The following is a 57,334-nucleotide window of genomic DNA, read 5'->3' as shown; positions in this document are numbered from 1 at the left end:
GATCTCCTTCAGCCACATCGGCTCCGGCTTCTGCTCCTCGTGGAACACGCGGATGTTCTCCACGCCGAAGCGGATCGCCTCCACCAGTTCGTCGTCGACGGCCCGGAAGGCGGCGTCGAATTCCGCCTCGCTCACCTTCAGGCCGCCGGGCTTCACGTCCGCCTTGTCGAGATCGCGGGCAAAGCGCAGCAGCGCGGCATCGCCTTCGGTGCGGACGGCCTCGATGATCGGCTGCACCTTTTCGATGAAGCCCGAAAGATCGGTCTCGGACCGCTTCATCAGGGCTGCCCGCGCAGCTTCGTCGAGCCGGGAAAGATCGTGAAACGAAACGTCAGACATGTTCGGTCTCTGGATGGTCGTGAGCGGGAAAAAGGGGGTCAGAGCGCGGCGAGGTAGCCGCCGTCGACGGCAAGACACTGGCCGGTGATATAGGCCGAGGCATCGCTGGCCAGAAACACGGCGGCGCCGGCGAGATCGTCCAGCGTGCCGAACCGGCCCTGCGGAATCCTGGCCACCATGGCCTGCTGCCAGTCGTCGCTGCGGTAGAACACGTCGGTGAGCGCGGTGCGGAAATAGCCCGGCGCAATGGCGTTGACGCGGATGCCGAACGGCGCCCACTCGGTGGAAAGCGCCCGCGTCAGGCCGAGCAGGCCGGACTTGGAGGCCGTGTAGGGCGCGGCCGTCGCCACGCCCACGAACGAGGTGAGCGAGCACAGGTTGACGATGCTGCCGCTCTTCCTGTCATCGAGCCGCATGGTGCGCGCCGCCGCCTGAGCGCAGAAGAACGCGCCCTTGAGGTTGGTGTCGGCGATGCGGTCCCACAGGTCCTCCTCCACGTCGAGGGAGGGGCAGACCTGCTCCATGCCGGCGTTGTTGAACAGCACGTCGATGCCGCCGAAGTGCGCCGCCGCTTCTGCCACGCCGGCCCGGCAGGCGGCCACCGACTGCACATCCATGGCAACCGCATGGGCCCGCACACCGGCGGCGGTGATCTCGGCCACGACGGCATCGAGATCGTCGCGGCGACGGGCGGTCACCGCCACGTCGGCACCGGCCTGCGCCAGCGCGCCGGCAATGGCGCGCCCGATGCCGCGGCTGGCACCGGTGACGAGGGCGGTCTTTCCGCAGAGGCTGAAACGGTCGGCCATGGTGCGTTTGCTCCACGCAGCACTATCCGGCGGCGACAGATCGGGGGGCTTCTGCGGCAGCCGGATGCTTAATTCATATGCCTAGGCATATTTGAGGCAGAATGGCCTGCGGTCAACCGTGCCTGACGGGCATCGGCTGTGCGGGGCAATCTCCGACAAGGCAGGTCAAGAGCTTGTTTATGAAAGGAATTCGTTGCCTGACGTGTGATCGTTGCAGTTGCATCGGTTCACAATGTTGCGTTCTCCGCACCGCCGGATGCCACGGCATCCGGGGCGGCCTCTCAGGCCGGGGAGGCGGGCAGGGCCGCAATCCGCCGCAGCAGATTGAGCGTGATTCGGCCGACATCGTTCATGCCGTCATCGGGCAGGGCCCCCAGAAAGGCGACGGAACTGGCGGAGAAGATCCAGCCGCCGGCCTTCAGGCGGCGCACCGTCATCTCGGCGCAGCGCCGCCGGGCGCGTTCGTCCTCGCCGCCGGCATACCAGCGCGCGGCATCGTCGGCGAAGGCGGCCGGGAAGCCGGCTGCCCGTGCCACGACGACGGTGTCGGGTGCGGTGCCGAGATGCGGGTCGGTGGCATCGACCTCATAACCGGCCGCGCCGCCCAGCACGATGCCGTCATGGCCGAAGCTCTCGCTGCCGACGCCTTCGAACAGCCAGCCGACATCGGCTTCGTGGCTGCGCGGCGTGCGGGTGAAGGGGTGGGCCCGCTCAAACCCCATCAGCGACATGGCACCGCCGATCAGCGAGAATTCGCCGCGCCCGGCGTTGCGCAGAAACCCGCCGGGCTCGTTGGTGAGCGCCAGCACCTGCTCGCTGACCGGCCCGTCCCATGTGCGGCCCACCTCCAGCGGCGAACGGCGCAGTTCCATCAGGTCGCCGCGAAACGCCACGCGGGCGGCAAAGCCGTTGCCGCCCAGATAGGCAAGGCTGCCGCCGCCCGCCGCAAAGCCGCGCAGCGCCGCCTCCATGTCCGCCGACATATATTCGGGGTGGCTGCCGGTCATCACCGCGGCATGTCCCTCCAGCGCCGCTGCGCCGCGCGCATGCAGGCCGTGATCGGTGATGAGATCGAACGCGATGCCATGGCGGTGGCAGAAGCGCAGGAAATGCAGGTCGACCGGCAGGTTGTGCGGGGCGCCGCACAGCGGATAGCGGTAATCCGGCCGCAGCGTGGCCTTCGGCCGGCGCCATGAGGTGATGGACACGCCCGAGTGGTCGCTGTGGAAATCATAGAGCGAACGCAGGTTGTTATCGGCGGCAAAGCGCTGTCCGCGATCCTCGCACACCCACGGGAAATGGTCCTCTGGCAGCCGCTCGTCGGCATAGGCGAGATAGGTCGCCGTGGGCACGAGGAAGAGGAGCGGTGCGGTGGCGGCCGTCGATTCCACGAAGAACACGACGGGCTCGCACACCGCGCCCTGCCGCACCTCGAAGGCATAGATGCCGGCCGGGGCGTCCGGGGGGATGGAGGTTGAGAACGAGGCCGGCCAGTCGAGCGGGCCCATGTCGTCGTCGTGGCAGTGGACGGCATCGTAGTGATGCGGCAGCAGGCGCGGATCGTAGCCGGACCCGTCGAAGCGGCGCGAGGTGACGCAGAACGTCGGCTGGTTGACCGCCTCCATGGTCACGCCGGGCACTTCGCGGGCCGGCATGGGGCCATCCGGCACCAGCGTGGGGAACTGCCAGCTCAGCCGGCCGCTGCCGGTTTCCAGAACCGGGGCCGCGAAGCGGGCGTTGAGCGCGGGCGTGTCGGCTGCAAGACCGGTGCCGAGCGTGAGGCCGGTGGCCGGCGGCTGCCAGTGCTGGCCGGCTGTGCAGTGCAGCCGGAAGGGGGCGAGCGGATCGTGCCCTTCGACGCAAAGCTCCACGCCCTCGCCGGCCTGCGCCAGCCGCACGGTCATCCATGTGCGGACCGGCAGTGCCGCCTGCGGCAGCGCCACCGGGCTGCCGGCGAGCCGGAGCGCCAGCCGGCCATCGGCAAGCGACAGGCGAAAGCCGTCGCTTGCGGCAATCACCCGCTCGCCGTCGTTGTGCGTCAGCAGCAGTTCGAAGCCGATCCCTGTGACCGGGGCCGCGCGGGCGAGCGACGGCCCGCAGACCCGCAGGTATGAGCCCTGCTCGAAGCTGCGGTGCGCCGGCGGTTCCAGCAGCGACACGGGCCAGTGCTGCGGCTCGGCCGCCGGCGTATCGAGGCGGACCACGCGGACATCGCAGGCGGCCTCTGCGGCCGAAAGGTGCAGCGTCACGGGCCGGCCGGCCGTCGTGTGCCATGGCCGGGCGTAGCCCGCCACCGCCATCGCGCCGTGGTCGATGCTGTGATTCATGGCCGGGCTCTTCTCGCGGAACGGCCCGGCAGGGGGCACCGGGCGGGGCGCCATCATAGGACCATTGAACCCGCCCCGGCGACGATTCGCGCCCCGCAGCAGGCGGTGCGTGCGCTGTGGCGGCAATTATTATCTATTTAATACAGCGATATTGTAGATAAAATACCTCGTGTCGTCGTGCCGCTCGCCTAGAGTAGGCGGGCCGGCGACCGCTGCACACCCGATTGCGGCGGGCCGGCCTTGCGATTGACGATCAGGCAGGCGGTTCCGTGCTGAAACTCAGGGCCATTACCAAAACCTATGGTGCGACGCGCGCGCTGGCGGGCGTCGATCTCGACGTCGGGGCGGGCGAGGTGCTGGCGCTGATGGGCGCGAACGGCGCGGGCAAGTCCACGCTGGTCAAGATCATTTCGGGCGTCGAACGCGCCGACGGCGGCAGCCTTTCGCTGTCGGGCGAGGCGGTTTCGTTCGACGGGCCGGCCGCGGCGGAGGCTGCCGGCATCGTTGCCGTCCATCAGTCCGTGGCCGACATCGGCGTGCCCTCGCTCAGTGTCGCCGACAACCTGCTGCTCGATCTCTATTGCACCGGCCGGGCCCCTCTGGTGCTCTCGGCGCGGGCGGTTCGGGCAGAGGCGCTGCAGCGCGCGGCGCGGGTTGGGCTTACGGTCGATCCCGGCGCCCGGCTCGACAGCCTGTCTCTGGCCGACCGGCAGCTGGTGGCCATTGCCCGCGCACTGGCCACCCGCCCGCGGGTGATGATCTTCGACGAACCCACCGCCAGCCTGTCGCGCACCGAGGCGGAACGGCTCTTCGCGCTGATCGAAGCCCTGCGCGCCGATGGCGTGGCGATCATCTACATCTCGCATAAATTGTCGGATCTCTCGCGCCTTGCCACCCGCGTCGTCGTCTTGCGCGACGGGCGCGTTGCGGCGCATTTCGCCCCGCCGATCGATCACGATGCCGCCGTGGAAGCGATGATCGGTCGTCCCGTCGTGCGTACGAGCCGCGGGGCCGCGGCCAGAACGGCGCAGCCGTTCTTCCAGCTTCGCGGCGCGCGGCTGCCGCGGGGCGGCGAGCCGTTCGACCTGACGGCCGAGAAGGGCGAGATCGTCGCCGTAACCGGCCCGCTCGGCGCCGGCAAAACCACGCTCGCCGGCGGCATCTTCGGCATCTGGCCGCTGGAGCACGGCGCGATCAGCATTGGCGGCGTTCCCTTCGTGCCGCGCGATCCGGCCCGCTCCATCCGGGCCGGCGTGTTTTATGCCGGCGAGGATCGCTGGCGGACGACGTTCTTTCCCGCCAGCCTGCCGTTTTCCACCATCGCCGGGGCCATCAGCTTTCCCTTTCTGCCGCAGTGGTCGGCCGGAGGGCTGCTGCCGGTGCGGCGCGAGGCGCGCGCCGGCGCAGCGGGCATCCGCGATTTCGGCATCAAGGCGCAGGGCGCGGCGCAGTCGGTGAGCGCGCTTTCCGGCGGCAACCAGCAGAAGGTCGTGCTGGCGCGCTGGCATGCCGAGCCGGCCCGGGTGCTGCTGCTCGACGAGCCGTTTCAGGGTGTGGATGTGGGCGCGCGCGAAGACATCATCGCCGCGCTGCGCGCCCGCTCGGCCGACCGGGCGACACTGGTGTTCGTCAGCGATTTCGAGGAGGCGCTGGAGGTCGGCGACCGGATCGTCACCCTCGATGCCCACCGCCTCGTTTCCGACGGCCACGCTCCGGCCGCCGCTCTTTCCGGGACCATCAGACAGGAGGCGAGGGTCGGCTCATGACCACGCTTGTCAATACCTCGCCGGCTGCCGGCGGATCGGCGTTTTCGTGGCGCTCGCTGGCGGTGCGCAGCGGCGTGTTCGTGCTGCTGGCCATCATGGTCGTGGCCTTTCAGGCGCAGGAGCCGGCGTTCCTGCGCGTTGCCAACATCTTCAGCATCCTGCAGGCGGTGGCTATCGTCGCCCTGCTGGGCATCGGCGTCACCATCTCCAGCGCCGTCGGCGGGTTCGACCTTTCGGTCGGTGCGCTGGCCGCGCTGGCGCAGATGGCAGTGGCCTATGTGCTGATCGTGCTGAACGGCTCGGCCGCCGTTGCCATTCTTGCCACGCTCGGCATCGGCGTGCTCGTCGGGCTGGCGAACGCCTTTCTGATCGTGCGGCTGCGGGTGCCGGATTTGCTGGCCACGCTCGGCATGCTGTTCCTGCTGGCCGGCCTGCAGCTCATCCCCACCGGCGGCCGCTCCATCGCCCCCGGCATGGCGCTGCTCGACGGCTCTGCGGCCACCGGCAGCTTTCCGGCGGCGTTTCTGGCGCTCGGCCGCGCGCGGCTGTGGAATATCGTGCCGGTTCCGGTGCTGATCCTCGCTGCGGTGGCGCTGGTGTTCTGGTTCATCATGGAGCGCACGCGCTGGGGCCGGGTGTTCTATGCCGTCGGCGGCTCGGAACTGGCCGCCCATCTCGCCGGCGCGCCCACCCGGCGCTATCGCACGGTGGCCTATGTGCTGTCGTCGCTCATCGCCTCGCTCGGCGGCATCCTGCTTGCCGCCCGCCTCGGGCGCGGCGATGTCAGCGCCGGCAACTCGCTGATGCTCGATGCCGTGGCGGCCTCCCTCATCGGCTACGCGGTGCTGGGGGCCAGCCGGCCCAACGTGTTCGGAACCGTGGTCGGCGCGGTGTTCGTGGGCGTGCTGCTCAACGGCCTCACCATGCTGAACGCGCCCTATTACCTGCAGGATTTCATCAAGGGCGTGGTGCTGATTGCCGCCCTTGCGCTGACCTTCGGCCTCGCGCGGCGCAGCCGCTGAGGCGTTGCCAAAAACCGTTCCTAAAGCACGACTTACGGAGACAGACCCATGATCCGTCGCGCCTTTCTGCGCGCTGCCGGCGCCCTGCTGGCCGGCACCCTCCTCGCCTCCGCGGGCGGAGCGGCCTTCGCGGCCGGCATTGCCGGCGCCCCGGCCCCCTTCGACAAGGGCGGTGTGCGCGTGGCGCTCGTCGTCTATCTGTCCGGCGGCGACTACTATCAGAACTACGAAGCGGGCGTGAAGAAGCAGGCCGACGAACTCGGCATCGAGCTGCGCTCGTTCCAGGGTCGGCAGAAGCCCGACGAACAGCGCGAGCAGATCCGTCAGGCGATCAACCTCGGCGTCGACGGCATCATTCTGGCCGGCGGCAAGGGCGAGGCCATTTCGGACGTGGTGCAGGAGGCCATCGATGCCGGCATCACCGTGGTGGCCCAGAACGTGACGCTGCCGCAGAAGGAAGTGGTGGTCATCGATCAGGATGAATCGAAGCAGCTCGATCTGGTGCTTAATCAGGCTGTTGCCGACAACGGCGACGACTTCCGCGCGGGCTATATCTATGTCGAGGGCTTTCCCGCGCTCGACAAGCGCGATGTGGCGTGGCGGGCGTTCCTGAAAGCGCATCCGAAGGTGAAGCAGCTCGCCCAGTGGGGCGCGGTGGACGATACGCCGGCCCAGACCACCGCCAACCAGACCGCGGCGGCCCTGCGCGCCAACCCGGAAATCAACGTGATCCTCGGGCCGTGGGATGAATTTGCCCGCGGTGCCAAGATCGCGGTTGACGAGGCCGGCCTCTCCGACAAGGTAAAGGTCTACAGCGTCGATGTTTCCACCTCCGACATTCAGGCGATCCGCGAGCCGGGCAGCCCGTGGGTGGCAACCTCGGCGGTCAGTGCGTCCGGCACCGGCGCGGCGGCGCTGCGTGCGGTGGCGCTGGCCCGCACCGGCGAGCTGAAGGACCCCCGGGTGCTGCTGCCGCCGACGCTGATTACCCAGAAGTTCCTGAACGACAACGACATCAAGAACGAGGAGGAGCTGAACAGCAAGCTGCCCGGCTTCGACCTGAAGGGCGAGGTGACCGCCGACTGGATCCGCAAGGCGACCGTCAACTGACGGCCCGCCGGCGATGCGGCTCCCGGCCGGGGGCTGCCCGCCGGCGAAGGCCCGGCCTTCCGCCCTTTTTTGCTCTTCCGGCACCGTCCCGCCCCGCGCGGGGCGGTGCCGTGCTCTTAACGGTGCATCGCCCGCGGCGACGCATTCCCGACACGGGCGCCTGCCGCGCCCGGCCCTCACACGGATACTGGCACCATGACCTATATCGCTGCCGCTGACCGCTACGACAACGACAAGGCCCGCTACCGGCGCGTCGGGCGCAGTGGCCTCGTGCTTCCGGCGCTCTCTTTCGGCCTCTGGCACAATTTCGGCGACACCGTTCCTCTGGAGCGCCAGCGGTCGGTGATCTTCCGGGCGTTTGACCTCGGCATCACGCACTTCGATCTGGCCAACAACTATGGCCCGCCCTATGGCAGCGCCGAACTCAATTTCGGCCGCATCCTGAAGGAAGATCTTGCCGCCTACCGCGACGAACTGATCATTTCCAGCAAGGCCGGCTGGGACATGTGGCCGGGGCCTTACGGGCAGGGCGGCGGCTCGCGCAAATATATTCTCGCCAGCCTCGATCAGAGCCTGAAGCGGCTCGGGGTCGACTATGTCGACATCTTCTATTCGCACCGCTTCGATGCCAGCACGCCGCTGGAAGAAACCGCCCATGCGCTGGCCACCGCCGTGGAGCAGGGCAAGGCGCTCTATGTCGGCATCTCGTCCTATTCCGGTCGCAAGACGCGCGAGATCGCCCGGCTGCTGGCCGAACGCGGCGTGCCGCTGCTCATCAACCAGCCGGCCTACAACATGTTCAATCGCTGGATCGAGGAAGACCTGCTCGACGCTGCGGAGGAAACGGGCATTGGCCTCATCGCCTTCACGGCGCTGGCGCAGGGGCTGCTCACGGGCAAATATCTGAACGGCATCCCGGCCGATGCGCGGGTCAACAAGCCCGGCGGCGGCTCGCTGCTGCCCTCGCACCTCACGGAAGAAAACCTCGGCCGCGTGCGGGCGCTGAACGAAATCGCCGCCCGGCGCGGGCAGTCTCTGGCACAGCTTGCCCTTGCCTGGGTGCTGCGCGATCCGCGGGTCACTTCCACGCTGATCGGCGCCAGCTCGCCCGAGCAGGTGACGGAAAATGTCGGCGCGCTCGACAACCTCGCCTTCACGGCCGAGGAACTGGCCGAGATCGACCGCTATGCCGTGGAAGGCCACGTCAACCTGTGGGACAAGCCGTCCCACGATCAGGCCATCTGAGCGGCAGGCCTCTGTAGATACGCCCCTGTAAAAAAGCACCGCCCTGCGCGTCTCCGGCTTCGCGGCCGGGGCGCAGGGCGGTGGCGCAGAAGGCGGGCCCGGCCGGCCCGCGGCAAGTGTGCCGGGGCCGGCCGGGGGCTTTGTCTCAGGACGCGGCGCTGACCTTCACGTTGCCGCCGTGGCCGCCGCCGCCGAACACCTGCTTCTGGCCGAACGACGAACGCAGCTGGCCGATCGGCGACGCGATGCCGAGTTCCGGGAACAGCAGTTCCGCCACGCGGTAGGCTTCCTCAAGATGCGGATAGCCGGACGCCACCACGGTGTCGATGCCGAGGGCCTTGTACTCGCGCAGTCGCGCGGCAACGGTTTTCGGCGAGCCGACCAGCGCGGTTCCCGCGCCCGAGCGCACCAGCCCGACGCCGGCCCACAGATTGGGCGAAACCTCCAGCCGGTCGCGGCGGCCGTTGTGCAGCGCCAGCATGCGCGCCTGACCGACCGAGTCCGACTGGCCGCGCAGCACTTCCTGCGCGGCGGCGATGGTCTCATCCGTGAGGTGCGAAATCAGGCTGTCGGCGGCTTCCCACGCTTCCTCATCGGTCTCGCGCACGATGAAATGCAGGCGGATGCCGAACGTCACCTGCCGGCCGCGGCTGGCGGCGGCGCGGCGCACGCGGGCGATCTTCTCGGCCACCTGCGCGGGGGTCTCGCCCCAGGTGAGATATTTCTCGACGAGGCCGCCGGCGAAGTCGATGGCGGCGTCGGACGAGCCGCCGAAATAAAGCGGCGGCCGCGGCTGCTGCACCGGGGGCACGCCCAGCGTGGCGTGATGGGCCTGAATGTATTTGCCGTCGAGATGGGCATGGCCGGTCTCGATCAGGTCGTTGAAGACGCGGAAGAACTCTTCCGCGTGGCTGTAGCGCTCGTCGTGGGGCAGGAAGATGCCGTCGCCGGCCAGTTCCTGCGCACTGCCGCCCACCACGATGTTGAGCAGCAGACGGCCGCGTGAGACGCGGTCGAGCGTGGAGGCGAGGCGGGCGTAATAGGCCGGCGAGGCCGTGCCCGGCCGGATCGCCACGAGAAATTTCAGCCGCTCGGTGTGTGCGGCCAGATTAGCGGCAAGCACGAACGACTCTTCGCAGGCGACACCGGTCGGAATCAGCACGCCCGAATAGCCGAGCCGGTCGGCCGCCCGGGCTATTTCGGCGAAATAGTCCGAATCGGCGGTCCGGCTCAGCTTGTCGGTGCCAAGATAGGTGCCGTCACCCGAAGACGGGATGAACCACAGGAAATCGAGTTCTTTGTCGTTCGCCATTTTGTTCTGCCACCTTTGAACCATCGCGGTTCACCAACACGCGAGTGAATTGCGTGGCTTATGGGCGATGGTTGAGAACTCTATTCATAGCGGAGCGAACGCAATTTGTAGAAGAAGAGCCTTCCCTTTGACGGCGCGATTGAGGGCAATTCATTCCGGCCTGCGTCGGGATACCGGAATGCAGCGGCGCCCCCTCAGAGGATGGCGATCCACGCCGCCGCCAGCACCATGCAGGCCACCGCCACCGGCACGCCGGCGCGGGCGAAGGTGGCGAACGAAATGCGGATGCCGCAGGCGGCCGACTGCTCGACCACGATGATGCCGGCTAAGCTGCCGAATACGATGAGGTTGCTGGAAAAGCCGGTGCCCAGCGCCAGCGCGGCGCCAAGCGCATTGGCGTTGGCGCCCGGTTCCAGAAACGGCACCAGCAGCATCACCGCCGGATTGTTGCCGACCACGTTGCTGAGAACGGCACTGGCGAAGAACAGCGCCATCGGGTCGTTGAGATCGAAGCCGGCGGCGCGCAGGTCGCCCAGCAGGGTCTGCGGCAGCCCGGTGGCCGCCATGGCGGCATTGACCACGAACAGGCCCATGACCAGCAGCAGCAGGTTGCCGTCCACCTGCTTCAGCACGTCGCTGGAGGCGATCTGCCGGTTGATCAGCAGCACGCCGGCGGCGGTCAGCGCCACCAGATCGCGCGGCCAGGCATCGCTGACGAAGGCGACGACCACCGCCAGCGTCACGAGCAGGGCCTTGGCCGTTTCGCCCTTGTCGAGCATCACCGGTGCCATGGTGCTGCTGCGGGGGGCATCGCCCGGCTGCTGCGCCAGTGTCCACCGGCCGCGATAGAGCCAGGCGATGACGCCCCACACGATGGGCAGCGACAGCAGGGCCGGCAGACCGGCGGCAGTCAGAAAGCCGGTGAAGCTCAGCCCCAGCTCCTGCGCCGCGATCATGTTCTGCGGGCTGCCGATCAGCGTGCCCGCCGATCCGGTGTTGGCGGCAAAGCAGAAGGCGAGCAGGAACGGCACGGGGTTGAGGCGGCGTGCGAGCGTGACGGAGACGAGCAGCGGCGTCATCGCCACCACGACCACATCGTTGGTCAGCACGGCCGAGAGCAGGCCGCCCACCGCCACCAGAACCGCGAGCAGCGCGGCGGGGCTGACCGGCAGGCTGGCGACGCGGTGCGCCGTCCACCCGTAGAACCCCGAAACCGCGAAGGCGCCGGAAACCACCATCAGCCCGAACAGCATGGCGAGGCTGTGATAATCGATCGCCCCCCACGCCGCCTTGGCGGTGATGCTGCCCGCGGCCATCATGGCAAGGGCGCCGACGACGGCGGCCCCGGTGCGGTCCACCTTGAAGCCCGGCAGCTTGCCGAGGCCCATGGCAAGGTAGACCACAAGGAAGATAAGGAGGGTAAGGTCCATCGTCTCGGTACCGCAGTCACGTATCGGGAAAAAAGGGGCGGGCAGCAGGAGAGGCGGCCGCCGGAAGAGCCCCGGCGGCTGTCGGCACCCGCCGGGGCCGGCGGTTCGGTGTGTGTCAGACCTTCGTTGCGGCTGCCTGATGGTAGTCGCGGCGGATCTGCTCAAGGTCCACGGTCGGCGCGGGCAATGCGAGTTTCATGTCGTCGAGCGTCTTCTCGATGATATGCGACACGGCCAGATTGCGAAACCACTTGTGGTTGGAGGGGATTACGTACCAGGGCGCATGAGCGGTGGAGCATTTCTCCAGCATGTCTTCATAGGCCTCGATATACTGATCCCAGAACGCGCGCTCCTTGTAGTCCGCCTCGCTGATCTTCCATTGCCGTGCCGGATCGTCGAGCCGCTGCCGGAAACGCTCAAGCTGCTCTTCCGGCGTGATATAGAGGAAGAACTTCAGAATCGTGACGTTGTGCAGCGTCATCATCTTTTCGAAGTCGTTGATCAGCTGGTAGCGCTGCGACCAGACTGCCTTCGGCACCAGATCGTGCACCCGCACCACCAGAACGTCTTCGTAGTGCGAGCGGTTGAAGACAGCAACCTCCCCCAGACCCGGCGCGAAGGGGTGGACGCGCCACAGAAAATCATGGCGCGCCTCTTCCGCGGTCGGCTGCTTGAAACCTTTCACGGAGGTGCCCTGCGGGTTCATGGCCGCCATCACATGCCAGCAGGTGCCATCCTTGCCGGCTGCGTCGATGCCCTGAAGCACCACCAGCAAGGCGTGCTTCTTTTCGCCATAGAGCTTCTGCTGCAGCTCCGCGAGGCGGGCGACGTTCCGGGCCAGATCGTCCTTTGCATGTTCGGAGGATGCATAATCGCCGTGAAAGCCGGCATCGACATCCTTCAGCTTCAGCCGGGTGCCCGGCTTCACGATGAGCTTCGTGCGCAGATCCATCCTGCCCTCCCCCTTTTGCCGGCCGAAGGGGCGGGCCATGGTCCCGCCGCTGCCGCGGCGGCAGCGGAAGGGGCCGTGGGCGGGCACTGTCTGTCCCGCGGGGGCGGGCGGCGGCGCATGCCGCCAGCCCGGCTTCCGTCCTTCGGCTCGTCGCCCACTCTAGGCGCTTCCGGCCGCCGGGGTGAAGTGCAGAAACGGCGGCCCCCGCCGTGGCGGGGCGTCCATGCGGAAAGGCCGGCGGCGAAGGCATGCCGCCGGCCTGCCGGAAAGCCGGGATCGCCGGGACGGGGCGGGATCAGCGCTGCGCCGCGGCCTGCCGGGTCAGCACGCCGAGTGCCGTCATGATCACCCGCGCGAAGTTGAGTGCGCCGAGGCCGTCGACATCGCGTTCCGGCATGAACTCGACGAAGTTCATCGCCGCAATGCGGCCGCGGGCGGCTGCGCCGCGGATGAGGTCGACCATCTGATAATAGTCGAGCCCGCCGGGCGAGCGGCCGATGACACCGGGCACGATGGCGGGGTCCATGGCATCGGCATCGATGGAGATGACGATGTTGGAGCCCTCGGGAATATGGCTGAGGGCGGCTTCCACGCCCTTGCGGTGCAGCTCGTAGCCGGTGACGAACTGCACGCCCCAGCCGAGGGCATCGCGATAGTCCTGCGGGCGGGCCGAACCGATGCCGCGGGCGCCGACCTGCACGATGCGCTCGATATGCTTCATCTCCGACGCGCGGCGCATGGTGGAGGACAGGCCCTGCCGCTCGCCCATATAGTCGTCGCGCCAGTCGATGTGGGCATCGATCTGCAGCACGGTGTAGCTTTCGCCGCTGCCGCCCAGTGCTTCCAGCACCGGGATGGGAATGGAATCGTCGCCGCCGAGCGAGACCGGCACGGCACCGCGGGCGCGGATGGTGCGGATCGCGGCGCTGATGGCGGCGCGGTTGGCGGCGGCATCGGCCTCGTCATAGGGCAGGTTGCCGCAATCGACGGCGACGAAATCGGGGCCGGGGAACAGCGTGCCGCCGAGATCGAAATCGTGGTGCCACAGATTGGCCGCCAGCGGCCGGGTGGCAGCGCGCAGTGCATCCGGCGCATTGCGGCAATAGGCGCCGACCGCGGCATAGGGGCTGGCGCAGGGAATGCCCAGCAGCGCCACGGGCGCGGTAAGGCTGCTCAGGTCCGCACACGCCGCGATGCCCATGAAGGTGGACATGGAGGCGGAGGCGCCGGAGCCGTAGAGCGCGGCGAGGTCGGGTTCTTCAGTCATGGGCAGATCACTCAGGCAGATCGGGAGAAGGGAATGCGGGCGGAAGGGCCGGGCCCCGGCCCGCGGATGAAGGGGATCAGGGCGCGTCGGTGTAAAGGTCCGGCGGCAGGGCGATGTCGCGGCGGCGGGCGAGCGCCTCGACCATGGCCCATTCTTCCGCGCGCACCGCAATGCCGTTGGCGCGATAGTCGCGCCCGGTCGCCGCGGCTGCCCCGCCCGGCAGGCGCACGGCCGTGAAGCCGGCGGCCGGGCGGGCGGCGGTGAGCGTGTCGGCCATGCGTTCTGCAGCCGCCGCAAACGCCGCTTCCGGCTGGAAGCGGCTGACGGAAACGGCGATGAAGGTCTGGGCATAATAGGCGGCCCGGCCGGTGGGATCGGCCGGGCGCTCGTCCTGCCAGTTGCGCTCGCCGCTGAGCAGCGCCGACAGCATCTCCACCATCAGCACCATGCCGAAGCCCTTCGGCCCGGCCGGCAGCAGAGCGCCGGACATCCGCGATTCCCGGTCCATCACGTTCAGGATCACCCGCAGCGGGTCGTCCGTGTAGACGCCCGCGCTGTCCACCACGGATTTCTCGCCGAGCCTGCGCCCGTCGCGCGCCGCCAGCACGACGTTGCCCATGGAGCCGGCACTGGTGGCCATGTCGATGACGATGGGGTCCCGCTCTCCGCAGGGCACGGCGATGGCAATGGGGTTGGTGCAGAAATAGGCGTCGCGACCGCCCCACGGGGCCACCAGCAGCGGCCCGGTGCTCATGGAAAGCCCGATCATGCCGTGGGGCAGCGCCTGCATGGCATAGCCCGAGGCCATGCCATAGTCGCCGGAGCCGCGCACCGTCACGAAACCGATGCCGGCAGCCTGCGCCTTGGCGATGGCCATTTCCATCGCCCGCGCACCGATGACATGGCCGCTGCCGCCGTGTCCGTCGAGCGCTGCCGTGGCAACGGATTCGTTCAGCACCGTCAGCGGCCGGCCGAAGTGCATCGTGCCGGCTTCATAGAGCGTGTCGAGATAGGGCAGCAGGCCGATACCCTGCGTGTGGTGACCGCGCAGGTCGGCCTGCAGCAGTCCGGCGGAGAACAGGCCGGCTTCGTCCTCATCGGCCCCGTGGGCGCGCGCAACCGCGGCATAGAGGCTGGCGAGGCCATCGATCGAAACGCGCATCGTCGGCGATCCCTGCTGTCTGAAAAGCCGTGCGCCGCCGCGCCGCGCGCCGCCCGGTCCTGTCGCTTGCGAACACTTATGCCTTTTGTGAATATGGCCATCCCTGTTGTCAAGTTACTTGACATTGAGGATAGTGGAATGCCAACTGCCGGCATCGACAACACCGGGTACAGCGCGTGGAACAGGCAAGCGGGGGCGCGGAGCGTCAGCCGGCCGTCGTCTCGGCCTCTGGCATCCGCAAGGAGTTCGGATCGGTCCCGGTGCTGCGCGGCATCTCGCTGCACGCGGCGACCCACGATGTGATCTCGATCATCGGTGCGAGCGGCTCGGGCAAGAGCACCTTTCTGCGCTGCCTGAACCTGCTTGAGATGCCGAGTGCCGGCACCATCGCGATCTGCGGCGAGACCCTGGCATTGCGGCCTGCCCCGGGCGGGCTGACGGCCGGCGACCGGGCGCAGGTGCGGCGCCTGCGGGCCAGACTCGGGATGGTGTTTCAAGGCTTCAATCTGTGGTCGCACATGACGATCCTCGAAAACGTCATGACCGGCCCGGTTCATGTGCTCGGCCTTGGCCGGGCGGAGGCGAGCGCGCGCGCCGGGCACTATCTGCAGCGCGTCGGCCTCTACGAGAAGCGCGACAGCTATCCGGCGTTCCTGTCCGGCGGCCAGCAGCAGCGCGCCGCGATCGCGCGGGCGCTGGCCATGGAGCCGGCCGCCGTTCTGTTCGACGAGCCGACCTCCGCGCTCGATCCGGAACTCGTGGCAGAGGTGCTGAAGGTCATCCGCGGGCTCGCCGAAGAGGGGCGGACCATGATCGTCGTGACCCACGAAATGGCCTTTGCCCGCGATGTCTCCTCGCAGGTGCTCTTTCTGCACAAGGGCGAGATCGGGGAGGCGGGGCCGCCGCAGCAGATCTTCCGCGCACCGCGCACCGAGCGGTTGCAGGCCTTTCTGGCCCGCGTCGCGGTCTGAAACGGCCGCAGGCCGCAAGCAATTTCAAAAACCAGAGCCACAGGGAACTGCCATGAAAAAGACGCTGATACTCGGAGCGCTGCTCGCGGGCCTGACGGCCGGCCTTGCCCAGCCGGCCGCCGCGCAGGAAGAGACCATCGTGTTCGCGACCGAGGCGGCCTATCCGCCGTTCAACAAGCTTGCCGCCGACGGCAAGATCGAAGGTTTCGACATCGACATTGCGATGGCCGCCTGCGAAAAGATGCAGCGCAACTGTAAGTTCGTGCAGCAGGACTGGGACGGTATCGTCGCCGGCCTGCAGACCCGCCGCTACGACGCCATCTTCTCGTCGATGGGCATCACCGAAGAACGCAAGAAGCAGTTGCTGTTCTCGGAACCCTACTACCGCCCGTCGGCCTCCTTCGTCGGTCGCGACGATCTGAAGGTGGACTTCAAGGATCCCGCCCTTGGCGGCCTCACCGTCGGCGCGGTGCCGGGCATCTACGAGTGCTATGTGAAGAAGGCCTATCCGAAGGCGGCCCTCACCGTTTACCCGAATTCCGACGCCCTCTATCTCGACCTCACCTCCGGCCGTCTCGATCTGGCCTTCAACGGCACGGTTTCCATTTCCGATGGCTTCCTGAAGAGCGGCGACGGCAAGGGCTTTGCGCTTGAGGGCGCGCCGGTGCGCGATGCCGGGTGCCTCGGCGAAGGCGCGGGCGTTGCCATGCGCAAGGACGAGACGGCGCTGAAGGAAGCGCTCGACAAGGCCTTCCGGGAAATGCGGGCGGACGGCACCTACCAGAAGATCAACGACAAGTACTTCGCCTTCGACATCTACGAGTGAGGCGGGCGGCCGGCGCGCGGGCAGCCCGATGCGCCGGCCGGCTTTGCCACGCAGGACGCAACGGCGGGGGCGTGATGGAAACGCTGAAGAGTTTTCTGCCGGTCGTGCTCGACGGCATGCTGGTCACGGTCGGTCTCAGCCTCGGGGCGATGGTGCTGGCAACGGCGCTGGGGCTTCTCGGGGCGTGGGGGCGGCTTGCCGGCAACCGCGTCGCCGGCGTCGTTGCCGGGGCCTACACCATCGTCGTGCGCGGCATGCCGCCGCTGGTGCTGATGCTGCTGCTCTATTTCGGCGGCCAGACCGCCATCAATGCCGCGGCGGACGCCATGGGCCGCACGCCGGTGCAGATCGATCCGTTTGCCGCCGGGGTGCTGTCCGTCGGCTTCATCTTCGGCGCCTATCTGACCGAGACGTTCCGCGGCGCCTATCTCGCCATTCCGCCGGGCGAGATCGAGGCCGGCATTGCCATCGGGCTCACGCCGCTTGCCCTTGCGCGCCTCGTCATTCTGCCGCCGTTGATGCGGCTGGCGCTGCCGGGCTACTGGAACATCTGGCTGACGCTGGTCAAGGCGTGTGCGCTGGTTTCGGTCATCGGCCTGCGCGATGCGGTCTATGCGGCGCTGTCGCTCGGCCGGTCGGCCCGCGAGCCGTTCACCTTCATGCTCGTCGTGATGGCGCTCTACCTGCTCTATACCGCGCTGTCCGACCTCACGTTCCGCCTGCTCAGCCGGCGCCTTGCGCGCGGCACGCGGCAGGCCTCGGTCTGAGGTCCGGCGCGATGTATGTGCTGCAGGCCATTCTCGATCATCTGCCCCTGTTTCTGACGGGGCTGCGCAACACGCTGCTGCTGCTGGTGCTTTCCGTGGTCATCGCCTCGCTGCTGGCGGTGCCGCTGGCGCTGGTGCTGGTGCGGCGGGTGCCGGTGGCCGCACCCGCCATCGAGGCAATCAGCTATGTGCTGCGCGGCACGCCGCTCATCGTGCAGGTCTATCTGCTCTATTACGGTCTGGCGCAGTTCAGCGCCGTGCGCGCCAGCGTGCTGTGGCCCTATCTGCGCGAGGCGTGGACCTGCCTGCTCATCGCGTTCTCGCTCGGCACCTGTGCCTATCTCGTCCAGATTCTGCGCGGTGCCATCGAGACCGTGCCGGTCGGCGAGGTGGAGGCGGCGCGCGCCATCGGCATGACGCCGTTCCAGACCCTGCGTCTGGTGGTGCTGCCCAATGCCTTCCGCCGCGCCCTGCCGGGCTATGAGAACGAGATCATCTTCTCGCTGCACGGCACGGCCATCGCCAGCCTCGTCACCGTCATCGATCTGCTCGGCGCCGGGCGCAACTTCAACACCATCTACTACTTCACCTTCGAAGGCTTCGCCGTGGCCGGGGTGCTCTATCTCGCCATCGTCGCTGTCATCCGCCTGTCGTTCGGCCTTCTGGAAAAGCGCCTGCTGGCCCATCTGCGACGGGCCCGGCTGTGAGGCCGGCCGCACCGGGCCGCGGATCAAGGACATGCCTGTGAACAGAACTCTTTCTCACTGGACGGCCCTTGCCGCGGGGCTGAGCCTGCGCACGCAGGCCTTCGTCGCCGGCCGTTTCCGCCCGGCCTGCGAGGGCCGCACCTTCGCCACCCTGAACCCGGCGACCGGCGAGCACCTTGCCTATGTGGCGGCCTGCACGGCGGCCGATGTCGATCTGGCGGTTGCCGCGGCCCGGCGCAGCTTCGAGGGCGGCGTCTGGTCGCGCTGCGATCCGGCAGAGCGCCGCCGCGTGCTGACGCGGCTTGCCGATCTCATCGTGGCCAGCACCGACGAACTCGCCCTGCTGGAAAGCCTCGATATGGGCAAGCTGGTGCGCGATGCCGCCACGCTGGACGTGCCGGCGGCGGCTGAAGTGTTCCGCTGGTATGGCGAGGCCTGCGACAAGCTCAACGGCGAGGTGATCCGCGCCGGCGAAGGGGCGCTGGCGATGATCGACCGCGAGCCGGTCGGCGTGGTCGGTGCCGTGGTGCCGTGGAACTTTCCGCTGAAGATGGCGGCGTGGAAATGCGCCCCGGCCCTTGCCGCGGGCAACAGCGTCATCCTCAAGCCGGCCGAACAGTCGCCGCTCACAGCTCTGCGGCTTGCCGAACTGGCCGCCGAGGCCGGCATTCCCGACGGCGTCTTCAGCGTTCTGCCGGGGCTTGGCCACGAGGCCGGGCAGGCGATCGGTCTGCACGATGGCATCGACTGCGTGGCCTTTACCGGCTCCACCGAGGTCGGCAAGAAATTCCTCGGCTATGCCAGCGTCTCCAACATGAAGCGCGTCTGGCTGGAGTGCGGCGGCAAGAGCGCCAATCTGGTGTTTTCCGCCACCAGAGACCTCGACCGCGCGGCCACGTTCGCCGCACAGGGCATCTTCTTCAATCAGGGCGAGGTGTGTTCCGCCACCTCGCGGCTGTTCGTGCAGCAGGACATTGCCGAAGCGTTCATCGCGCGTCTGCTGGCCAAGGTCGATGCCTACCGGCCCGGCAACCCGCTCGATCCGGCCTCCGGCATGGGGGCGATGGTGAGCGAGGAGCAGACGGCGCGGGTGATGGGGTTCATCGCGCTCGGCCGCGAAAGCGCGCAGCTCGCCTGCGGCGGCGAGCGCGTGCTGACGGAAACCGGCGGCTGCTTTATTGCCCCGACCGTCTTCACCGGCGTCGATCCGGCTTCGCGGCTGGCGCGGGAAGAGATCTTCGGGCCGGTGCTGGCGGTTGCCACCTTTGCCGACGAGGCGGAGGCCATCCGGCTGGCGAACGATTCCATCTACGGTCTCGGGGCGTCGGTGTGGACCGACGATCTCAGTCAGGCCCACCGTGTCGCCCGCCGGCTTCACGCCGGCTCCGTCAGCGTCAACACGGTCGACATGGTGGATGTGCGCACGCCCTTCGGCGGGGTCAAGCAGTCCGGCTCGGGCCGCGACCTGTCGCTGCACGCTTTTGACAAATACACCGACCTGAAGACCACCTGGATTTCGCTATGAGCGCCTCCGCCGTGCCGGCCCGCCTGACCGATGGCCCGCGACTGTGGGCCGACCTCATGACCATGGCCGGCATCGGTGCCCTGCCGGCCGGCGGTTGCTGCCGGCTGTCGCTGACGGACGAGGACCGGCAGGCCCGCGACCTCTTCGCCGGCTGGTGCCGCGAGGCCGGGTGCACGGTGCGGGTCGATGCCTTCGGCAACATGTTTGCCACCCGCCCCGGCCGGGCGGCCGGCGCGGGCCATGTGCTTGTCGGCAGCCATCTCGATACCCAGCCCCACGGCGGCCGGTTCGACGGCGTGCTCGGCGTGCTGGCCGGTCTGGAAACCGTGCGGGCGCTGAACGCCGCCGGCATCGAGACCGAACGCCCGGTGACGGTGGTGAACTGGACCAACGAGGAGGGCGTGCGCTTCCAGCCCGGCCTGACGGGATCGGCCGGGTTCGTCGGTGCGCTGACCGCCGGCGACGAGGCCGCCATAACCGCCGCGGACGGTGCCCGCTTCTTCGAAGACCTGCATCGCACCGGCTATGCCGGCAGTGCCGCACTGCAGATTCCGGTTGCGGGCTATTACGAACTGCATATCGAGCAGGGGCCGGTGCTGGAGCAGGCCGGCATTGCCGTCGGCGTGGTGGAAGGCGTGCAGGGCGTGCGCTGGCTGGCCGTGACGCTGACGGGCGAAGACCGCCATGCCGGCACCACGCCGGCGGGCGAGCGCCGCGATGCTTTCATGGCGGCCGCCCGCCTTGCCCTCGATATGCGCACCGCGGCGGCGCTTCTCAGCCCGGATCTGCGCATCACCTTCGGCCGCGTGACGGTCGAGCCCAACTCCACCAACACGGTGCCGGGCAGGGCCACGCTGGCCATCGACCTGCGCCACTCGCAGACCGCGCTGCTGGATCGCATGGAAGGCGAGATTCGGGCCGCCGTCGCCGGCCTTGCCGGCAGCGAGGGCGTCGGCGGCACCGTCGCCCGGCTGATGGATGTCGCTCCGGTACACTTCGACGCACGGATGCAGGCCATTATCGCATCCGCTGCCGAGCGGCTGGGAATCCGCACGCTTCGCCTGCCGAGCGGCGCCATGCACGATGCCAGCAACCTCGCCACCGTCGCCCCCGCGGCAATGATCTTCGTTCCCTCGCGCGGTGGCATCAGTCACAATGAAAGCGAGTGGACAGAGCCTCAGCACGTCACCGAGGGCTGCGAGGTTCTGGCGCAGGCCGTGCTGCATCATGCGCTGCAGCCGGCCGGACCATGGTGAGGGGGAACTATGGATCTGAGCGATGCCAATGTGCGCATTGGCGCCAAGCTGCGGCATGCCCGGACGCTGAAGGGGCTGAGCCTGAGTGAACTGGGCCATCGCATCGGCGTGACAGAGGGCTATTTGTCCAAACTCGAAAACGGTCGCTCGCAGGCGTCGCTGGCGACGCTTCACAAGCTGGTCGGCGCGCTCGATACCAACATGAGCGCGCTGTTCGCCGCCCCGCCCGATGGCGAGGAAGCGGTGACGGTGGTGCGGGCGGGCGAGCGGCCGCGGCTGGAAACCGGCCACCCGCGCGCCGGCAACAAGGTGGTTCTGGAGCGGCTCGTGCCGCACCGGCACGACCAGTTGCTGCAGATCAATATCCACGTCATTCCGCCCGGCGGCGGCAGCCCGGATTTCATCAGCCATGGCGGGCAGGAGTTCGGCTATGTGCTCGCCGGCGCTTTCACGCTGATCGTCGACGGGCATGAGCGCCGGCTCGGCGAGGGCGACAGCTTCTCCTTCGATTCCCAGCTTCCCCACGGCTATCGCAACGACGGCCGGCAGGAGGCGCGCGTGCTGTGGGTCAACACACCCCCGACCTTCTGATCGGGGGCTCCCGTCCGCCGGAAGCAGGTTGCTATCCTTTTGGGAAAGTAACTTGACTAAATCCGGCAAGGCCCGTCTTAATCGGGCCTGCGCTTCAGCCCCAATGCAGAGAACCTCCATGGCCTACGATGTAGAGGACGTCCGGCGCCAGTTTCCCGGCCTTGCCCGGGAGCATTCCGGCATGCCGGTCGCCTTCCTTGACAATCCCGCCGGCACGCAGGTGCCGCGTCTGGTGGTGGACCGCATGGCAGATGCCATGCTGCACACCAACAGCAATCTGGGCGGCTTTTTCGATACCTCCGTCGAGGCCGGAGAGCGCGTGGCAGCAGCCCACCGCGCGGCCGCAGCGCTGGTCAATGCCGATGAGACCGGAGAGGTCTTCTTCGGCCAGAACATGACCACGCTCACCTTCGCCATGTCGCGCAGCATCGGCGCGCTGCTGAAGGAAGGCGACGAGATCGTTCTGAGCCGCATGGACCACGATGCCAACATCTCGCCCTGGCTGATGCTGGCCGAGGACAAGGGCCTCGTCGTGCGCTGGCTCGAATTCTCGCCGGAGACCTTCGAGTTCGATCTTGCCGACCTGCGCGCGCTGATGAACGGGCGCACCCGTCTGGTCGCCGTCTGCTACGCAAGCAATATTACCGGCACGATCAACGATATCGCGGCTATTTCCGCAATTGCACATGAGGCCGGTGCGCTGGTCTATGTCGATGCCGTGCAATATGCACCCCACGGCCTGATCGATGTGAAGGCGCTGGGCTGCGATTTCCTCGTCTGCTCGGCCTACAAGTTCTTCGGGCCGCACTATGGCGTGTTCTGGGGACGCCGCGACGTGCTGGACCGGCTGCGGCCCTACAAGGTGCGGCCGGCTTCCAATGACGTGCCGTGGCGCTTCACCACCGGCACCACCAACCGCGAGGCTCTCGCCGGCGTTCATGCGGCCATCGACTATATCGCCTCGCTGTCGCGGTTCGAGGACGGCGTGCCCGCCGCGGCGGGCCTGCGCGACAAGCTGGCCGCCGGCTTCCGGGTGATGAAGCAGCACGACGACATCCTGACCCAACGCCTGATCGATGGCCTGAAGCCGTTCAACCGGGTGCGGATTCTGGGCATCACCGATCCGGCGGCCATCGCCCGCCGCGTGTCCACGGTCAGCTTCTTCGTCGATGAGCTGCCGTCCGCCGATCTCGTGAAGTCGATGGCGGGCGAGGGCATTCAGGTCTGGAGCGGCCATAATTACGGGCTGGAGCCCAATCGGGCGCTGGGCATTCTCGACCGCGGCAGCGGCGTGCGTGTCGGGCCGGTGCACTACAACACGGTCGGGGAAATCGACCGCGTCGTCGACGCCGTCGGCCGCGCGCTCGGCTGAGGCGCAAACCGGCTGCAAGAAGATAACGGGCCGGGACGCCGCAGGGCGTTCCGGTCCTTTTCGTTCGGGCGTTCGGGCAGCCGGCCGCTGTCAGGCGGCAACAGGCAGGGTCAGCGCTGGGCGGCGGGCGTGGTGGCCGGTCGCCTGCTGCACCTGATGGCCGAAGCGCAGCAGCAGCGCTTCGCCCTGCGCGCCGGCCATGACCTGAACGCCGACCGGCAGTCCGTCGCGGTCGAAGCCGGCCGGCAGGCTGATGGCCGGCAGGGCCGTGAGGCTCGGCAGGCAGGTGAAGCGCATGTTGCCGGTCAGCGTGCTTTCCTCCCGGCCGCCGATCAGGATCGTTTCCTGACCGATGCGCGGCGCGGTGAACGGCAGCGTCGGCGTGACGAGCACGTCGAAGCGGGCGAGCAGCGCCTCGCTCTCGCGCCGCAGCCAGGTGCGATAGCGCTGCGCCTGCAGATATTCCACCGCAGTGAACGACAGGCCCGCCTGCAGCAGCACGCGGACATCGGCGCCGTAATCGTCCGGCCGCTCGGCAATCCAGCGGGCGTGAACCGCGCTCGGCTCAGCCGCATCGACGATCACCTGGGCATCGACCGCCGCCTCCAGCCCCGGCAGGGAGACCGGCTCCACCGTCACGCCCAGCGCGGTCAGGGTTGCCAGAAAACCGGCGAAGGCGCTGCCGACATCGTCCTGCAGCGCGCTGCTGGCATAGGGCTCGGGCACGCCGGCGCGCAGGCCGGCAAGGGGGCGCTCCAGCGTGGCGGCAAGGGCGGCACCGTCCGCGCCGGCAAGGGCGGCAAACAGATGCGCGCAGTCGGCACTGCTGCGGGCCATCGGCCCGACCGTATCCATGCTCCACGCCAGCGGAAAGACGCCTTCGGTGCTGATGCGGCCCACGCCGGGCCGCAGGCCGGTGATGCCGTTCATGGAGGCGGGCAGGCGAACCGAGCCGCCGGTATCCGTGCCCAGCGCGGCCGGCACGCTGCCGGCGGCGACGGCGGCACCCGAACCGCCGCTGGAGCCGGCGGGAATGCGGTCCGGCGCCCACGGGTTTCGGCACTGGCCATAGTGCGGATTGGTCGTGGTGCCGCCCCACGCGAACTCGTGCATGTTGGTGGCACCGAGAATGATGGCGCCGGCCTGCTTCAGCCGCCGCGTCACGTCGGCATCGGCGGTTGCCACATGATCGCGCAGGATGGCGCTGCCGGCCGTCATGCGCTCGCCGGCGAGCGCGATGTTGGCTTTCAGCGCCACCGGCATGCCGTGCAGCGGGCCCAGATCGTGGCCGGCCTCAAGCAGGGTCTGGAAGGCGGCGGCAAGCGTCAGGGCACGGCTGGCATAGAGGTCGCTGAAGGCGTTGAGCGACTGCGTTGCGGCTGCACGCTCCAGACAGGCCGTCACCAGTTCCGGCAGCGTGATGGCGCGCTGGCGCACCAGTTTTCCGGCCTCGGTGAGGGTTAGATCGCACAGGTCCGTCATGTCCGGTCTCGGATTTCGGATTGAAAGGGGCGGCGCGGGCGCACCGCGCGCGCGGCCGGCTGCGGCCTCAGCGGCGCGGCGGCTCGGAGGCGACGAAAGCCGTGATGGGGCTGGTGCCGGGCTCAAGCACGGTCTCGCTCATCTGCATCAGCCGGCCGGCCCTCCCGGCCCACGCTTCCACAGTGGGCAGAACCGCCTCGCGGTGGGCCTCGGAAAGGGGGCCGAGGGCCTCCATGCGGGCGGAAAGGGAGAGGGACATAATGAGCGGGCTCCGGCTCGTCTCAGGGCAGCGCAGAAGAAGAAAGCAGAAGAAGAAAAAAGAAGGCCCGCGGTGCGCCGGGGGGAAGCGCCGCCGCGGGCCGGAAGCCGGCGTTATTTCAGCCGGGCATCGACAAGCGCCCGGGCCTTTTCGGCCAGCGCGGTGTTGACGTTGTTTTCATAGGACGTGGCGTCGGAGGGGTAGGCCTTCACGTTGCCGGCGAACAGGGCAATGTTGAGGTTGTTGTCCCAGGCCTTCTTCGTCACAAGAACGTTCTCGGGATAGCCGCGGGCGTCGATCTCGCGCTTCACGGCGTCGCGCACGACATCCTTCGGCAGGTTCGGGAAATATTTCGCGGCGATATCGACGGTCTCGTCGAAGTGGGCATAGATGAAGCGCGAGGCCATTTCGAAGGCGGTGATCACGCCCTGTGCGGCCTGCGGGTTCTTTTCCAGATAAGCCTTGGTGGTGGTCAGGCTGGAGAAGGCGAAGGGATACCAGTCCGGGTTGGCGGAGAAGGAATAGACCGACGAAAGCCCGTTCTGGACGATGCTCTGGGTCACCTGCGGTTCCACCGCCAGGGCATAGTCGGCCCGGCCGCTGACGATGGCCGGAATTTCGTTGCCGATGGAGACGTTGACGAGCTTCACGCCCTCAAGCTTCTGCTGCTTGATGAGGTAGCTCATGAAGGCCCAGGTGGTGTCCGGCTGCGGGCTGGTGATGACGCGCTTGCCGGAAAGCAGGGCCAGATTGTTCTGCAGCGAGGTGCCGTCCTTGCCGATGATGAACACCGTCGGCGCATTCTGGATGCCGGCGACCACCACGCCGTCGCCGCCGTTCTCGCGCGTCTTGGGCACGAACACCGGGTCCTGAATGGAGAAGTCGGCCGAGCCGCCGATCACCGCCGCCCACGACTGAGCGCCGCCGCCGCCGGTGCTGATGGTGACCTTCACGCCCTCGTCTTTGAAGAAGCCCTTCTCCTGCGCCACGTAGAGCGGCAGGTAGAGCAGCGACTGAAAGGCCTGATTGATGCGCACCGGCACTTCTTCGGCGCGGGCGGCGGTGGCGGACAGCGCGCCGGCCAGCGCCGCCGCAAGACCGAGAGACCTGAAAAGGCGGGCAACAGCCATGGTCATTTCCTTTCCCAAGAAAGCAGAATGCGTTCCAGACCCGAGATGAGGGCGTTGAAGAGCAGCATCATCACCATGACCAGCGCGACGCCGGCCAGAACGATGTTCATGCTGAAATTGGAGCTGCCGAGCAGGATCATGTGACCGATACCGGCTTCGGAAGAGATGTATTCGGCCACGATGGCGCCGACGATGGCGAAGCCGACATTGAGCTTCAGCCCCGAGACGATCCAGCCCATGGACCCCGGCACCACCAGCTTGAGGAAGATGGCGTGGCGCGACGCATTGAAGGAGCGCATCAGGTTGATGAGGTCGGGGTCCGTGCGCTGCGCGCCGCGGTAGGAGGTGGTGAGCGAAACCACGACGCAGGAGAAGGCCACGATGACGACCTTCGCCAGCATCTCCGTGCCGAACCAGATGATGGTCATCGGCGCGATCGCCAGCACCGGAATGGAGCCGATGGCGGCAATGAAGGGGGCTGCGAGATCGGAGACGAAGCGCGAATACCACAGCAGCAGCCCGAGCACGGAGCCGCCGACGGCGCCCACCAGAAAGCCGATGATGACTTCCGCGGCGGTGGTGGTGATATCGGTCAGCAGCTCGCCCGACTGGAAGCGCTGTACCAGCACCTCCCAGATGGCGCTGGGGCTGGAAAACAGGAAGGCGCTGATGGCGCCGGTGCGCGCGCCGACCTCCCAGTAGATCAGCAGCGCGGCGACGATGGCGACCTGCAGAACGTGCAGCGTCGTGCGCCGGGTGCGGGGGCTGCGGAACAGGCCCTCGCCGGCCGCGCCGTTGCGGCGGGCCCTGACCACGGCGGGGCGGGGCGCGCGGGGACGGGGAGAGGGCGGGCGGGCTGTGGAAGGCGACATATCGGTCATGATCGGGCCGGAAAAGACTGCATCGGAAGAGGGAATGCGGGCGGACGCAGGCCGGCCGCTCACAGCACCGGCGCGATGCCGATGTTCTTCCAGATGAGATCGTAGTAATCGTTGAAGTTGCGGGACATGCGGCGCTCGGGAATGAGCGGGCTGTCGGTGCCGAGATCGACGCGGATCTCGTTGATGATCTCGCCCGGCCGTGCCTTCATCACATAGATGCGGTCGGCGAGCGTAACCGCCTCTTCGATATCGTGGGTGATGAAGATAACGGTCTTGCGCTCCCGCCGCACGACTTCCAGCAACTCGCCTTCCAGCGCGATCTTGAGCGGGTAGTCGAGCGCCTTGTAGGATTCGTCCATCAGGATGATCTGCGGATCGGTGATCATGGTGCGCATCAGCGCGACGCGCTGTTTCATGCCGCCGGAAATCTGGCTGGGATATTTGTCCTCGTAGCCTTCCATGCGGTAGATGCGCAGCATCTCGCGGGCCCGCTCGTAGGCCTCGCGCCGGCGCACACCGCGGATTTCCAGCCCCAGAACGACGTTCTCGATGACCGTGCGCCAGGGAAACAGCAGATCCTTCTGCAGCACGTAGCCGACGCGCTCGCTCGTGGTGCCGGTCGTTTCCTCGTTGTCGATCAGGATGTTGCCGTCGTCGGGCTGCAACAGGCCGGTGATGATGTTGAACAGCGTGGACTTGCCGCAGCCGCTCGGACCGACGAAGGCGACGAACTCGTTGTCGTCGGCGTGAAAATTGAGGTCGCGCAGGATCTGCACCCGTCCGCCATCCGCCGGATAGGACTTGGAAATGCTGATCGCCTCAAGGGCATGCGACATGGGGTCGGTCTCCTGAAACAGGGGCGCGCCGCAAGGGTGCGCGCTGGCCAGACACCGGCCTTCCGCAAACCCCGGCCGGGTCTGCGGTTGGCAACGGTCGGTCATAACCGTCGGGAATGGCGCCCGGCTGGCAAGGCGCGGCTTTGGCGGACGGCGCCTCAGCCCCGTCGCTTCATGGCTTCATTTGAAATCATGATAGTAGAAAATGCAAGTAATTTTTTACGCACAGACCCGCGCGGTGCGCCGCCGCGGGCGCCGTCCTCAAAGGGTCTGGAGGATGCGGATGTCGTAGCCGTCGACTTCGGCGATGTGAATGGGGTGGCGTGTGCCGACGACGGGGGCGGCGACGCTGCCGCGGGCCGTCTTGCGCTGGCGGGTCTGACCGAAGGCTGCGTTCACCCGCCCCGGCGCCAGCGTGCCGGCGGCTTCCGCCAGCGCGGCAAAGCAGTAGATGCCTTCATAGCACGACTGGCCATAGGCGTTCGCGGGCGGGGGCGTGTCGCCGAACAGGCTGTGATAACGCTCCAGAAAGGCGCCGTTGTTGTCGCTGCGGACCGCGGAAAAATAGGCCGAAGCGACGTAGAGATTCTCGGTGCCGCCTTCGTCGAGCCCGTAGACCACGGTCTCGTCCATGCCGGGGGCGAGCCGCACCATGTGGCGGGCGAGCCCCGCGGCGGCGAAGGCGCGGTTGAACTGAACGGAATCGAGCCCCAGAAACTGCGGCACCACCACATCGGCACCGCTGGCGCGGATGGCGTCGAACAGCGCGTCGTAATCGTGACACTCAAGCGGCAGGTAATGCTCGCCGGCAACCGTGCCGCCGGCCCGCCGGATGAGCGAGCGGGCAATGGCGAACGACGAGCGCGGCCACACATAATCGCTGCCGCACAGGAAGAAGCGATGGGCGTGGCGGTGACGCATCAGCCATTCGACCGCCGGCGCCAGCAGCTCGCCAGACGTCTCGCCGGTGGTCACGATGTTGAGGCTGGTCTCAAGCCCCTCGAACTGGGGCGTGTAAATCAGCGGCACGCTGCCGCTCACGGCCTCGATGACCGGCCGGCGGGCATAGCTCGGAAACATGCCGATGAGACAGTTCACCTCGTCGAACTCGACGGCACTCATGGCGGCGGCCGCGGCGCTGCGGCCGTCCGGGCCGCTGTCGATCTCGATCAGTTCCACAGGACGGCCCAGAATGCCGCTGCCGGTGTTGAGTTCGTGGGCGGCAAGGCCCGCGCACGCCAGCGCGGAAGGCGCCCACAGCCCGGCCGGACCCTGGCCGGCCACCAAAAGCCCGATCCGGATTGGTTTCATTGCCGCGGCCTTCCGTGTGTCGACTGCCCAAAGAACAGCCATTTGCTGCGCTGTGCAGAGGATTGGTACGAACTGAAGCAAAAAACACGCCAGTTCCGCGCGGCGTCTTTCCGGCGCAGCGGGACGCTCGGCCGCGCTTGAAGGAAGCGCGGAAAAAATATAAGAAATGTGAATAGTTGAAAATGAGGGTATCTGATGGGGCCGCTTTCTGAAAGCGAAACCAGAGAGTTGCTGCGGCTCATTTCCGGTGTCAACCGTCAGGTCGAGCAGGCGACAGAGGCCCGGCTGAAGCCGTTCGGGGTCTCGCTGGAGCACTATCGCGTGCTGGAGGCGCTGGAGGCGCGGGACGGCCGCGCCATGGGCGAGCTGGCGGCGCAGATCTTTGTCGACGCGCCGACGCTGACCAAGATCATCGATCGCATGGTGGCCGGCGGCGATGTGTTCCGCGCGCCAGACCCGCAGGACCGGCGCAAGGTTCTGATTTTTCGCTCTGCCAGAGGCGCGGCGCATTTCGCCGAACTGCGCGGGCTGCTGGACGGGGCGCAGAACGGGCTTGTCGGCCGTCTGGCGCGCAGCGAGGCCGATCAGCTGCGCAGCCTGCTGCAGAACATGCTGTCCGGCGGCTGAAGCCCGGCCTGCTGCATCCGCCGGGCCTTCAGCGGCGCGGCCGCCACAGCACCGCCGCCACCCCGGCCAGCACCAGCGGTGCGCCGATGGCCAGCCCCGTGCTCGGCCGTTCGCCCAGAAAGCCGATGCCGAGCGCCACCGTCATCAGCGGAAACATCAGCGTCAGCGGCGACACCAGACTGGCATCGTGGCGTTGCAGCAGGCGGTAATAGGCCGTGTGGCTGAACACCGTGACGAGCAGTGCCGAAAAGGCCAGCTGGCCCGCGAATGCGGCCCAGTGGGCGCCGACCCGGGCCAGCGGATCGCTGTCGGCCACAAACGAGGCAACGGCCAGCACCGGCATGGAGACGAAACCCGTCCACGCCTGCAATTGCAGCGGAGTGATGACGAGGCGCTTCAGCAGCACCGAGCCCAGCGCCAGCGAGGCGGCCGACAGCAGCACCAGCACCGCCCCCGGCACGGAGCCGCCCTGTCCGGGCTGCCACAGCACGATGACCACGCCGGCAAACGCAAGGGCGATGCCGGCAAGGCGCACGGGGCCGGGCCGCTCCTTCAGCAGCAGCATCGACAGCAGCGCCGTCATCGGAATGCCGGCCTGCAACAGCACGGCGGCAGTTGAGGATTCCAGCAGGCTGAAGCCGGCAAACAGCAGGCCGAAATGGCCGGCCCCCACCAGAAGGCCCACCAGCAAGACCGGCGCGAGCGGCCGGGGCAGCGGCAGCAGGCGGGGAAACAGCACGGCCGTGGAAACCACAAACCGGGAAAAGGCAAAGAACAGTGCCGGCACCGCAAGGCCGGCGATGACGTGGCGGCTCAGCACGGCATTGACGGCCCAGATCAGGCAGATCAGCACCAGAAGCGCAAAATCGCGGAAAGGCATGGGAAAGGGCGTCCGGCCGGCACCCGGCACTGCGATCGGAAGGGGAGGCGGAACGGCGGGGCCGGGGGCCTGCCCTTCCGTCAGGCGTCGGCTGCCATCATGGCCTCAAGCTGCGCGGCAACGCGATAGAGCATCGCTTCGCCGCCGTGGCGGCCGATCAGCATCAGCCCGGCCGGCAGGCCGTCGACCGTGCCGCACGGCAGCGTCAGGGCCGGGTGGCCGGTGAGATCGAACGGGCAGGTGTTGATGTTGAGTTCGGCTGCCCGCTGCAGGATCTCCGCCGGTGCGGCATCGGGCCCGGGCAGCGGCGAGGCGACCCGCGGCAGCGTCGGCATGGCCAGCACGTCGCAGGCGGTCAGGGCGCGGTCATAGGCGGCGCGCATGAGCGGGGCGAGGTTGCGGGCGCGGGCATAGAGCCGGCCCTGATAGTGGGTGCGGGTCCACTCGCCGACCAGCATGGAAACCTTCAGCGTCAGCGGCAGGTCGTCCGCCTTCTGGCGCCAGCCGGCGTGCGCGGCCATCAGGCCGGTGTCGTAGCGGCCCTTCCAGCCATGTCCCATGCCGTTGCCGTGCATCATCTGCACGACCATGCCTTCGGTCGCCACCGGCGTCCACACAGCCGGCGCCACGACATGTTCGGGCACGGCGATGTCGGCGCAGAGCGCGCCGGCGCGCTGCAGACGCCCGGCGGCCGCGCGGGCCAGTGCCGCCACCGCCGGGTCCATGCCGGCGCAGCCGAAGCCCTCCCGCACCAGCCCGATCCGCAGACCGGCGACGGGCTGGCCGATGGCCGCCCGGTAGTCGCCGCCGGCCGCCGGCACGGCCGTCTGGCGCGGATCGAGACCGTCGGGGCCGGCCAGCACCGACAGCAGCAGCGCATTGTCGGCAACGGTCTTGGTCATCGGGCCGGTGTGATCGATGGTCGCCTCGATGGGCATGATGCCGGTGTAGGGCACCAGACCCCACGTCGGCTTGAGGCCGACGAGGCCGCAATAGGCGGCGGGAATGCGGATCGAACCGCCCTGATCGCCGCCGATCGCCATGTCGGCCTCGCCGCCGGCCACCAGCGCGGCACAGCCGGATGACGAGCCGCCGGCGGAATAACCGGCCCGGTGCGGGTTTTCCACCGGACCGGGATCGGAGGTGTGGCTGCCGCCGGACATGCAGAAATTCTCGCACACCGCCTTGCCGACGATGGTGCCGCCGGCCGCCAGAACGCGGCTGACGACGGTGGCATCCTCCCGCGGCACGAAGCCCTCCAGCGTCGCGCTGCCGTTCATCATCGGCACGCCGGCGAGCGCGATATTGTCCTTCAGCACGACGGTGCGCCCGGCGAGCGGGCCCTGCGGCGCACCCTCCACCCGCGCCTTGCGGGCCCAGCCGCCGAAGCGGTTTTCGCCGCGCGGCGGGCAATGGCCGGCGCCGCGCGCAAACGGGCTTTCCGCCGCCGGCTCGGCCATGGCTGCCACGATATCGAGGGCGGCGAAGCTGTCGGCCATCAGCGCGAGCAGGTGTTCCGCATCGCCGTCCGCAAGGCTCATGCCGAGCCCTCCGGCCAGTGCGTTCAGTTGCCGGGGCGTGGGGCGGGTGACAGGCATGGAATACCCTTCCGCGCCCGTGGGAGGCGCGAGTCTGTAGAAAGGACTATAATTGAAAAATCAATTATTATCCCTGCGCTGTCAACCGCCGTGCGCGGCCGGGGCCCTCTGTCCGGCCGGGAGCATCAGTTGGCGGCGGTCAGCCGCCGCGGGCCCGGCCGCGGACCGGAACGACAACGGGCGGGCAGAAGGCTGCCCGCCCGTCATGGCAAGGGATGCGGATGGATTAAAGCGTTACTTCAGAACTTTTGACAGAAAACCCTGAAGACGCTCTGTTTTCGGCGCATCGAGAACGTCTTCCGGCGGTCCGCTTTCCACGATCCGGCCCTGATCCATGAACACCACCCGGTCGGCCACCTCGCGGGCGAAACCCATTTCGTGGGTGACGACGATCATGGTCTGCCCCTCGCGCGCGAGGCTCTTCATCACGTCGAGAACGTCGCCGACCAGTTCGGGATCGAGAGCGGAAGTCGGCTCGTCGAACAGCAAGAGCTTCGGCCGCAGGGCCAGTGCGCGGGCAATGGCGACGCGCTGCTTCTGGCCGCCGGACAGCGATTTCGGATAGGCCCGTTCCTTGTCCGCCAGACCGACCCGGGCCAGCAGTTCGCGGGCATAGGTTTCCGCCGCCGCCCGCTTTTCGCCGCGCACGTGGATCGGTGCCTCGGTGATGTTCTCCAGCACCGTCATGTGCGGAAACAGATTGAAGTGCTGGAAGACCATGGCCGTGTCGGCCCGCGAGCGCGCGGCCTCGCGGCCTTTCAGTTCGTGCAGGCGTCCGTCTTTCAGGCGATAGCCGACGAGCTGGCCGTTCACATAGATGCGGCCGTACTGGATCTTCTCCAGATAGTTGATGCAGCGGATCAGCGTGCTCTTGCCGGCGCCCGAGGGGCCGATGAGGCAGCACACCTCGCCGGCGGCCACGTCAAGGTCGATCCCGGAAAGCACGGTCACCTCGCCGAACCGCTTGGTCACCCCTTGCAGGCAGACCATCAGCTCTTCGGGCTGGCGGTCGCCGGCGGAGGCGGGGCGGGCGGATGCATTCATGTCGCTTGTCCGTTTTCCTGTCTCTGCCGGTTCAGCCGTGGGTGTGGCCGCGGCCATAGCGCTTCTCCAGAATCCGCTGGAAGGCCGAAAGGATCGATGAGACCGCGAGGTACCAGATCGAGGCGACGATCAGCAGCGGAATGGTCTGGAAGGTGCGGCCATAGATGCCCTGCACCGAATAAAGCAGATCGGAGATGGCCAGAATCGACACCAGCGATGTCGATTTCAGCATGCCGATCACCTCGTTGCCGGTGGGCGGCACGATGACCCGCAACGCCTGCGGCAGGATGATGCGGCGCAGCGTGTGGCCCGGCGACATGCCGAGCGAACTGGCCGCCTCGCGCTGGCCGGGATCGACCGACATCAGGCCGCCGCGCACGATTTCCGCCATGTAGGCGCCCTCGTTGAGACCGAGGCCCAGCAGGGCGGCGACAAGCGGCGTGATGAGGTCGTTGGTCGACCACGAGACGAGCGGCGGCAGGCCCGGAAGCCCGATTTCGATCGTCGGATAAAGCGCGGCGAGATTGTACCAGAAGATGAGCTGCACCAGCAGCGGGGCGCCGCGGAACATCCAGATATAGGCCGCGGCCGTCTGCGACAGCACCGGGTTTTCCGACTGCCGCATGAGGGCTGCGACGATGCCGAGCGCGATGCCGATGGCCATGGCGGCCACCGTCAGGCCCAGTGTCCAGCCAAGGCCGCTCAGCACGGTGGGGAAGGTGAGGTATTGCCACACCACCCCCCACTCGTAGCCCGGATTGGTGATGAGCGAGCGGACCAGCAGGGCCAGCACGAACAGCACCAGAGCTGCCGAGATCCACCGGCCCGGATAGCGCGCCCGGACGATTTCCTCCTCGCGCGGTTGCGCGTGCTGCGTGCCTGCCGCCGCAGCGGCCTGTGCCCTGCCGTCCGCCACCGTGGTCTCCTCAGTTCGCCGCAACGGCTTCGTCGACCGCTTCGTTCCAGATCGCAAGGCCGCGGTCGACCTCCGCCTCGCCGATGATCAGCGGCGGGATCATGCGCACGATGTGCCCGTAGGGGCCACAGGTGAGGATAATCAGCCCGCGGTCGAGGGCCGCCTTCAGCGTGGCCTTCGCGATTTCGGGGGCCGGGGTGCCGTCGGGGCGGATGAACTCGCTCGCCTGCATCAGCCCGATGCCGCGCACATCGCCGATGATCGGCTGGCGCCGGGCCGTCGCTTCAAGGCCGGCCCGCAGGCGCGTGCCCATGCGCGCGGCCCGGTCGACGAGGCCTTCGTCCTCGATCACGCCCAGCGTGGCGATGGCGGCCGCGCAGGCCACCGCATTGGCGCTGAAGGTGCCGCCCTGCGAGGCCGGCAGCGCGCCGGACATGATCGCCTCGCGCGTCACGAAGCCGGAAAGCGGGAAGCCGGAGGCGATGCCCTTGGCGAAGACGATGATATCCGGCTGCAGGTTGAAATGCTCGCTGGCCCAGAACCGGCCGGTGCGGCCAACCCCGGACTGCACCTCGTCGGCAATCAGCAGAATGCCGTGGCGGGTTGCCCGCTCGCGCAGCCCCTCGAAGAACGTCCGGGTGCCGGGCAGGTAGCCGGCCTCGCCCTGCACGGGTTCCACGATGATGGCGGCGGTGTCGCCGGGATGGGTCTGGGTGGCCAGAATGTGGTCGAGTTCGCGCAGGCAGAAGGCGTCGGCGGTTTCCTGATCCCAGCCATAGCGGAAGGCGGAAGGGAACGGCGCCACCACCACGCCCGAGGGCAGCGGCCCGGAAACGGGGGTGCGGAAGCGTGCGCCGGACGTGGTGAGCGCGACCGAGCCGATAGTGCGGCCGTGGAACGAGCCCTGAAACACGATCACGTTCTGCCGGCGCGTCACGTTGCGGGCGAGCCTCACGGCCGCTTCCACCGCCTCGGCGCCGGAGTTGGCAAAGAAGAAGCTCTCCATGCCCACCGGCGTGTGGCGGGCCAGCCGGTCCATCAGCAGCGGCAGGCGGTCGTGAATGACGATGGCATACTGGCCGTGGATGAGGCGGCCGACCTGCTCCTGCGCGGCAGCAACCACCCGCGGGTGGCAATGGCCGGTCGACGTCACGCCGATGCCGGACGTGAAGTCCAGATACGTGCGGCCGCTGACATCGGTCAGGGTGCATCCGCGGCCGGTTGCTGCAACCACCGGGGTCGCCTGAACGATTGCGGGGGAAAGGCGTGCCATCGCACTCATACTCCTGAAGATGCCGGGCCCGCCCGGCGCGGGGCGGCCGTTGTGCCGCGGCATCGGCATCGGCCGTTTCCGGCCATTGGCGGTTCCGGGCCGGACCGCCGGTTCCGGGGTTCGGCGGGGATTGCCGCGCCGGCACGGGCGGCCGGTGCGGCAACGACAGCGGACCGGCGCCGGCATCTCCGGGGGGAAGAGAACCGGCGCCGGCGGGGTGCCGGGCGAATTACTCGTCCGACGAACCGTGGTTCTTTTCCGGCGCCTTCAGGGCGCCGTCGCGGACGCCCCACTTGTCGAGGATTTCCTCGTAGACGCCCGACTTCATCAGTTCGGCCATGGCCTGGAACAGCGGCTCGTAGAGCGGCGAGTTCTTGGGCAGGGCGAGGCCGTAATAGGGGCGGTCGCTGTAGACCGCGAAGCCGGTGTTGACCAGCGCATCGCCAACCTGCTTGGCCGAGTAGCCGTTGGTGGCGGCATCGCCGGAAACGGCGTCGATGCGCTTGGAGGTGAGCGCCAGCACGGCGGCATTCTGGGTCGGGAAGGCGTGGATCTTCAGCGGCGCCTTGCCCATCTTCTCGCAGGTCTTGCTGCTGCCTTCCGCCTGGCTTTCCGAGGAGGTGCCCTTCAGCACGCCGACCGAAAGGCCGCAGATATCCTCAGCCGACTTCGGGTCGATCGTGCCCTTGCGCACGAGGAACGACGTGCCGCCCTGATAATAATCGATGAAGTCGACGACCTTCTGGCGGGAGAAATAGTCGCCGATCGACGACATGCCCACGTCGTAGCGGCCGGCCTGCACGCCGGGCACGATGTTGGAAAACTCGGTCTTGTTGTTGCGCAGCTCGACGCCCAGAATCTCACTGAGGGCGGCCGCCAGATCGATGTCGGCACCGATCAGCTTGTTCTGCTCGTCGAGAAACTCGAAGGGCGGATAGTCGGCTTCCGTGGCGGCATTGATGACGCCGGCCTTGCGGATGTTCTCCGGCAGGGCATTGTAGATGGCGTCGTTCTTCTTCAGAACTTCGGTCCCGGCCGATGCAGTGCCGAGGCCGGCAGGCAAAAGGCTGGCTGCAGCAAGGGCGACGGTCAGGAAAAGGCGGCGCGAATACGATCTGGTCTTCATGTTCCCCTCCGTTTGAACGGTATGGTTCTGAGCCTCCAGTCGGTTCGCCAGTTCGCATCCGGGTCGGCCGATCAGGATTGTTGCTTATGATTTCATGCTGCCTGAAATGTGACCAATAAGGATTCCGGCAGTCTGTATAGACCGGGGTTATGGGGCTGATGAACCACCCTCAGCTTGCATCGGCCTGCCATGGCGGCGGCCGGTCGCGGGGCCTTGCCGGGCGGGCGGGTCCGTGAAATGGTCCGCGGGCGATGCCGCGCCGGCCGTGCCCTGCCGCCGGCGCGCATGGTTCTCCAGACATCGGCACCGCCCGGCATGAACGCTCGCCAGCTTGAGATTTTCCGCGCCATCATGCGCAACGGCACGGTGACGGCCGCCGCCAACGCGCTGGCGGTTTCGCAGCCCGCCGTCAGCAAGGTGCTGCACCATCTGGAAAGCCAGCTTGGCTATGCGCTGTTCGAGCGCATCGGCGGCCGCCTCGTTCCCACCATGGAAGCGAACCTGCTTTACGACGACGCCGACCGGGTGTTCCGCGAGATCGAAGTGCTGAAATCGCTGGCCAAGACCATCGGCGAGCGCAAGATCGGCCTGCTGCGCATCGGCGCCAGCCAGCCGGTGACCCATTCGGTGCTGCCGCGGGCGATGAAGGCGTTTCGCGCCACGCATCCGACGGTGAAGATCCACCTCCATACGCTGCCGAAAAAGGAGATCGCCGAGCAGTTGCTGATCGGCGACATCGATTTCGGCATGACGCTGTCGCCGATCATGGCGCCGACCGTGCGCAGCGAGATTCTGGCCCCGGTGCGCATGGTGGCAGTGATGCGCGAGGACGATCCGCTTGCCGGGCGCGACCGGATCGGCCCGGCCGATCTCGCCGGCCGGCCGCTCATCAGCTACGGCTCCCACGCCGAGGTCGTCGGCCCGGCGCTCGACGATGCGTTCAGCGACGCCGGCCTTGTGCGCGACGTCTCGATCCAGATCTCGTCGTCGGTCGGTGCGCTGCCGCTGGTGGAGGCCGGCCTCGGCATTGCCGTGGTCGACGGGCTGGTGGCGTGGAACGGTTTCCGCGATATCACGGCCCGGCCGTTCGTGCCGACCGTGACAACCCAGCTTTCCGTCTCCACGGACGCTGCCCGGCCGATGTCGCGTTTCTTCAAACCGTTCCTGCACTGCCTGCGCGACGTTCTCTGAGGGCGGCGCCGCTGAGGCAAATCCTGCGTCCGGGCAGAAGCCCCGGCAGCCGATCCGCACCGGCACGCGGCGCAATTCGGCAGCATCTTGCGCGCCGGCGCGCTAAGGTCCGCAGGCGGCGGGTCCTTCGGGGAGAACGGGAATGGCGGCAGGTGAGGTGCGGCTGGTGCGCGACTACGAGGCGCGGCTGCGTCCGCTGGCGGCCGACGATCTCGACCGGCTCCACGGGCTGTGCATCGGCGTCGGCTGGCCGCACCGGGCCGAGGATCTGCGCCTGCTGATGGCGGTGGGCGACGGCTTTATGGCCTGCGATGCCATCGGCCGGGCCATCGGCTCGGCCATGTGGTTTGCCTCGGGCGCCGGTTTTGCCACCATCGGCATGGTCATCACCACGCCGCCGCTGCAATCGCTCGGTGCCGGACGCTGGCTGATGGATCATGTGCTGGCGCGCTGCGCCGGCCGCGATCTGATGCTGGTGGCGACGCGCGCAGCCTACCGGCTCTATTTCGCTGCGGGCTTTGAGCCGTTCGGCATCGTGGCCCAGCATCAGGGCACCGCGCGGGCGCCGTCGCCGGTGCGCCCGGAGAGCGGCGGTCGCCTGCGGCCGGTTGCGGAGGGCGATCTGCCGGCGCTGCTCGGTCTCGATGCGGCCGGCTTCGGCGCGGCGCGCACGGCCATTCTGCCGGCCCTGCTCGCGGCCTCCGATGCCGTGATTCTTGAGCGCGGTGGGGCGCCGGCCGGCTTCGTGTTCGACCGCCCGTTCGGCCGCGGGCGGGTCGTGGGGCCGCTGGTCGCGGCTTCGGCCGCCGATGCGGTTGCTCTTGCCGCCGATGTCATGACGCGCCATGCCGGCACGTTCCTGCGGCTCGACCTGCCGGTGTGGGAGCGGCCCGCGGCCTCGGGCGCCGGCTTCGGCGTGCCGGCCGGCGGGGCGGCGGAGGCGACGTTCTCGGGCTTTCTGACCGGCTGCGGCCTTGAGCGGCTCGACCGCAACACCCTGATGCGCAAGGCGCGCTCCGGTGCTGCGCACGAAAGCGGCCCGGTCAGGGAAAGCGGCTTAATGCAGGAAAGCAGCCTGCCGGCAGCCGGGGCGGGCGATATCATGACGTTCGCGCTCGCCGCGCAGGCGCTCGGCTGAGGCCGGCCCGTCATCTGTTCGCTGCCGCCTATTCGTCGTCGGCGCCGAACAGGCTTTTCAGCGGCGCTTCGCTGCGGGCGATCGGGGTTTTCACCACGATGTAGCTGAAGTAGCGGGCGATGCCGAGATTGGCTTCCAGCAACCGTTCGACGACGGTCTGGAAGTGGGTGAGGTCGCGCACCAGCAGGCGAACCATATAGTCGAAGCCGCCGCTGACGAGATGGCATTCCATCACTTCGCCGAACCGGCGCAGGCCCTGCTCGAACACGGTGAAGTTGTTGATGCGGTGGTCGCTCAGCGTCACTTCCAGAAACACTGTTACCGTCTCGCCCAGCTTCTTCAGGTCGAGCGCGGCATGATAGCCGGTGATGAAGCCGGCCTTCTGCAGGCGTTTGACGCGCAGCAGGCAGGGCGAGGACGACAGCCCGACGCGGTCGGCCAGCTCCGCATTCGTCATGCGGCCGCTGCGCTGCAGCTCGGTCAGGATGTTCATGTCGATCTGGTCGAGTCGCGAAGTGCCCATGGACGGGAAGACCATGCTCTGCCTGTCTGCGCCCGGCCGCGCGGACCTGAGCTTCGGGACCGCCCGGCGGCCGGGCGGCAATGCTAGTGCATTTTGCGGCGGACGGGAAACCGGCCTTCCGCGACGGGTGTGCGGGGCCGGTCCGCGCGTTTCATCTGCCCTTCATCCGCCTTTGGCCCGAATGGACCGCAGTGCCGCACCTTCTGCGCTCAGCCCCTCGGGAAAGCGGCCGGGTGCGAAGGCTTCGAGCGAAATCGGGCTGGCGCCCCCGTCGATGAGGGCGGCCATGACCTCGCCCACCGCCGGGCCGAGCTGAAAGCCGGCGCCGGAGAAGCCGAAGGCATAATAAAGCCCGGCCACCCGCGGGCTTGCGCCGATCACCGGCTGCGCATCGGGGGTGTAGCCCTCCACCCCGCTCCATGAGCGGATGATACGGGCGCGCGCCAGCACAGGCACCACGGAGCGGGCCTGCGCCAGTTGCAGCAGCAGGTTTTCCGGCAGCACGTTGGCGAGACCCGTGCGGATGGAGGCCGGGCCGTGGCGCGGGCCGCCGATGATGAGATTGCCGCGTTCCACCTGACGGAAATAGACGCTTTCGTCGGGGTTGGTGGCGGCGGCGCTGGTGTTCGGTCCGATGAAATAGGGCAGCGGCTCGGTGACGGAAAGCTGCGGTCCGCGCACCTCCAGCGGCGCCGGGTCGGCGAACAGGCCGGCAAACGCGGCCGACCATGCCCCGGCCGTGAGCAGCAGCACGGGCGCGCGCACCCGGTGGCCCTCGGCGGTCTCCACCTCGAAATCCGGTCCCGTCCGGCCGGCGTGGACAACGGTGGCGTTCTCCACGATCCGGGCGCCGGCGCGCGCGGCGGCGCGGCCGAAAGCCGGGCCGGTGAGGCGCGGGTTGGCATGCCCGTCGAGGGGCGAGAAGCTGCCGGCGACGACCTTCTGCGAAAGCCATGGAAACCGGCTGCGCAGGGCGTTGCCACTGAGGATCTCGGCATCGAGCCCGACATGGCGGGCCTCGGTGGCATAGGTCACCAGCTTGTCGGCGGCCGTCTGGTCCAGAGCGATGCGCAGGTGGCCGCGGCGGACGAATTCGCAATCGTCGCTGATCAGCTCCGGCAACTGCCACCACAGCTCACGCGAGCGGTTGGCAAGCGGCATCTGGCTGAACGGGCGGCCCTGCCGGCGTACGGCGCCGAAATTGGTGCCGCTGGCCTGCCGGCCGATCATGCCGCGTTCCAGCAGGATGACGCTGCGGCCCCGGCGGGCGAGAAACAGCGCACTGGCGGTGCCCATGATGCCGCCGCCGACGATGACGACATCGGCCTCGGCCGGCTTGCGGGTCATGGTGCGCTCTCCACGATGGCGGGCAGGGGCCTGACCGGGGCCTGCCCGCGCAGGCGGCCGACGTCGGCGACGGGCCGGCCCAGTTCGGCCGCCACGATTTCCGCGCCGGCAAGGCCGCAATAGCGGCCCTGACAGCGGCCCATGCCGACCCGGCAGAGCGCTTTGGCGCGGTTCACTTCCGGCGCGCCGAGGTCGCGCACCGCGCGGCGCAGGGTGCCGGCCGTCACCTCTTCACAGCGGCAGACGATGGTTTCGTCCGGCAGATCGCCGGCCAGCCGGCCGCCGGGCCATGGAAAGGCCGCCGCCACCCCGTCGCGAAACCGGCGCAGCCGGGCGTTCTGCCGCAGCAGCGCGGCGACAGCCTTGCCATCGACAGGCCGGCCCAGATCCTCCAGCGCGGCGAAAGCGGCCAGCCGGCCCATGGCTTCCGCCCCGTCCGCACCGGCCAGCTGCACGCCGTCGCCGGCCAGATAGAGCCCGCCGACCGCGGTGCGGCCCATGGCATCGGCCTGCGGCAGGAACTGGCGCAGGAGCGGATGAAAGGCAAACGGCACGCCGGCGAGGTCGGCAAGCTGGCTCTCCGCCCGCAGGTGATAGCCGAAGGCCGCACCGTCGCAGGCAATGCGGCGTTCCTGTCCGCGGCTGTCGCGGAAGCGCACCCCGGCGACGGCGGTGCCGTCGCCCTCGAAGGCGAGCGGTGTGATATCGGAATAAAGCGCCACGCCGGCCCGCCGCAGATCGCGGATGTAGCGCAGGCCGTTCATGACGACAGCCGGGCGCGACAGCATCCGCCCCAGCCCGCGCAGACGGTCGCGCAGGCCGGATGTGTCGAGCACGGCAACCGGTGCGGCGCCGGCCTTCCAGTATTGCCAGGCCACCAGATAGAGCAGCGGCCCGGCACCCATGAACACGATGCGGCTGCCGATGGCCATCGCCTGCGCCTTGAGCGCAATCTGCGCGGCGCCCAGCGTATAGATGCCGGGCTGGGTCCAGCCGGGCAGGGGGAAGATGCGGTCGGTCGCGCCGGCGGCCACGATCAGCGCCTTCGGCCGCAGCACCCCGGCGCGGCCGGCCTCGTCGATCAGGTGCAGTTCGCCGTCGCGCAGGGCCCATGCGAGTGTGCGCGGGCGATAATCGATGTGCGGGCGCAGGGCCTCCAGCGTGCGGTGGACGGCCACCGCCTTGTCGGCCTCGGTGCCATAGAGCGTGCGGGCATCGCGGCGGAAGCCCTCGGGCTGGCGGCGATAGATCTGGCCGCCGCCGGCATGGCCCTCGTCCGCCAGCAGCGGCCGCTCGCCGGCCGCCGCCAGAACCTCCGCCGCGCGGATACCGCCCGGCCCGGCGCCGACGATCACGAAATCAGGGGTGGCCATGATGCCTCCGGCAGTCGGGTGAAGACTTGCAGGCCGGGTGTGACCGCGGTCTGGCAGGCGACGAGTTTTGAGCCATCGGCGGTCCACACAACGCAGTCGTTGCAGGCGCCCATCAGGCAGAAGCCTGCGCGCGGGCGATGCAGAAACTCGCTCACGCGCAGGAAGCCGCCATGGGCGAGCAGGGCGGAGAGCACGGTGTCGCCCTCCAGCGCCTCGACGGGCTGGCTGTCGCAGAAGATGGTCAGGGACGGGCGATGGGTTTCGCCGAGGCGCCGGAAGGTGACGGGCATGTTCGCCTCTGCTGCTGCTTGTGAGCCGCAGTATAGGCTGTCCCCCTCTCCGCCCCGGCCGAATGCGCGGCCGTTGCGGCAGAAAATACCGAGTTCGTTGCTCTCGGAAGCAGAAAGAGCCATGCCGCAATGAGCGGCCCGTCCCGGAAAGGGCCATTCTGCACGCCCGCCGAACGATCTGCCAAAACCGGCTTCCGAAACGGAGGAAGCTGCCGTGGCGGATGACGGCAACCGGCTTCGCCGCATGGCCGGATGCGGCCACAGTTGCCGCCCATAAGAGCCCCGGCCATGGCGCGTTGCGCACTCCTGCAACCGGCCGGCGCGACCATAAGACCCGCAACGGGAGACCTGTCATGACCCCCATCGTTCCGGTTGACCTGCCGGCCGCAGAGTGGCACCGCGACGGCTATTGCCTGTCGACCGACCGCGCGCGGATCGATGTCGACACCGCTCACCGCTTTCTGTCCGGCGAATCCTACTGGGCGCAGAACCGTTCGCGGGCCGCGCTGGAACGCGCCATTGCCGGGTCGCTGCCGGTGGGCCTCTATGCACCCGACGGCACGATGGCCGGGTTCGCCCGCGTGGTGACCGATTACAGCGTGTTCGCCTATCTGCTGGATGTGTTCGTGCTGCCGGCGCACCGCGGGCACGGGCTGGCAAGCTGGCTGGCGGCGGCCATCCGCACCCATCCGGACCTGCTGAGCGTGCGCACATGGATGCTCGCCACCCGCGATGCCCACGCCGTCTATGAAAAGGCCGGGTACCGGGCCGCTCCCCATCCCGATTATTTCATGCGCGTTCCCGAGGCCGGCGACTGACGCGCCGCGCCGGGTCATAACCTGACGTTCTGCCTGCCGGTCCACTTCGAATTGGCGGCCGGCGGGGCGGACTGGCATCTCCGGAACAAGACCAACCGGAGAGGCGCATCATGGGATATCGGGTCGGGGTCGATGTCGGCGGGTCCTTCACCGACTTCGCAGTGTTCGACGAGCGCGATGCGCGGATTTCGACGCTGAAAGTGCTGTCGCGGCCCGATGCACCGGGTGCCGAGATCACCGCGGGGCTCGATGCCCTGAAGGCGCGCTACGGCATCGAGGCTGAGGACGTGGTCTATTTCACCCACGGCACCACGGTCGGCATCAACACCGTCATTCAGCGCAACGGCCACGAACTGGCCCTGTTCACCACGCGCAACTTCGAGGATGTGCTGGAGATCGCGCGCCTCAAGATCCCGCAGATCCACAACCTCTACTCGACCCGGCCGGAACCGCTGGTGCGCCGCGACCGCGTGTTCGGCATCGACGAGCGCATGGCGGCCGACGGGCGCATCCTGACCGCCCCACAGCGCGAGGATGTGGCTGCGGCGGTCGCCGCCGCGCAGGCTGCCGGCTGCACCGGCATCGTGGTTTCTTTCCTGCACGCCTATCGCAACCCGCAGAACGAACAGGCCGTGGTGCGTCTGGTGCAGGAAATTGCGCCCGGCCTGCCGGTGTTCTCGTCGTCCGCGACCTGGCCGATCATCCGCGAATATGAGCGCACCATAACGGCCGTCATCTCCGGCTATGTGCAGCCGCGCGTGGCGCGCTATCTCGACCGCTTCGAGGCGGTGCTGCGCGAGCGGGGGGTGGCCTGCCCGCTGCACATCACCAAGACCAACGGCGGCGTGATGGGCATTGCGCAGGCGCGGGCGGAATGCGTGCAGATGATCCTCTCCGGCACCGCCTCCGGCGTCATCGGGGCCGGCTATCTGGCACAGGCGAGTGGCTTTGAGCGCGTGCTCAGCCTCGATATCGGCGGCACCTCGGCCGACGTCGCGGTTATCGTCGACGGCCGGCCGCAATATGGCGTCGGCGAGCTCATCGGCGATTTCCAGATTCACGTCCCCTCCGTTTCCGTGTCGTCGGTCGGACAGGGCGGGGGATCGGTGGCGTGGGTCGACGATCACGGCGTGCTGAAGGTCGGCCCCGACAGCGCCGGCTCGACGCCCGGGCCGGTGTGCTACGGCCGCGGCGGCACGCGGCCGACCATCACCGATGCCGTCGCCGCCTCCGGTCTCATCGGCCATACCGCGCTCGGCTACGGGGCGGTTCATCTCGACCGTGCCGCGGCCCGCGCGGCGATTGCGCCGCTGGCGGCGCGCCTCGGCATTACGGTGGAGGAGACGGCGGCCAACATCATCGAGATTTCGGTTTCGTCGATGTATGCCGAGGTCTCGGGCCTCACCTCGCGCTTCGGCATCGACCCGCGCGAATTCCACCTGTTCGCCTTCGGCGGCGCCGGCCCGATGCTGGCCTGCTTTCTGGCGCGCGAACTCGCCATGCGCGGCGTTGTCGTGCCGCCGACGCCCGGCGTGGTCTCGGCGCTGGGCGGCCTTATCGCCGATCTCAAGAACGACTTCATCCGCACGATCTGGGCGGACGTGACCCCGGCCGGCGCACCGGCGCTTGCCGCGGCCTGCGGCGAGCTGCAGGAAACCGCGCGGGCCTGGCTTGCCGGGCAGGGCTTCGCCGGCGAGGCGGAGATCACCGTTTCCGCCGACATGCGCTATCTCGGCCAGTCCTACGAAATCGAGACGCCGCTCGATATCGCGGCCGTCAGCCGGGGCGATGCGGCGGCCATTGCGGCGGCGTTCCATGCCGAGCACGCGCGGCTGTTCGGCCATGCCGATCGCGAGGCGACGGTGCAGCTCGTCAACCTGCGTCTCGTCGCCTCCGGCGCCACGCCCAAGCCCCATATCCGCGAAATTCCGGCCGCAACCGGTCCCGCGCAGCCGATGACGCGGGTGGAGGCGTGGTTCGACGGCGTGGCCCACGCCGTGCCGGTCTATGCGCGCGGCGATCTTGCGGCCGGCCATCGCATATCCGCCCCGGCCATCGTCGCGCAGGACGACACGACCACCGTCGTGCCGCCCGGCTTCGCGGTCGATGTCGACCGCTGGGGCAACCTCGTCATCACGGCCGTCGCGGAGGAGAAGTGAGATGGCGATCGATCAGCGCAACCTGCAGGTTCTCGCCAATTTCTGTGCCGCCGCGGCCGATGCGATGGCTTTTACGCTGATGCGCACAGCGCATTCCGCGTTCGTCAAGGAGACGGAGGATTTCTCCTGCCAGATCGTGACGGCGGAAGGGATGGCCTTCGCCTCGCCGCGCAGCTTCGGCGCGCCGTGGTATTCCGGCATCGATTACGGGCCGCTGCTGCGGCTGATCGATCATTATGACGAAGGCGACGTCTGCGTTACCAACGATCCCTATTCCGGCTATGTCGCGACCCACACGCCGGACCTGCACATCTGGAAGCCGGTTTTCCACGAAGGGCGCATTGCCTGCTTCGTCGTCGGCCACATCCACAACACCGATGTCGGCGGCGCGGTGCCGGCCTCGCTGTCGCGCTCGCTCACCGAGATCGAACAGGAAGGCATCCGCATTCCGCCGGTGAAGCTGGTGGAAAAGGGCGTGCTCAACACGTTCGTCACCCGCGTGATCCGCACCAACGTGCGCATGCCGGAGCAGAACTGGGGCGATATCAATGCCCAGCTCGCGTCGGTGGCCATCGGCGAACGCAAGATTCACGAGATCATCCGCCGCTTCGGCTTCGAGACCTTCGTGGCCGGCACGCAGCAGATTCTGGACTATGCCGAGGCGCAGGCCCGCGCCGTTCTGCGCCGGGTGCCGGACGGCGACTATTTCTTTGCCGATTATGCCGACGAGGATTCTCCCGGCGGCCGGCCCTGCCGGGTGGCGCTGACGCTGCGGGTACGCGGCGACGAAGTGGTGCTGGACTATACCGGCTCCGATCCGCAGCTCACCTCCGCCCTCAACATGCCGACGGGCGGGCGCGAGCGGCATCCCCTCGTCATGGTGGGGCTGACCTATGTGCTGTTCACGCTGGATAACAGCATTCTGCTCAATGCCGGCACGCTGCGGGCGGCCCGGGCCATTCTGCCGGAAGGCTCCATCGTCAACGCCGCGCCCGGTGCCGCCGTGGGCATGCGCTCGCTCACCTGCGCCATGACGCAGATCGTCACCATCGGCGCGTTCGGCCTGGCCCTGCCGGAGCTGATGCCGGCGTGCGCGCCGGGCGGCAATGCCATCATGAACATTAAGACCACCGGCCGCACCGGGCGCGCGGTCATGGCCTCCATCGGGCCGGTGGGCGGCGGCGGCGGCGGCACACCGTTCTGCGACGGCAGCGACGGGGCCGGCGGCACCACCGGTTTTCTGCGCAACACGCCGATTGAGATTTCCGAGGCCGAGGTGCCGGTGCTGTTCCGCCGCTACGGGCTGGAGCGCGACACCGGCGGGCCGGGGCGCTGGCGGGGCGGGCTTTCGGCGGTGATGGAGTTCACGGTTTCGGCGCCGGAAACCATCGTCACGGCCCGCAACCGCAACCGCTCGCTGATGCCCTCGTGGGGCGTGCGCGGCGGAGCGGCGGGCACGGTCTCGCATTTCGTGCGCAATCCGGGCGGCGCGCGCGAGAGCGAGCTGGCCAATGCCGACGTGGTGCACTGCGACCCCGGCGATGTCATCCGCGTGGTCGGGCCGGGTGCCGGCGGCTGGGGCGATCCCTTCACGCGCCCGCCGGCGCTGGTCGCCGCCGATGTGCGCCGCGGTGCCGTTTCCGTTGCAAAGGCGGCGGACGATTACGGGGTGGTCATCCGCGACGGGATCGTGGACGACGGTGCCACCGCCGAACGGCGCGCGCGGCCGCGCCCGGCGGCCGGCGGCCACTTCACCTATGGCGCCGAGCGCATCGCCTTCGAGCGCGTCTGGACGCCGGACCGTTATGCGGACCTGACGGCCTTTCTGGCGACTGTGCCGGTGGGCTGGCGTTTCTTCCTGAAACACCGCGTCTTTGCCGCCGTTGAGGCGGCCGGCCCGGATGCGGCACTGGCGCCGATCCTCGACGGGTTGCGCAGCCGCTTCGGCCTATAAAGCCGCTGACCCGTCATCGGCAACCGTGGCGGCGATCAGCGCCGCCACGCTGCGTTGCAGGGCCTCGCGCAGCCGCTCGCCCATGAGCGAGGCGGGCAGGGTCTGCGAGGTGAGCATATTCACCGGCAGGCGCACGCGCGGCCGGAACGGCCGCCAGACGAGGCCGGGCGGGCAGGTGCGCACCGCAAGGCGGTCGACGACGGCAACACCGGAGCCGGCCGCGACATGGGCCAGCGCCATCAGCGCGCCCGAGGTTTCGATGGCGGTGCGCCGGCTTGCCCCGTCCTCGCGGAAGGCGGCATCGAGCATCGCGCCGAAATGGGTCTGTGCGGGGTAGGAGACGAGCGGCTCGCCTTCCAGCGCCCGGGGCGTGACGACTGCGGCCGCCGCCAGCCGGTGGCCTTCCGGCAGGGCGCAGACCATGTCGACGGTGCCGAGCGTGGTTACCTCCAGCGTATGCACGTCGCGCGGCGACAGCACCAGCCCCAGATCGACATCGTGGGCCCGCACCATCTCCGCCACCTCGCGGGCCGGCACCATGTGGGTTTCCGTCTTCACCTTCGGAAACCGGCGACCGAAGCCCGCCACCACCTGCGGCACCAGCGTGGCCGCCAGCGACGACGAGCAGGCAATCCGCACCAGCCCGGAGCTGCCGCGGCGCAGATCGTCCGACAGTGCCCGCAATGCGCTCAAGTCGCGGAACACCCGGTCCGCCTCCGGGAACAGCAGTTCGGCCTCCGGCGTCGGCTGCAGCCGGCCGCGGATGCGCCGGAACAGCGGCAGCCCGAGCTGGCTTTCCATGTGCAGCAGGATCTTGGAGATCGTCGGTTGCGACACGTTCAGCAGCCGCGCGGCATCCACGGTGCTGCCCGTCTGCATGACGGCGCGGAAGACTTCGAGCTGACGGGCGTTCATGGCCGGCTCCGGCGTGGACGGGCAAACGGAAACCTATAGCCACAGGGCATTGGTGTGCAATGCCTCGCTATTTGCGCTGCGGGCCGGATCGCGGCCAGATCGCAGCCGAAATCGGGGCGTCGCCGGCGGCCGCGTCCTCAGGACAAACCAGGAGGAAACGCGGGCATGTCCCGTCGCGTGGGTGTCGACATCGGCGGCACGTTCATCGACTTTTGCGTTCTGGATGACGAAAGCGGTGCGCTGAGCACGCTCAAGGTGCTGACAACACCGGATAATCCCGGCGCTGAAGTGGTTGCGGGCCTCGCCCGCCTGACCGAGCGCGACGGGCTGGACCCGGCCTCCATCGTGCGCTTTGTCCATGGCACCACGGTGGGCGTCAACACCGTCATCCAGAACAACGGCGCCCGGATAGCCCTCTTCACCACCGAGAATTTCTGCGACGTGCTGGAACTGGCACGGCTGCGAATGCCTGAAACCTATAGCCTGTTCTCGGCCCGCGCCGAGCCGCTGGTGCCGCGCGAACGGGTTTTCCCAATTGCCGAACGGCTGCGCGCCGATGGCAGCGTGGCCCGGCCGCTGCAGCGCGAAAGCGTTGTGGCGGCGGTGGCCGGGGCGCGGGCGGCGGGTGCGGAAGGCATTGTCGTGTCCCTGCTCCACGCCTATCGCAACGCCGCGCATGAGGCCGAGGTCGCCCGGCTCGTCGGCGAGCTTGCCCCGGACCTGTTCGTCTTCACCTCGACCGAGGTCTGGCCGGTCATTCGCGAATACGAGCGCACGACCACGGTTGCCATCAACGGCTATGTGCACCCGAAGGTGTCGCACTATATCGCCCGGCTGCAGGCGGCCCTGCGGGCGCTCGGCGTGCCGGGCGAGCCGCTCATCACCAAATCCAACGGCGGTGTGATGGCGGCCGAACTGGGCAAACGCAACTGCGTGTCGATGCTGCTGTCCGGCACCGCTTCCGGGGTGATGGGGGCGGCCTTTCTTGCCCGGCAGGCGGGCATCGGCGACGTGCTGACCATCGACATCGGCGGCACGTCGGCCGACGTGGCGGTCATTTCCGGCGGCCGGCCGCATTATGCCACCGGCGAAAAGGTGGGCGAGCATGCCCTGCACGTGCCGGCGGTGGCCGTGAGCTCCATCGGGCAGGGCGGCGGTTCGCTGGCGCGGGTGGACGAGCACGGCCTGCTGAAGGTCGGTCCGCAGAGCGCCGGTTCGGTGCCGGGGCCGGTGTGCTATGGCCGCGGCGGCCGGCAGGCGACGCTGACCGATGCGTTCGCCGTTGCCGGCCTGATCGGCCACGAAAGCCTCGCCTATGGCGCCCTTGCGCTGGACCGGGCGGCGGCATGCGCCGCCCTCGGCGACATCGCGGCCGGTCTCGGCCGTCCGGTTCCGGCCGCGGCACAGGCCGTCATCGATGTGGCGATTTCCGGCATGTATCTGGAAATCAACAAGCTCATGGCGCGCCATGGCATCGACGGACAGGCCTTCACGCTGCTCGCCTTCGGCGGGGCGGGGCCGATGCTGGCGCCCATGCTGGCACGCGAACTCGGCATTGCCCGGGTCATGATCCCGCTCCATCCCGGCACGGTTTCGGCGCTGGGCGGGCTGGTGGCCGACATCCGCAACGATTTCATCGCCAGCCTGTTCCGCCCGGTTGCCGCTGAAACGATGGCGGATATGGCGGCCGGTTTCGCCCGCCTGCAGGGCGAGGCGGAGCGCTGGCTGCGCGAGGAGCAGGGCCACGACGGGGCGGTCGAATACCGGCTTTCCGCCGACATGGCCTATGCCGGCCAGTCGTTCGAGATCGAGGTCGATCTGGCTGCGGACTGGGTTGTCCGCGGCGATGTGGCCGCAATCCGGCAGGCCTTCCACGCCCGGCACGAGGCGCTCTACGCCTATCGCGACGAGAAGGCGGCCGTGCAGGCGGTGAACCTGCGCCTCGTCGCGGTGGCGGCGGCCCCGGGGCCGGTCATGGCCGCCCGGCCCGCGGCCGCCTTCGCGGCGGTGCCGGTGCGCACGGTGGAAGCGCTGTTCGACGGGGCCCGCGTGCCGGCAGGGCTCTACAGACGCGCGGATCTGACGCCCGGCGCCACGTTTGCCGGGCCGGCCATCGTGCTGCAGGCCGACACCACCTGCTGCATCCCGCCGGGGTTCGGCGCGCATGTGGATGCTTTCGGCAACATCCTGCTCACCGCGACGGCGGCCTGAGCGGCAGGGAGACGCGAAATGACCGACACCGCCTTCGACCGCGGCACGCTGCAGATCGTTGCCAACCATTTCCGTGCGGCTGCGGAGAGCATGGCCTACACGCTCTACCGCACCGCCCATTCCGCCTTCGTGCGCGAGACTGAGGATTTCACCATCGGCATCGTCACGCCCGCCGGCCGCACCTTCTGCGTGCCGATGGACTATGGCGCGACGTGGTATCCGGGCCTCGACTACGGGCCGGCCATGGCCATGATCGACGGTTATGAGGATGGCGACATCTGCTTCACCAACGATCCCTACAGCGGCTTCCTGTGCACCCACACGCCGGACATCCACATGTGGAAGCCGGTGTTTCATGAAGGCGAGATCGTGTGTTTCACGGTCGGCCACATCCACAACACCGACATGGGCGGCGCGGTGCCGGCTTCGCTTTCGCGGGCCAATACCGAGGTGCATCAGGAGGGCATCCGCTTTCCGCCCTCGCGGCTGTGGCGCGCGGGCGTGCTGAACGAGGATCTGCTGCGCACCATGCTCATCAATGTGCGCAAGCCCGACATGAACTGGGGCGATCTGGAGGCCTTCGCCGGCGCGCTTTCGGTGGGCGAGCGCAAGATCCGCGACATGATCGCCCGGCTGGGCATCGCCACGGTGCGCCGCGCCATGGACGCGGTGATGGACCATTCCGAGCGCCAGACCCGCGCGCTTCTTGCCGGCATGCCGGACGGCACCTGGCATTTCACCGACTTCTGCGACGAGGATTCGGTCGGCGGCCGCCCGGTCCGCCTCAACCTCGCCCTCACCATTGCCGGCGATGAGGCGACCCTCGATTTCACCGGCAGCGACCCGCAGCTGACCTCGTCGCTCAACGTGCCGACCGGCGGCAATCCGCGCCACACGCTGATGCTGGTGGGCATCTACTACGTGCTCTACAGCCTCAACCCCGACATTCTCGTCAACGCAGGAATGACGCGGCCGTTCACCTGCGTGCTGCCCGAGGGCTCGGTGGTGAACCCGGTCTTTCCGGCCGCGGTCGGCATGCGCAGCCTCACCTGCGGGCGGCTGCGCAGCCTCATCTTCGGCGCCTTCGCGCAGGCGATCCCGGAGCGGATGCCGGCCGCCCCCGCCGGCTCCTCTTCCATCGTCAACGTGATGACGACGGACCCGGCCACGGGCACGCGCTACATCGCCGCCATCGATCCGGTGGTGGGCGGCGCCGGCGGCATGCCGCACCGCGACGGCACCGACGGTTCCGGTGCCGATGGCGCCTACCTGAAGAACACACCGGTGGAGATCAACGAAGCCGAGGTGCCGGTGGAGATCCTGCGCTATGCGCTGGCGCCCGATTCCGGCGGCGCCGGGCGCTGGCGGGGCGGGCTTGGCACGGTGCTGGAGTTCCGCGTCTTCAGCCCCGACACCCGCATCACCATCCGCAACCGCGACCGCTCGCACTTCGCCGCGTGGGGCACGCTGGGCGGCCGGGCGGGGGAGACCTCCGGCTCGGTGCTCAACCCCGGCACGGCGCGCGAGGTGGCGCTCGGCAATCAGGATTATGTCATTGCCGGCCCGGGCGATGTCTTTCGCATCTGGTCGCCCGGCGGCGGGGGCCGGGGGCGGCCGGAGGAGCGCGAGCCGGAACGGGTGCTGAAGGATGTGGAGCGCGGCTTTCTCTCGGCGCAGCGCGCGGGCCGCGATTATGGCGTCGTGCTGGCCGGCGGTGCCGTCGACGCGGCCGCGACGCGGGCCGAACGCGCCCGCCGGCTGGCCGCCGCGCCGCCGCCCGCGATGTTCGACTTCGGCCCCGGCCGCCGCGCCTTCGAGGCGGTGTGGACGCCTGCGGCCTATGAGGCGCTGATGGCGATCCTGTTCCGCCTGCCGGTCGACTGGCGCTTCTTCGTCAAGCACGCCGTATTCGCTGCGGTCGAGGCGCTGCCGGCCGGCCAGCGTGGCAGTGCCGCCGCTATCGAGGCCATCTTTGCCGATCTGCGGCGCACCTATCCGCAGATTCGCACGGTGCCGGTCGCGGCGCAGCTTTCCTGATGCAGCCTGCGCCGCAACATGATGGATTCGGCCAAACGGGCGGCCCCGCACCGCAGTTCCTGTCAGGGCGGGGCCCTATGCTGACCGGCAGCGGTGCCGCAGTGCCGCGGTGCGAACAGAGTGGAATGCAGTTGTGACTCTGAGCTTTGATCCTGACGCGCTGGAATTGCCCCGGGGCCATTTTATCGGCGGCGAATATGTGTCCGGCAGCGGTGCCGGCCTTGAGATGCGCCGTCCCTCCGACGGCGCGGCTTTTGCCGAATGCCCGGTTGGCGACGCCGCGCTGGTCGATCGCGCCGTGGATGCGGCCCGCGCGGCGCTGGCGGCGAGCGGCTGGGGCCGGGTTCGCCCGCGCGAGCGGGTGAAGGCGCTGCAGGCCTGGGCGGACCTCATCGAGGCGGAAGCCGGGCGGCTGGCGCAGCTGGAGGCGGTCGCCTCGACCCGCCCCATCGCCCAGATCGCCGACATCGACATTGCCATTACGGCCGAGCAGATCCGCTTCTTCGCCGAGTTTGCCGATAAGGAAGGCGGCGATCAGGTGCCGACCGCCGACGACCAGCTCGGCATGATCATGACCGAGCCCTATGGCGTCGTCGGCGCCATCACGCCGTGGAACTTCCCGATCAGCATGGCGGGCTGGAAGCTGGGGCCGGCGCTGGCGGCGGGCAACGCCGTCGTCATCAAACCCTCGGAAATGACGCCCTTTTCCACCCTTTACATGGCGGAACTGGCGGTCAGGGCCGGCATTCCGGCCGGGCTCATCAACGTGGTGCTGGGCGACGGGCCGGTGACCGGCAACGCCATCACCGGCCACACCGGCATCGGCAAGATCAGCTTTACCGGCTCCACCGCGGCCGGGGCGGCGATCATGGCCAATGTCGCGCGCACCGGCATCCGCCCGATGACGCTGGAGCTGGGCGGCAAGAGCCCGCAGATCGTGTTCGGCGATGCCGATCTCGCCCTTGCTGCCGACTGCGTGACGCGCGGCATCATTGCCAATGCCGGTCAGGTGTGCGTGGCGGGTTCGCGCCTCATCGTGGACGAAACCATCGCCGAAGCGCTGGCGGAGGCGATCGCCGGGCGCATGAAGGCCGTGCGGCCCGGTGCAACCTGGGATGCCGCCACGCAGTTCTCTCCCATCATCTCGGAGCGGCAGATCGGGCGCATCGGCGGCATCGTGGAGGCGGCGCAGGCGCGCGGCGCCCGTGCGGTGTGCGGCGGCCGGCGCATGGAGCGCGACGGCTATTTCTATGCCCCGACGCTGCTCGCCGGCGTGACCGAAACCTCGCCGGCGGTGACCGAGGAGATCTTCGGACCGGTGCTGACGATGCAGACCTTCAGCGACGAGGGTGAGGCGCTGGCGCTGGCCGGCCACCCGACCTACGGCCTTGCGGCGGGCGTGTTCACCCGCGATCTTTCCCGCGCCCTGCGGGTGACGAAGGCGATCCAGGCCGGCACCGTGTGGGTCAACCGTTATGGCCGCTCGCGCGACCACATCCTGCCCACCGGCGGCTACAAGTCGTCCGGCATCGGCAAGGATCTGGGCCGCGAGGCCTATCGCGCCAACCGCCGCCTGAAGAGCGTGCTTGTTCAGCTGTGAGCGTGCCGGCAGCCGGTGCCGGGCACCGGCTGCCGCAGGCCTGCGGCGCGGCGGCTATGCAAGGCGGGCGATCAGCCGGGCGATCATGGCCGAGCAGGCGGCGAGTTCGTCGCGGGTCACATATTCGTCGGGCCGGTGGGCGCGGGCGATGTCGCCCGGCCCGCAGACGATGGCCGGAATGCCGGCCGCCTGATAGAGCCCGGCCTCCGTGCCATAGCTGACGGCCGCCAGCGGCTCGCAGCCGGTCACGTCTGCCATCAGCCGGGCAAGCGGCGCGTCGGCGGGCAGCGAGAGCGCCGGATAATCCGCAAACTGATCCCACCGGATTTCAAAGCCGCTCTGCTTCAGCCCTTCGGCGGCCGCGCGCACCGGCTCCAGCAGGCCGGCCGGGGGCACGCCGGTGATGGCGCGGGCCTCCACCTCTGCCTCGCAGAACGCCGGAACGATGTTGACGGCGGCGCCGCCGCGGATCACCCCCACCTGCAGCGACGAATAGGGCGGCTCGAAAGCGGCATCGAACGGCCCTGCCTGCAGGGTGCGGGCGGTGCCGGTTGCCGCTGCCAGCACATCGGCCATCGCGTGAATGGCGTTGCGCCCCAGATCGGGCCGGGAGGAATGGCAGGGGCAGCCATGGACCTGCAGCCGCGCCGCGGCTTTGCCCTTGTGGGCACGGACGGCGCGCAGGCCGCTCGGTTCGCCGACGATGCAGCCTTCCGGCGGCGCGCAGAGTTCGCCGAGACGGGCCAGCAGATGCGGCGCACCGCGGCAGCCGGCCTCCTCGTCATAGCTGAAGGCCAGATGCAGCGGCCGGCTGAGGCCGGCCGCGGCCGCGGCGGGCAGGGCGGCCAGCGCGCAGGCGAGAAAGCCCTTCATGTCGCTGGTGCCGCGCCCGTAAAGACGGCCCTCCGTCGCGCGCAGGCAGAACGGGTCGCCATGCCAGTCCGGCTCATCGGCCGGAACCACATCCATGTGGCCCGACAGGATCAGGCCGGCGGCCTGCGCCGGGCCGATGCTGATGAAAAGGTTGGCGCGGTCGCCTTCCGGGCCGGGAAGAATGCTGACACGCGCGCCGTGGCTGCGGGCGAAGCCGGCGATCCATTCCACAACAGGCCCGTTCGGCCGCCCGACCACGGAGGGAAAGGCGACGAGACGGGCAAGGATTTGTTCGGCAAGAGTGGTTTCGGCAAGAGTGCTTTCGGTGAGAATGGTTTCGGCGGGAGTGTGATCGGCGCGCATCGGTTCCGGCCCTGCCTTGCGGAAAGGAGTTTCCCTGCCAGACTAATCCCCGGGCAGGCGACCCGGGCCCGCATTGCGGCCGGCGCTCCGGCAGGAAGCGCCAAAGCACGGCTGCGCTCTGGCACTTCCTGCCGGGGTGGCGACAATTCAGTGCCCGAACACGTCGGAATCGAGCATCTTCGGATCGGGGCGGTCGAGGCTGTCCAGCGCGGCGCGCTGCGCATCCGTGAGGGAAAAGTCGAACAGCGCCAGATTTTCGCGCTGGCGCTGCGGATCGGACGATTTCGGCAGCGGCACATAGCCATGCTCGATGTGCCAGCGCAGGACGATCTGGGCCGGGGTGCGGCCGAGGGCGGCGGCTGCGGCGGTCACCGCCGGCTCGCGCAGCAGGTCGCCGCCGCGGCCGATAGGGCTCCAGGCCTCCGTGACGATGCCCTTTGCGCGGTGGATGGCATCGAGATCGTCGCGGCGGTGGCTGGGGTCGAGCTGGATCTGCGCCACATGGGGCGTGAAGCCGGCGTCGAATACCCGCTGCAGGTGAGCGGGCTTGAAGTTGGAGACGCCGAAGGCACGGATCAGCCCGGCTTCCATCACCCGCACCAGCCCTTCCACCGCTTCGACATAGCGGTTCTGGTCCGGGTTGGGCCAGTGGACGAGCATCAGGTCGATATAGTCGAGGCCGAGGCGCCGGAGGCTTGCTTCGCAGGCGGTGCGCACGCCCGGCACGCTGTGCCATTCCTTCTCGAATTTCGTCGTCACGAACACCTCGGCACGCGGCACGCCGGAGCGGCGCAGCCCCTCGCCGACACCGGTTTCGTTGCCGTAGCGCTCCGCGGTATCGACATGGCGATAGCCGGTGCGCAGGGCCGAGGCGACAGCCACGGCCGCACCCGCATCGTCCATCGGCCATGTGCCGAGGCCGACGCGCGGCATGGCGATGCCGCAGGCCAGCGTCACGGTGGGGGCGGTCGGCATTTGCTGTTGTGTCATCGGGTTTTCTTCTTGGTCTGAGGATGGTTGGTCTGGTCGGGTCCGTTTCCCCTCCGGGCCTCCCCGCGCGCTTCCGGCAGGGCCGGGGCGCGCCTCCCGGCACCCGCGCCAGAGTGCCGCGGTCCGGCCGCGCGGGCAACGGCGGAATATCGCCTGTGTGCTCACGGAAGGTTATGGCACCCTGCAATTGAATTGCCGGGGCCTGCCTGCTATCGCTGAAACAGGTCCGGCCGGAGAGGGAGTGTGGGGCGAATGGGATTTCTGCTCCGATCTTCGGGGGTGGCAACTCTGTGTCTGCTCTGTACCGGGTGCACGCTGCCGGCAGTGCCGTCCATCTCGCTGTTCGGGGCCTATTTCCCGTTCTGGATGCTGACCGCCGGCACCGGCATCATCGGTGCGCTGCTGATCCGCGCCGTGCTGATCCGCGCCGGCATCGACGATCTGCTTCCCTTCCGTCTCGTGGTCTATACCAGTCTTGCCGCCGCGCTGGCTTTTGCGCTGGCGCTTGGTCTTTACGGGCGCTGATCATGGCAGGCTCGGCCTATACCCGCAGGAAAAGCCTGGTCGGCACCGTTCTGGCGCTGGCCTTCATTGCCGTCGCGGTGGCGCTCGGCCTCTTCTATGTGCGCACCGCCGACGAAAACCCGCTGTCGCAGGATGCGGTGCTGACCGCCGACATCGTCAACGTTGCCGCCAGCGTGCCGGGGCGCATCGTGGAATTGCCGATCCGCGAGAACGGCACGGTGCAGCAGGGCGATCTGCTGTTTGCGCTCGATCCCGTGCCTTACCGGCTGGCGGTGGAGCAGGCCGCGGCCGACCTGAAAATCGCGGAGGCGGCAGTCGCCGCGCAGACCCGCACCATCAGCGCGGAAGAAAAGAACGCCCGCATTGCCGGCGAGCAGGTGAACCGCGCCCGCACCAATCTGGCGCTCGCCGAACAGACGCTGGCGCGCCTGCTGCCGCTGCGGCCGAAGGGCTATGTGACGGCCCAGCAGGTGGACGATGCCCGCACCGCCCGCGACGATGCCGCGGTGAGCCTGAAGCAGGCGGTTTCGCAGGCCGAGGCCGCCAATGTGCTGGTCAGCACGCTGGACGGCTCGCACGCCCTTGTGGAGGCGCGGCAGGCTGCACTGGCCATCGCCCGGCACAGCCTTGCCAACACCGAGGTGCGGGCGCCCCACACCGGCCGCATCGCCGGCCTTACGGTGACGACCGGCGAGGTGATCGCCCCCTCGGTGCCCGTCTTCACGCTGATCGATACCGGCACCTGGTATGCCTCGGCGATGTTCCGAGAAAACGACCTTGCCAATATCCGCCCCGGCAACTGCGCGCGCGTCTATGCGATGACGGACAAGTCGCGCATCATCCGCGGCGTGGTGGAGAGCATCGGCTGGGGCGTGACCTCGGAAGACATGCTGAGCCTGCCGAGCCGG

At 68.6% G+C, this 57,334-nt stretch carries 50 protein-coding genes (1 of these 50 cut by a window edge); 23 read left to right on the top strand and 27 right to left on the bottom strand.

Annotated elements, in window-relative coordinates:
* The 3 genes from hisD to V7067_RS00240 all read right to left on the bottom strand — a co-directional run.
* Positions 1-339, bottom strand: the start of a protein-coding gene (gene hisD / locus V7067_RS00250; RefSeq protein ID WP_334173857.1) for a histidinol dehydrogenase. The gene continues 984 nt to the left of window position 1, outside the view; the window shows 339 of its 1,323 coding nt (coding positions 1-339); the start codon lies at positions 337-339; the stop codon falls past the left edge of the window.
* A 38-nt stretch (positions 340-377) separates the two neighbouring features.
* Positions 378-1,148, bottom strand: coding sequence for a glucose 1-dehydrogenase (locus tag V7067_RS00245; protein WP_334173856.1), 771 nt, complete (start codon positions 1,146-1,148; stop codon positions 378-380).
* Between the two features lie 281 nt (positions 1,149-1,429).
* Positions 1,430-3,475, bottom strand: coding sequence for a N,N-dimethylformamidase beta subunit family domain-containing protein (locus tag V7067_RS00240; protein WP_334173855.1), 2,046 nt, complete (start codon positions 3,473-3,475; stop codon positions 1,430-1,432).
* A gap of 269 nt (positions 3,476-3,744) precedes the next feature.
* Here V7067_RS00240 and V7067_RS00235 point away from each other — a divergent pair, with 269 nt between their 5' ends.
* From V7067_RS00235 to mgrA, 4 genes are all read left to right on the top strand, one after another.
* The gene (locus V7067_RS00235; RefSeq protein ID WP_334173854.1) at positions 3,745-5,241 is read left to right on the top strand and encodes a sugar ABC transporter ATP-binding protein; all 1,497 of its coding nucleotides are present in this window, start codon (positions 3,745-3,747) and stop codon (positions 5,239-5,241) included.
* A complete protein-coding gene (locus tag V7067_RS00230) occupies positions 5,238-6,263 on the top strand; it encodes an ABC transporter permease (protein WP_334173853.1) in 1,026 nt (341 codons plus the stop codon). Before V7067_RS00235 ends, V7067_RS00230 begins: the two co-directional genes overlap by 4 nt.
* Before the next feature lie 48 nt (positions 6,264-6,311).
* Positions 6,312-7,373: a substrate-binding domain-containing protein gene (locus tag V7067_RS00225; protein ID WP_334173852.1), complete on the top strand. Its 1,062-nt coding sequence runs from the start codon at positions 6,312-6,314 to the stop codon at positions 7,371-7,373.
* A gap of 195 nt (positions 7,374-7,568) precedes the next feature.
* Entirely contained in the window at positions 7,569-8,618 is a 1,050-nt protein-coding gene (mgrA, locus tag V7067_RS00220) for an L-glyceraldehyde 3-phosphate reductase (protein ID WP_334173851.1), read from the top strand.
* Positions 8,619-8,763: 145 nt separating this feature from the next.
* On the opposite strand, the gene ssuD is transcribed toward mgrA, so the two are convergent.
* The 5 genes from ssuD to V7067_RS00195 all read right to left on the bottom strand — a co-directional run bounded on the left by ssuD (position 8,764) and on the right by V7067_RS00195 (position 14,741).
* Positions 8,764-9,930: an FMNH2-dependent alkanesulfonate monooxygenase gene (gene ssuD / locus V7067_RS00215; RefSeq protein WP_334173850.1), complete on the bottom strand. Its 1,167-nt coding sequence runs from the start codon at positions 9,928-9,930 to the stop codon at positions 8,764-8,766.
* A gap of 194 nt (positions 9,931-10,124) precedes the next feature.
* A complete protein-coding gene (locus tag V7067_RS00210) occupies positions 10,125-11,360 on the bottom strand; it encodes an SLC13 family permease (protein ID WP_334173849.1) in 1,236 nt (411 codons plus the stop codon).
* Between the two features lie 115 nt (positions 11,361-11,475).
* Positions 11,476-12,312 (bottom strand): polyphosphate kinase 2 family protein, encoded by an 837-nt coding sequence (locus V7067_RS00205; protein WP_334173848.1) that lies wholly within the window; start codon positions 12,310-12,312, stop codon positions 11,476-11,478.
* Between the two features lie 295 nt (positions 12,313-12,607).
* On the bottom strand, positions 12,608-13,579 hold the full coding sequence (locus V7067_RS00200; protein WP_334173847.1) for an arginase family protein: 972 nt from the start codon (positions 13,577-13,579) through the stop codon (positions 12,608-12,610).
* Positions 13,580-13,655: 76 nt separating this feature from the next.
* A complete protein-coding gene (locus V7067_RS00195; RefSeq protein WP_334173846.1) occupies positions 13,656-14,741 on the bottom strand; it encodes an Ldh family oxidoreductase in 1,086 nt (361 codons plus the stop codon).
* 176 nt (positions 14,742-14,917) lie between these two features.
* Here V7067_RS00195 and V7067_RS00190 point away from each other — a divergent pair, with 176 nt between their 5' ends.
* From V7067_RS00190 to V7067_RS00155, 8 genes are all read left to right on the top strand, one after another.
* Positions 14,918-15,712, top strand: coding sequence for an ATP-binding cassette domain-containing protein (locus V7067_RS00190; protein WP_334173845.1), 795 nt, complete (start codon positions 14,918-14,920; stop codon positions 15,710-15,712).
* A 52-nt stretch (positions 15,713-15,764) separates the two neighbouring features.
* Positions 15,765-16,538 carry a transporter substrate-binding domain-containing protein gene (locus V7067_RS00185; RefSeq protein WP_334173844.1) on the top strand — a complete coding sequence of 258 codons (774 nt, stop codon included), beginning with the start codon at positions 15,765-15,767 and terminating at the stop codon, positions 16,536-16,538.
* Between the two features lie 74 nt (positions 16,539-16,612).
* Positions 16,613-17,305 (top strand): ABC transporter permease subunit, encoded by a 693-nt coding sequence (locus V7067_RS00180; protein ID WP_334173843.1) that lies wholly within the window; start codon positions 16,613-16,615, stop codon positions 17,303-17,305.
* An 11-nt stretch (positions 17,306-17,316) separates the two neighbouring features.
* Positions 17,317-18,012: an ABC transporter permease subunit gene (locus tag V7067_RS00175; protein ID WP_334173842.1), complete on the top strand. Its 696-nt coding sequence runs from the start codon at positions 17,317-17,319 to the stop codon at positions 18,010-18,012.
* A 37-nt stretch (positions 18,013-18,049) separates the two neighbouring features.
* Positions 18,050-19,537, top strand: coding sequence for an aldehyde dehydrogenase (locus V7067_RS00170; RefSeq protein WP_334173841.1), 1,488 nt, complete (start codon positions 18,050-18,052; stop codon positions 19,535-19,537).
* Positions 19,534-20,793 (top strand): Zn-dependent hydrolase, encoded by a 1,260-nt coding sequence (locus V7067_RS00165; protein WP_334173840.1) that lies wholly within the window; start codon positions 19,534-19,536, stop codon positions 20,791-20,793. The genes V7067_RS00170 and V7067_RS00165 overlap by 4 nt, the downstream gene beginning before the upstream one ends.
* Positions 20,794-20,802: 9 nt before the next feature.
* Positions 20,803-21,384 (top strand): cupin domain-containing protein, encoded by a 582-nt coding sequence (locus tag V7067_RS00160; protein WP_334173839.1) that lies wholly within the window; start codon positions 20,803-20,805, stop codon positions 21,382-21,384.
* A 118-nt stretch (positions 21,385-21,502) separates the two neighbouring features.
* Positions 21,503-22,756: a cysteine desulfurase-like protein gene (locus V7067_RS00155; RefSeq protein WP_334173838.1), complete on the top strand. Its 1,254-nt coding sequence runs from the start codon at positions 21,503-21,505 to the stop codon at positions 22,754-22,756.
* A gap of 90 nt (positions 22,757-22,846) precedes the next feature.
* On the opposite strand, the gene V7067_RS00150 is transcribed toward V7067_RS00155, so the two are convergent.
* The 6 genes from V7067_RS00150 to V7067_RS00125 form a co-directional block, all read right to left on the bottom strand.
* The gene (locus V7067_RS00150) at positions 22,847-24,238 is read right to left on the bottom strand and encodes an amidase (protein ID WP_334173837.1); all 1,392 of its coding nucleotides are present in this window, start codon (positions 24,236-24,238) and stop codon (positions 22,847-22,849) included.
* Positions 24,239-24,305: 67 nt separating this feature from the next.
* Positions 24,306-24,497 (bottom strand): hypothetical protein, encoded by a 192-nt coding sequence (locus V7067_RS00145; RefSeq protein ID WP_334173836.1) that lies wholly within the window; start codon positions 24,495-24,497, stop codon positions 24,306-24,308.
* 113 nt (positions 24,498-24,610) lie between these two features.
* Positions 24,611-25,627, bottom strand: coding sequence for an ABC transporter substrate-binding protein (locus V7067_RS00140; protein ID WP_334173835.1), 1,017 nt, complete (start codon positions 25,625-25,627; stop codon positions 24,611-24,613).
* Positions 25,628-25,629: 2 nt separating this feature from the next.
* Complete coding sequence (locus V7067_RS00135; RefSeq protein ID WP_334173834.1) at positions 25,630-26,499, bottom strand: ABC transporter permease; 870 nt, start codon at positions 26,497-26,499, stop codon at positions 25,630-25,632.
* A 68-nt stretch (positions 26,500-26,567) separates the two neighbouring features.
* Positions 26,568-27,344, bottom strand: coding sequence for an ABC transporter ATP-binding protein (locus V7067_RS00130; protein WP_334173833.1), 777 nt, complete (start codon positions 27,342-27,344; stop codon positions 26,568-26,570).
* 261 nt (positions 27,345-27,605) lie between these two features.
* Positions 27,606-28,655 (bottom strand): substrate-binding domain-containing protein, encoded by a 1,050-nt coding sequence (locus V7067_RS00125; RefSeq protein ID WP_334173832.1) that lies wholly within the window; start codon positions 28,653-28,655, stop codon positions 27,606-27,608.
* A gap of 195 nt (positions 28,656-28,850) precedes the next feature.
* Between V7067_RS00125 and V7067_RS00120 the strand changes: the two genes are divergently transcribed.
* Complete coding sequence (locus V7067_RS00120) at positions 28,851-29,282, top strand: MarR family transcriptional regulator (protein ID WP_334173831.1); 432 nt, start codon at positions 28,851-28,853, stop codon at positions 29,280-29,282.
* 28 nt (positions 29,283-29,310) lie between these two features.
* On the opposite strand, the gene V7067_RS00115 is transcribed toward V7067_RS00120, so the two are convergent.
* From V7067_RS00115 to V7067_RS00090, 6 genes are all read right to left on the bottom strand, one after another.
* Positions 29,311-30,162 carry a DMT family transporter gene (locus V7067_RS00115; RefSeq protein ID WP_334173830.1) on the bottom strand — a complete coding sequence of 284 codons (852 nt, stop codon included), beginning with the start codon at positions 30,160-30,162 and terminating at the stop codon, positions 29,311-29,313.
* A gap of 80 nt (positions 30,163-30,242) precedes the next feature.
* Entirely contained in the window at positions 30,243-31,760 is a 1,518-nt protein-coding gene (locus V7067_RS00110) for an amidase (protein ID WP_334173829.1), read from the bottom strand.
* A 234-nt stretch (positions 31,761-31,994) separates the two neighbouring features.
* Entirely contained in the window at positions 31,995-32,750 is a 756-nt protein-coding gene (locus tag V7067_RS00105) for an amino acid ABC transporter ATP-binding protein (RefSeq protein WP_346433186.1), read from the bottom strand.
* Between the two features lie 85 nt (positions 32,751-32,835).
* A complete protein-coding gene (locus V7067_RS00100; RefSeq protein WP_334173827.1) occupies positions 32,836-33,720 on the bottom strand; it encodes an amino acid ABC transporter permease in 885 nt (294 codons plus the stop codon).
* 10 nt (positions 33,721-33,730) lie between these two features.
* A complete protein-coding gene (locus V7067_RS00095; protein WP_334173826.1) occupies positions 33,731-34,993 on the bottom strand; it encodes an aminotransferase class III-fold pyridoxal phosphate-dependent enzyme in 1,263 nt (420 codons plus the stop codon).
* A gap of 229 nt (positions 34,994-35,222) precedes the next feature.
* A complete protein-coding gene (locus tag V7067_RS00090; protein WP_334173825.1) occupies positions 35,223-36,119 on the bottom strand; it encodes an ABC transporter substrate-binding protein in 897 nt (298 codons plus the stop codon).
* Between the two features lie 315 nt (positions 36,120-36,434).
* On the opposite strand from V7067_RS00090, the gene V7067_RS00085 reads away from it, so the two are divergent.
* Together V7067_RS00085 and V7067_RS00080 are read left to right on the top strand one after the other, a co-directional pair.
* Positions 36,435-37,310 carry a LysR substrate-binding domain-containing protein gene (locus tag V7067_RS00085; RefSeq protein WP_334173824.1) on the top strand — a complete coding sequence of 292 codons (876 nt, stop codon included), beginning with the start codon at positions 36,435-36,437 and terminating at the stop codon, positions 37,308-37,310.
* Positions 37,311-37,452: 142 nt separating this feature from the next.
* Positions 37,453-38,448, top strand: coding sequence for a GNAT family N-acetyltransferase (locus tag V7067_RS00080; RefSeq protein ID WP_334173823.1), 996 nt, complete (start codon positions 37,453-37,455; stop codon positions 38,446-38,448).
* Between the two features lie 28 nt (positions 38,449-38,476).
* Here V7067_RS00080 and V7067_RS00075 read toward each other — a convergent pair whose 3' ends face one another.
* The 4 genes from V7067_RS00075 to V7067_RS00060 form a co-directional block, all read right to left on the bottom strand.
* Complete coding sequence (locus V7067_RS00075) at positions 38,477-38,986, bottom strand: Lrp/AsnC family transcriptional regulator (protein WP_334173822.1); 510 nt, start codon at positions 38,984-38,986, stop codon at positions 38,477-38,479.
* 147 nt (positions 38,987-39,133) lie between these two features.
* Entirely contained in the window at positions 39,134-40,318 is a 1,185-nt protein-coding gene (locus V7067_RS00070) for an FAD-binding oxidoreductase (protein ID WP_334173821.1), read from the bottom strand.
* On the bottom strand, positions 40,315-41,691 hold the full coding sequence (locus tag V7067_RS00065) for an NAD(P)/FAD-dependent oxidoreductase (protein ID WP_334173820.1): 1,377 nt from the start codon (positions 41,689-41,691) through the stop codon (positions 40,315-40,317). The genes V7067_RS00070 and V7067_RS00065 overlap by 4 nt, the downstream gene beginning before the upstream one ends.
* Positions 41,670-41,981, bottom strand: a complete 312-nt coding sequence (locus V7067_RS00060) for a (2Fe-2S)-binding protein (RefSeq protein ID WP_334173819.1) — start codon at positions 41,979-41,981, stop codon at positions 41,670-41,672. Before V7067_RS00060 ends, V7067_RS00065 begins: the two co-directional genes overlap by 22 nt.
* A 353-nt stretch (positions 41,982-42,334) precedes the next feature.
* Between V7067_RS00060 and V7067_RS00055 the strand changes: the two genes are divergently transcribed.
* The 3 genes from V7067_RS00055 to V7067_RS00045 all read left to right on the top strand — a co-directional run bounded on the left by V7067_RS00055 (position 42,335) and on the right by V7067_RS00045 (position 46,912).
* Positions 42,335-42,799, top strand: coding sequence for a GNAT family N-acetyltransferase (locus tag V7067_RS00055; protein ID WP_334173818.1), 465 nt, complete (start codon positions 42,335-42,337; stop codon positions 42,797-42,799).
* 110 nt (positions 42,800-42,909) lie between these two features.
* Positions 42,910-44,958, top strand: coding sequence for a hydantoinase/oxoprolinase family protein (locus V7067_RS00050; protein ID WP_334173817.1), 2,049 nt, complete (start codon positions 42,910-42,912; stop codon positions 44,956-44,958).
* 1 nt (position 44,959) lies between these two features.
* Positions 44,960-46,912 (top strand): hydantoinase B/oxoprolinase family protein, encoded by a 1,953-nt coding sequence (locus V7067_RS00045; protein WP_334173816.1) that lies wholly within the window; start codon positions 44,960-44,962, stop codon positions 46,910-46,912.
* Here V7067_RS00045 and V7067_RS00040 read toward each other — a convergent pair.
* Positions 46,907-47,827 (bottom strand): LysR substrate-binding domain-containing protein, encoded by a 921-nt coding sequence (locus tag V7067_RS00040; protein ID WP_334173815.1) that lies wholly within the window; start codon positions 47,825-47,827, stop codon positions 46,907-46,909. The two genes, V7067_RS00045 and V7067_RS00040, sit on opposite strands and share 6 nt — an antisense overlap.
* A gap of 165 nt (positions 47,828-47,992) precedes the next feature.
* Here V7067_RS00040 and V7067_RS00035 point away from each other — a divergent pair, with 165 nt between their 5' ends.
* The 3 genes from V7067_RS00035 to V7067_RS00025 all read left to right on the top strand — a co-directional run bounded on the left by V7067_RS00035 (position 47,993) and on the right by V7067_RS00025 (position 53,675).
* Entirely contained in the window at positions 47,993-50,038 is a 2,046-nt protein-coding gene (locus V7067_RS00035) for a hydantoinase/oxoprolinase family protein (RefSeq protein WP_334173814.1), read from the top strand.
* Positions 50,039-50,056: 18 nt separating this feature from the next.
* The gene (locus V7067_RS00030) at positions 50,057-52,075 is read left to right on the top strand and encodes a hydantoinase B/oxoprolinase family protein (RefSeq protein WP_334173813.1); all 2,019 of its coding nucleotides are present in this window, start codon (positions 50,057-50,059) and stop codon (positions 52,073-52,075) included.
* Positions 52,076-52,208: 133 nt separating this feature from the next.
* The gene (locus V7067_RS00025) at positions 52,209-53,675 is read left to right on the top strand and encodes an aldehyde dehydrogenase family protein (protein WP_334173812.1); all 1,467 of its coding nucleotides are present in this window, start codon (positions 52,209-52,211) and stop codon (positions 53,673-53,675) included.
* 54 nt (positions 53,676-53,729) lie between these two features.
* Here V7067_RS00025 and argE read toward each other — a convergent pair whose 3' ends face one another.
* Both argE and V7067_RS00015 read right to left on the bottom strand, forming a co-directional pair.
* Complete coding sequence (gene argE, locus V7067_RS00020; protein WP_334173811.1) at positions 53,730-54,911, bottom strand: acetylornithine deacetylase; 1,182 nt, start codon at positions 54,909-54,911, stop codon at positions 53,730-53,732.
* 147 nt (positions 54,912-55,058) lie between these two features.
* A complete protein-coding gene (locus V7067_RS00015; protein ID WP_334173810.1) occupies positions 55,059-55,901 on the bottom strand; it encodes an aldo/keto reductase in 843 nt (280 codons plus the stop codon).
* Between the two features lie 252 nt (positions 55,902-56,153).
* Between V7067_RS00015 and V7067_RS00010 the strand changes: the two genes are divergently transcribed.
* Both V7067_RS00010 and V7067_RS00005 read left to right on the top strand, forming a co-directional pair.
* The gene (locus tag V7067_RS00010) at positions 56,154-56,426 is read left to right on the top strand and encodes a YtcA family lipoprotein (RefSeq protein WP_334173809.1); all 273 of its coding nucleotides are present in this window, start codon (positions 56,154-56,156) and stop codon (positions 56,424-56,426) included.
* Between the two features lie 2 nt (positions 56,427-56,428).
* The coding region (locus tag V7067_RS00005) for an HlyD family efflux transporter periplasmic adaptor subunit (RefSeq protein ID WP_334173808.1) at positions 56,429-57,334 on the top strand (906 nt) is incomplete at its 3' end.

The organism is Pseudoxanthobacter sp. (genome assembly GCF_036822375.1).
Lineage (GTDB): Bacteria > Pseudomonadota > Alphaproteobacteria > Rhizobiales > Segnochrobactraceae > Pseudoxanthobacter.
Note: the sequence above shows the minus strand (reverse complement) of the source record. Positions and strands in the feature narration are given on the sequence as shown.

Coding starts and splice junctions, on each gene's coding strand:
- V7067_RS00120 (WP_334173831.1), top strand. CDS start 28,851: ATGGGGCCGCTTTCTGAAAGCGAAACCAGAGAGTTGCTGCGGCTCATT.
- V7067_RS00085 (WP_334173824.1), top strand. CDS start 36,435: ATGAACGCTCGCCAGCTTGAGATTTTCCGCGCCATCATGCGCAACGGC.
- V7067_RS00135 (WP_334173834.1), bottom strand. CDS start 26,499: ATGTCGCCTTCCACAGCCCGCCCGCCCTCTCCCCGTCCCCGCGCGCCC.
- V7067_RS00155 (WP_334173838.1), top strand. CDS start 21,503: ATGGCCTACGATGTAGAGGACGTCCGGCGCCAGTTTCCCGGCCTTGCC.
- V7067_RS00070 (WP_334173821.1), bottom strand. CDS start 40,318: ATGACCCGCAAGCCGGCCGAGGCCGATGTCGTCATCGTCGGCGGCGGC.
- V7067_RS00175 (WP_334173842.1), top strand. CDS start 17,317: ATGTATGTGCTGCAGGCCATTCTCGATCATCTGCCCCTGTTTCTGACG.
- mgrA (WP_334173851.1), top strand. CDS start 7,569: ATGACCTATATCGCTGCCGCTGACCGCTACGACAACGACAAGGCCCGC.
- V7067_RS00090 (WP_334173825.1), bottom strand. CDS start 36,119: ATGAAGACCAGATCGTATTCGCGCCGCCTTTTCCTGACCGTCGCCCTT.
- V7067_RS00075 (WP_334173822.1), bottom strand. CDS start 38,986: ATGGTCTTCCCGTCCATGGGCACTTCGCGACTCGACCAGATCGACATG.
- V7067_RS00205 (WP_334173848.1), bottom strand. CDS start 12,312: ATGGATCTGCGCACGAAGCTCATCGTGAAGCCGGGCACCCGGCTGAAG.
- V7067_RS00225 (WP_334173852.1), top strand. CDS start 6,312: ATGATCCGTCGCGCCTTTCTGCGCGCTGCCGGCGCCCTGCTGGCCGGC.
- V7067_RS00060 (WP_334173819.1), bottom strand. CDS start 41,981: ATGCCCGTCACCTTCCGGCGCCTCGGCGAAACCCATCGCCCGTCCCTG.
- V7067_RS00130 (WP_334173833.1), bottom strand. CDS start 27,344: ATGTCGCATGCCCTTGAGGCGATCAGCATTTCCAAGTCCTATCCGGCG.
- V7067_RS00210 (WP_334173849.1), bottom strand. CDS start 11,360: ATGGACCTTACCCTCCTTATCTTCCTTGTGGTCTACCTTGCCATGGGC.
- V7067_RS00055 (WP_334173818.1), top strand. CDS start 42,335: ATGACCCCCATCGTTCCGGTTGACCTGCCGGCCGCAGAGTGGCACCGC.
- V7067_RS00010 (WP_334173809.1), top strand. CDS start 56,154: ATGGGATTTCTGCTCCGATCTTCGGGGGTGGCAACTCTGTGTCTGCTC.
- V7067_RS00115 (WP_334173830.1), bottom strand. CDS start 30,162: ATGCCTTTCCGCGATTTTGCGCTTCTGGTGCTGATCTGCCTGATCTGG.
- V7067_RS00040 (WP_334173815.1), bottom strand. CDS start 47,827: ATGAACGCCCGTCAGCTCGAAGTCTTCCGCGCCGTCATGCAGACGGGC.
- V7067_RS00080 (WP_334173823.1), top strand. CDS start 37,453: ATGGCGGCAGGTGAGGTGCGGCTGGTGCGCGACTACGAGGCGCGGCTG.
- ssuD (WP_334173850.1), bottom strand. CDS start 9,930: ATGGCGAACGACAAAGAACTCGATTTCCTGTGGTTCATCCCGTCTTCG.
- V7067_RS00145 (WP_334173836.1), bottom strand. CDS start 24,497: ATGTCCCTCTCCCTTTCCGCCCGCATGGAGGCCCTCGGCCCCCTTTCC.
- V7067_RS00095 (WP_334173826.1), bottom strand. CDS start 34,993: ATGGCACGCCTTTCCCCCGCAATCGTTCAGGCGACCCCGGTGGTTGCA.
- V7067_RS00030 (WP_334173813.1), top strand. CDS start 50,057: ATGACCGACACCGCCTTCGACCGCGGCACGCTGCAGATCGTTGCCAAC.
- V7067_RS00200 (WP_334173847.1), bottom strand. CDS start 13,579: ATGACTGAAGAACCCGACCTCGCCGCGCTCTACGGCTCCGGCGCCTCC.
- V7067_RS00015 (WP_334173810.1), bottom strand. CDS start 55,901: ATGACACAACAGCAAATGCCGACCGCCCCCACCGTGACGCTGGCCTGC.
- V7067_RS00065 (WP_334173820.1), bottom strand. CDS start 41,691: ATGGCCACCCCTGATTTCGTGATCGTCGGCGCCGGGCCGGGCGGTATC.
- V7067_RS00050 (WP_334173817.1), top strand. CDS start 42,910: ATGGGATATCGGGTCGGGGTCGATGTCGGCGGGTCCTTCACCGACTTC.
- argE (WP_334173811.1), bottom strand. CDS start 54,911: ATGCGCGCCGATCACACTCCCGCCGAAACCATTCTCACCGAAAGCACT.
- V7067_RS00045 (WP_334173816.1), top strand. CDS start 44,960: ATGGCGATCGATCAGCGCAACCTGCAGGTTCTCGCCAATTTCTGTGCC.
- V7067_RS00245 (WP_334173856.1), bottom strand. CDS start 1,148: ATGGCCGACCGTTTCAGCCTCTGCGGAAAGACCGCCCTCGTCACCGGT.
- V7067_RS00160 (WP_334173839.1), top strand. CDS start 20,803: ATGGATCTGAGCGATGCCAATGTGCGCATTGGCGCCAAGCTGCGGCAT.
- V7067_RS00240 (WP_334173855.1), bottom strand. CDS start 3,475: ATGAATCACAGCATCGACCACGGCGCGATGGCGGTGGCGGGCTACGCC.
- V7067_RS00140 (WP_334173835.1), bottom strand. CDS start 25,627: ATGGCTGTTGCCCGCCTTTTCAGGTCTCTCGGTCTTGCGGCGGCGCTG.
- V7067_RS00105 (WP_346433186.1), bottom strand. CDS start 32,750: ATGGTCTGCCTGCAAGGGGTGACCAAGCGGTTCGGCGAGGTGACCGTG.
- V7067_RS00125 (WP_334173832.1), bottom strand. CDS start 28,655: ATGAAACCAATCCGGATCGGGCTTTTGGTGGCCGGCCAGGGTCCGGCC.
- V7067_RS00150 (WP_334173837.1), bottom strand. CDS start 24,238: ATGACGGACCTGTGCGATCTAACCCTCACCGAGGCCGGAAAACTGGTG.
- V7067_RS00110 (WP_334173829.1), bottom strand. CDS start 31,760: ATGCCTGTCACCCGCCCCACGCCCCGGCAACTGAACGCACTGGCCGGA.
- V7067_RS00180 (WP_334173843.1), top strand. CDS start 16,613: ATGGAAACGCTGAAGAGTTTTCTGCCGGTCGTGCTCGACGGCATGCTG.
- V7067_RS00185 (WP_334173844.1), top strand. CDS start 15,765: ATGAAAAAGACGCTGATACTCGGAGCGCTGCTCGCGGGCCTGACGGCC.
- V7067_RS00230 (WP_334173853.1), top strand. CDS start 5,238: ATGACCACGCTTGTCAATACCTCGCCGGCTGCCGGCGGATCGGCGTTT.
- V7067_RS00035 (WP_334173814.1), top strand. CDS start 47,993: ATGTCCCGTCGCGTGGGTGTCGACATCGGCGGCACGTTCATCGACTTT.
- V7067_RS00165 (WP_334173840.1), top strand. CDS start 19,534: ATGAGCGCCTCCGCCGTGCCGGCCCGCCTGACCGATGGCCCGCGACTG.
- V7067_RS00195 (WP_334173846.1), bottom strand. CDS start 14,741: ATGCGCGTTTCGATCGATGGCCTCGCCAGCCTCTATGCCGCGGTTGCG.